Origin of the sequence: Vibrio sp. L3-7 (genome assembly GCF_963898195.1) — a bacterium.
GTDB classification, from domain to species: domain Bacteria; phylum Pseudomonadota; class Gammaproteobacteria; order Enterobacterales; family Vibrionaceae; genus Vibrio; species Vibrio echinoideorum.
Genome location: NZ_CAWQUW010000003.1, coordinates 115,343 through 173,013, shown reverse-complemented (window position 1 = coordinate 173,013; position 57,671 = coordinate 115,343). Strand labels below are relative to the sequence as shown.

Annotated in this window: 55 protein-coding genes and 3 pseudogenes (2 of these 58 running past the window's edge); 47 read left to right on the top strand and 11 right to left on the bottom strand. The window is 43.4% G+C overall.

Annotation, left to right across the window (positions count from 1 at the left end; genetic code table 11):
• The 6 genes from AACW75_RS04215 to AACW75_RS04190 all read left to right on the top strand — a co-directional run.
• Window positions 1-9,079, top strand: the 3' portion of a protein-coding gene (locus tag AACW75_RS04215; RefSeq protein WP_145568329.1) for a non-ribosomal peptide synthetase. The gene continues 1,868 nt to the left of window position 1, outside the view; 9,079 of the gene's 10,947 nt are visible here — the last part of the coding sequence; its start codon lies beyond the left edge, outside the window; it ends in the stop codon at window positions 9,077-9,079.
• Between the two features lie 32 nt (window positions 9,080-9,111).
• Window positions 9,112-14,763, top strand: coding sequence for an amino acid adenylation domain-containing protein (locus AACW75_RS04210; RefSeq protein ID WP_445329512.1), 5,652 nt, complete (start codon window positions 9,112-9,114; stop codon window positions 14,761-14,763).
• A gap of 160 nt (window positions 14,764-14,923) precedes the next feature.
• Window positions 14,924-17,125: a TonB-dependent siderophore receptor gene (locus tag AACW75_RS04205; RefSeq protein WP_237297611.1), complete on the top strand. Its 2,202-nt coding sequence runs from the start codon at window positions 14,924-14,926 to the stop codon at window positions 17,123-17,125.
• Window positions 17,115-18,092: a GNAT family N-acetyltransferase gene (locus tag AACW75_RS04200; RefSeq protein ID WP_017074984.1), complete on the top strand. Its 978-nt coding sequence runs from the start codon at window positions 17,115-17,117 to the stop codon at window positions 18,090-18,092. The genes AACW75_RS04205 and AACW75_RS04200 overlap by 11 nt, the downstream gene beginning before the upstream one ends.
• A gap of 77 nt (window positions 18,093-18,169) precedes the next feature.
• The gene (locus tag AACW75_RS04195) at window positions 18,170-19,453 is read left to right on the top strand and encodes a lysine N(6)-hydroxylase/L-ornithine N(5)-oxygenase family protein (RefSeq protein ID WP_145568331.1); all 1,284 of its coding nucleotides are present in this window, start codon (window positions 18,170-18,172) and stop codon (window positions 19,451-19,453) included.
• A 445-nt stretch (window positions 19,454-19,898) separates the two neighbouring features.
• Entirely contained in the window at window positions 19,899-20,153 is a 255-nt protein-coding gene (locus AACW75_RS04190; protein ID WP_004733911.1) for a DUF3297 family protein, read from the top strand.
• A gap of 154 nt (window positions 20,154-20,307) precedes the next feature.
• Here the strand turns inward: AACW75_RS04190 and AACW75_RS04185 are convergent, their stop codons facing one another.
• Window positions 20,308-20,808, bottom strand: coding sequence for a hypothetical protein (locus AACW75_RS04185; protein ID WP_145568332.1), 501 nt, complete (start codon window positions 20,806-20,808; stop codon window positions 20,308-20,310).
• Window positions 20,809-21,004: 196 nt separating this feature from the next.
• Complete coding sequence (locus AACW75_RS04180; protein WP_145568333.1) at window positions 21,005-21,715, bottom strand: membrane lipoprotein lipid attachment site-containing protein; 711 nt, start codon at window positions 21,713-21,715, stop codon at window positions 21,005-21,007.
• 533 nt (window positions 21,716-22,248) lie between these two features.
• On the opposite strand from AACW75_RS04180, the gene glpT reads away from it, so the two are divergent.
• The 7 genes from glpT (at window position 22,249) to AACW75_RS04145 (ending at window position 27,712) form a co-directional block, all read left to right on the top strand.
• The gene (glpT, locus tag AACW75_RS04175; protein ID WP_145568334.1) at window positions 22,249-23,622 is read left to right on the top strand and encodes a glycerol-3-phosphate transporter; all 1,374 of its coding nucleotides are present in this window, start codon (window positions 22,249-22,251) and stop codon (window positions 23,620-23,622) included.
• Between the two features lie 81 nt (window positions 23,623-23,703).
• Complete coding sequence (gene glpQ / locus AACW75_RS04170) at window positions 23,704-24,759, top strand: glycerophosphodiester phosphodiesterase (protein WP_135458457.1); 1,056 nt, start codon at window positions 23,704-23,706, stop codon at window positions 24,757-24,759.
• Between the two features lie 221 nt (window positions 24,760-24,980).
• Window positions 24,981-25,445 (top strand): ASCH domain-containing protein, encoded by a 465-nt coding sequence (locus AACW75_RS04165; protein WP_017074978.1) that lies wholly within the window; start codon window positions 24,981-24,983, stop codon window positions 25,443-25,445.
• Between the two features lie 80 nt (window positions 25,446-25,525).
• Complete coding sequence (locus tag AACW75_RS04160; RefSeq protein ID WP_145568335.1) at window positions 25,526-26,026, top strand: GNAT family N-acetyltransferase; 501 nt, start codon at window positions 25,526-25,528, stop codon at window positions 26,024-26,026.
• 42 nt (window positions 26,027-26,068) lie between these two features.
• A complete protein-coding gene (locus AACW75_RS04155; protein ID WP_145568495.1) occupies window positions 26,069-26,593 on the top strand; it encodes an HAD family hydrolase in 525 nt (174 codons plus the stop codon).
• 140 nt (window positions 26,594-26,733) lie between these two features.
• A complete protein-coding gene (locus AACW75_RS04150; protein ID WP_017074975.1) occupies window positions 26,734-27,114 on the top strand; it encodes a SpoIIAA family protein in 381 nt (126 codons plus the stop codon).
• 184 nt (window positions 27,115-27,298) lie between these two features.
• Entirely contained in the window at window positions 27,299-27,712 is a 414-nt protein-coding gene (locus AACW75_RS04145) for an NUDIX hydrolase (RefSeq protein ID WP_145564949.1), read from the top strand.
• A 64-nt stretch (window positions 27,713-27,776) separates the two neighbouring features.
• Here the strand turns inward: AACW75_RS04145 and AACW75_RS04140 are convergent, their stop codons facing one another.
• The gene (locus tag AACW75_RS04140; RefSeq protein ID WP_145568497.1) at window positions 27,777-28,178 is read right to left on the bottom strand and encodes a YkgJ family cysteine cluster protein; all 402 of its coding nucleotides are present in this window, start codon (window positions 28,176-28,178) and stop codon (window positions 27,777-27,779) included.
• 197 nt (window positions 28,179-28,375) lie between these two features.
• Between AACW75_RS04140 and AACW75_RS04135 the strand changes: the two genes are divergently transcribed.
• From AACW75_RS04135 to AACW75_RS04010, 26 genes and pseudogenes are all read left to right on the top strand, one after another.
• Entirely contained in the window at window positions 28,376-28,537 is a 162-nt protein-coding gene (locus AACW75_RS04135) for a hypothetical protein (RefSeq protein WP_012604036.1), read from the top strand.
• On the top strand, window positions 28,510-29,229 hold the full coding sequence (locus AACW75_RS04130; protein ID WP_145568336.1) for a pseudouridine synthase: 720 nt from the start codon (window positions 28,510-28,512) through the stop codon (window positions 29,227-29,229). Before AACW75_RS04135 ends, AACW75_RS04130 begins: the two co-directional genes overlap by 28 nt.
• 75 nt (window positions 29,230-29,304) lie before the next feature.
• A complete protein-coding gene (locus AACW75_RS04125) occupies window positions 29,305-29,679 on the top strand; it encodes a VOC family protein (protein WP_017074972.1) in 375 nt (124 codons plus the stop codon).
• 97 nt (window positions 29,680-29,776) lie between these two features.
• Window positions 29,777-30,385: a sugar O-acetyltransferase gene (locus AACW75_RS04120; RefSeq protein ID WP_145568337.1), complete on the top strand. Its 609-nt coding sequence runs from the start codon at window positions 29,777-29,779 to the stop codon at window positions 30,383-30,385.
• 159 nt (window positions 30,386-30,544) lie between these two features.
• Entirely contained in the window at window positions 30,545-31,078 is a 534-nt protein-coding gene (locus AACW75_RS04115) for a ClbS/DfsB family four-helix bundle protein (RefSeq protein ID WP_145568338.1), read from the top strand.
• Window positions 31,079-31,197: 119 nt separating this feature from the next.
• The gene (locus AACW75_RS04110; protein ID WP_145568339.1) at window positions 31,198-31,815 is read left to right on the top strand and encodes an RraA family protein; all 618 of its coding nucleotides are present in this window, start codon (window positions 31,198-31,200) and stop codon (window positions 31,813-31,815) included.
• A gap of 121 nt (window positions 31,816-31,936) precedes the next feature.
• Window positions 31,937-32,101, top strand: a pseudogene (locus tag AACW75_RS04105) (MBL fold metallo-hydrolase); the annotation flags it as partial.
• 8 nt (window positions 32,102-32,109) lie between these two features.
• The gene (locus AACW75_RS04100) at window positions 32,110-32,667 is read left to right on the top strand and encodes a nucleotidyltransferase family protein (protein ID WP_145568340.1); all 558 of its coding nucleotides are present in this window, start codon (window positions 32,110-32,112) and stop codon (window positions 32,665-32,667) included.
• Between the two features lie 25 nt (window positions 32,668-32,692).
• On the top strand, window positions 32,693-33,109 hold the full coding sequence (locus AACW75_RS04095) for a nucleotide triphosphate diphosphatase NUDT15 (RefSeq protein ID WP_145568341.1): 417 nt from the start codon (window positions 32,693-32,695) through the stop codon (window positions 33,107-33,109).
• Window positions 33,110-33,154: 45 nt separating this feature from the next.
• Window positions 33,155-33,493 (top strand): GFA family protein, encoded by a 339-nt coding sequence (locus tag AACW75_RS04090; RefSeq protein WP_145568342.1) that lies wholly within the window; start codon window positions 33,155-33,157, stop codon window positions 33,491-33,493.
• Window positions 33,494-33,893: 400 nt separating this feature from the next.
• Window positions 33,894-34,177 (top strand): annotated as a pseudogene (locus AACW75_RS04085) (hypothetical protein).
• A 122-nt stretch (window positions 34,178-34,299) separates the two neighbouring features.
• Window positions 34,300-34,734: a GNAT family N-acetyltransferase gene (locus tag AACW75_RS04080; RefSeq protein ID WP_145568344.1), complete on the top strand. Its 435-nt coding sequence runs from the start codon at window positions 34,300-34,302 to the stop codon at window positions 34,732-34,734.
• Window positions 34,735-35,069: 335 nt separating this feature from the next.
• Entirely contained in the window at window positions 35,070-35,465 is a 396-nt protein-coding gene (locus tag AACW75_RS04075) for a DUF3465 domain-containing protein (RefSeq protein WP_145568345.1), read from the top strand.
• Window positions 35,466-35,618: 153 nt separating this feature from the next.
• Window positions 35,619-35,981 (top strand): DUF6404 family protein, encoded by a 363-nt coding sequence (locus AACW75_RS04070; protein ID WP_145568346.1) that lies wholly within the window; start codon window positions 35,619-35,621, stop codon window positions 35,979-35,981.
• 32 nt (window positions 35,982-36,013) lie between these two features.
• Entirely contained in the window at window positions 36,014-36,340 is a 327-nt protein-coding gene (locus AACW75_RS04065; RefSeq protein ID WP_145568499.1) for a hypothetical protein, read from the top strand.
• Between the two features lie 269 nt (window positions 36,341-36,609).
• Complete coding sequence (locus AACW75_RS04060; protein ID WP_102552474.1) at window positions 36,610-37,137, top strand: adenylate kinase; 528 nt, start codon at window positions 36,610-36,612, stop codon at window positions 37,135-37,137.
• Entirely contained in the window at window positions 37,134-37,859 is a 726-nt protein-coding gene (locus tag AACW75_RS04055; RefSeq protein ID WP_145568347.1) for a 2'-5' RNA ligase family protein, read from the top strand. The genes AACW75_RS04060 and AACW75_RS04055 overlap by 4 nt, the downstream gene beginning before the upstream one ends.
• Before the next feature lie 12 nt (window positions 37,860-37,871).
• The gene (locus AACW75_RS04050) at window positions 37,872-38,342 is read left to right on the top strand and encodes an AAA family ATPase (protein WP_145568348.1); all 471 of its coding nucleotides are present in this window, start codon (window positions 37,872-37,874) and stop codon (window positions 38,340-38,342) included.
• 36 nt (window positions 38,343-38,378) lie between these two features.
• Window positions 38,379-38,786: a GNAT family N-acetyltransferase gene (locus AACW75_RS04045; RefSeq protein WP_145568349.1), complete on the top strand. Its 408-nt coding sequence runs from the start codon at window positions 38,379-38,381 to the stop codon at window positions 38,784-38,786.
• A gap of 67 nt (window positions 38,787-38,853) precedes the next feature.
• On the top strand, window positions 38,854-39,435 hold the full coding sequence (locus AACW75_RS04040; protein ID WP_145568350.1) for an HD domain-containing protein: 582 nt from the start codon (window positions 38,854-38,856) through the stop codon (window positions 39,433-39,435).
• 122 nt (window positions 39,436-39,557) lie between these two features.
• Entirely contained in the window at window positions 39,558-39,950 is a 393-nt protein-coding gene (locus AACW75_RS04035; RefSeq protein ID WP_017074958.1) for a hypothetical protein, read from the top strand.
• 199 nt (window positions 39,951-40,149) lie between these two features.
• Window positions 40,150-40,407 carry a hypothetical protein gene (locus AACW75_RS04030; protein WP_004733861.1) on the top strand — a complete coding sequence of 86 codons (258 nt, stop codon included), beginning with the start codon at window positions 40,150-40,152 and terminating at the stop codon, window positions 40,405-40,407.
• A gap of 99 nt (window positions 40,408-40,506) precedes the next feature.
• Window positions 40,507-41,511: a S66 family peptidase gene (locus AACW75_RS04025; protein WP_145568351.1), complete on the top strand. Its 1,005-nt coding sequence runs from the start codon at window positions 40,507-40,509 to the stop codon at window positions 41,509-41,511.
• Window positions 41,512-41,662: 151 nt separating this feature from the next.
• Complete coding sequence (locus AACW75_RS04020) at window positions 41,663-42,115, top strand: DUF302 domain-containing protein (RefSeq protein WP_145568352.1); 453 nt, start codon at window positions 41,663-41,665, stop codon at window positions 42,113-42,115.
• A 167-nt stretch (window positions 42,116-42,282) separates the two neighbouring features.
• Window positions 42,283-42,690 carry a bleomycin resistance protein gene (locus AACW75_RS04015; protein ID WP_145568353.1) on the top strand — a complete coding sequence of 136 codons (408 nt, stop codon included), beginning with the start codon at window positions 42,283-42,285 and terminating at the stop codon, window positions 42,688-42,690.
• A gap of 163 nt (window positions 42,691-42,853) precedes the next feature.
• Entirely contained in the window at window positions 42,854-43,096 is a 243-nt protein-coding gene (locus AACW75_RS04010) for a hypothetical protein (RefSeq protein WP_186437154.1), read from the top strand.
• Window positions 43,097-43,200: 104 nt separating this feature from the next.
• On the opposite strand, the gene AACW75_RS04005 is transcribed toward AACW75_RS04010, so the two are convergent.
• Window positions 43,201-43,533, bottom strand: a complete 333-nt coding sequence (locus AACW75_RS04005) for a PBPRA1643 family SWIM/SEC-C metal-binding motif protein (protein WP_145564980.1) — start codon at window positions 43,531-43,533, stop codon at window positions 43,201-43,203.
• A 265-nt stretch (window positions 43,534-43,798) separates the two neighbouring features.
• On the opposite strand from AACW75_RS04005, the gene AACW75_RS04000 reads away from it, so the two are divergent.
• From AACW75_RS04000 to catB, 4 genes are all read left to right on the top strand, one after another.
• A complete protein-coding gene (locus tag AACW75_RS04000; RefSeq protein WP_135458414.1) occupies window positions 43,799-44,515 on the top strand; it encodes an HAD family hydrolase in 717 nt (238 codons plus the stop codon).
• Between the two features lie 42 nt (window positions 44,516-44,557).
• The gene (locus AACW75_RS03995; RefSeq protein ID WP_145568354.1) at window positions 44,558-44,941 is read left to right on the top strand and encodes a nuclear transport factor 2 family protein; all 384 of its coding nucleotides are present in this window, start codon (window positions 44,558-44,560) and stop codon (window positions 44,939-44,941) included.
• A gap of 105 nt (window positions 44,942-45,046) precedes the next feature.
• Complete coding sequence (locus AACW75_RS03990; RefSeq protein WP_145568355.1) at window positions 45,047-45,778, top strand: SDR family oxidoreductase; 732 nt, start codon at window positions 45,047-45,049, stop codon at window positions 45,776-45,778.
• Window positions 45,779-45,882: 104 nt separating this feature from the next.
• The gene (gene catB, locus AACW75_RS03985) at window positions 45,883-46,515 is read left to right on the top strand and encodes a type B chloramphenicol O-acetyltransferase (RefSeq protein ID WP_145568356.1); all 633 of its coding nucleotides are present in this window, start codon (window positions 45,883-45,885) and stop codon (window positions 46,513-46,515) included.
• A 48-nt stretch (window positions 46,516-46,563) separates the two neighbouring features.
• Here the strand turns inward: catB and AACW75_RS03980 are convergent.
• Both AACW75_RS03980 and AACW75_RS03975 read right to left on the bottom strand, forming a co-directional pair.
• Window positions 46,564-47,741, bottom strand: a pseudogene (locus tag AACW75_RS03980) (glyceraldehyde-3-phosphate dehydrogenase).
• A gap of 118 nt (window positions 47,742-47,859) precedes the next feature.
• A complete protein-coding gene (locus tag AACW75_RS03975) occupies window positions 47,860-48,225 on the bottom strand; it encodes a c-type cytochrome (RefSeq protein ID WP_145568358.1) in 366 nt (121 codons plus the stop codon).
• Between the two features lie 232 nt (window positions 48,226-48,457).
• Between AACW75_RS03975 and AACW75_RS03970 the strand changes: the two genes are divergently transcribed.
• Genes AACW75_RS03970 through AACW75_RS03960 form a run of 3 tightly spaced genes read left to right on the top strand, consistent with a single transcriptional unit; the run spans window position 48,458 to window position 49,448 of the window.
• Window positions 48,458-48,709 (top strand): Rho-binding antiterminator, encoded by a 252-nt coding sequence (locus AACW75_RS03970; protein ID WP_145564986.1) that lies wholly within the window; start codon window positions 48,458-48,460, stop codon window positions 48,707-48,709.
• Window positions 48,710-48,717: 8 nt separating this feature from the next.
• A complete protein-coding gene (locus AACW75_RS03965) occupies window positions 48,718-48,951 on the top strand; it encodes a hypothetical protein (protein WP_145568359.1) in 234 nt (77 codons plus the stop codon).
• A 47-nt stretch (window positions 48,952-48,998) separates the two neighbouring features.
• Complete coding sequence (locus AACW75_RS03960) at window positions 48,999-49,448, top strand: GyrI-like domain-containing protein (protein ID WP_029225053.1); 450 nt, start codon at window positions 48,999-49,001, stop codon at window positions 49,446-49,448.
• A gap of 123 nt (window positions 49,449-49,571) precedes the next feature.
• On the opposite strand, the gene gltS is transcribed toward AACW75_RS03960, so the two are convergent.
• The 3 genes from gltS to AACW75_RS03945 form a co-directional block, all read right to left on the bottom strand.
• Window positions 49,572-50,795: a sodium/glutamate symporter gene (gene gltS, locus AACW75_RS03955; protein ID WP_135458398.1), complete on the bottom strand. Its 1,224-nt coding sequence runs from the start codon at window positions 50,793-50,795 to the stop codon at window positions 49,572-49,574.
• Window positions 50,796-50,860: 65 nt separating this feature from the next.
• Entirely contained in the window at window positions 50,861-52,252 is a 1,392-nt protein-coding gene (locus AACW75_RS03950) for a patatin-like phospholipase family protein (protein ID WP_145568360.1), read from the bottom strand.
• 145 nt (window positions 52,253-52,397) lie between these two features.
• Window positions 52,398-53,057 (bottom strand): glutathione S-transferase, encoded by a 660-nt coding sequence (locus tag AACW75_RS03945; RefSeq protein ID WP_145568361.1) that lies wholly within the window; start codon window positions 53,055-53,057, stop codon window positions 52,398-52,400.
• A 104-nt stretch (window positions 53,058-53,161) separates the two neighbouring features.
• Between AACW75_RS03945 and AACW75_RS03940 the strand changes: the two genes are divergently transcribed.
• Complete coding sequence (locus AACW75_RS03940) at window positions 53,162-55,417, top strand: peptidase U32 family protein (protein ID WP_145568362.1); 2,256 nt, start codon at window positions 53,162-53,164, stop codon at window positions 55,415-55,417.
• A 190-nt stretch (window positions 55,418-55,607) separates the two neighbouring features.
• Here AACW75_RS03940 and AACW75_RS03935 read toward each other — a convergent pair whose 3' ends face one another.
• Window positions 55,608-56,072 carry an acyl-CoA thioesterase gene (locus AACW75_RS03935; RefSeq protein WP_017074941.1) on the bottom strand — a complete coding sequence of 155 codons (465 nt, stop codon included), beginning with the start codon at window positions 56,070-56,072 and terminating at the stop codon, window positions 55,608-55,610.
• 242 nt (window positions 56,073-56,314) lie between these two features.
• On the bottom strand, window positions 56,315-57,671 hold the 3' portion of the coding sequence (locus AACW75_RS03930) for an ABC transporter ATP-binding protein/permease (protein ID WP_145568363.1). The gene runs 467 nt beyond the window's last position; the window shows 1,357 of its 1,824 coding nt (coding positions 468-1,824); the start codon falls outside the window, past its right edge; its stop codon occupies window positions 56,315-56,317.

The window sequence follows — 57,671 nt, the reverse complement described above, 5'->3', positions numbered from 1 at the left end:
TGAAGGTTTGAGCATGCACGTTCAGACCATTGGCCAACGCTATGGCATGAGCGAACAAGACGTCGAATTACATTTCGCCTCCATCAGCTTTGATGGTGCCGTTGAACGTTGGACTGTGCCATTAGCGTTTGGCTCAAAGCTAGTGATACGCGATCAAGAATTATGGACAGCCGAGCAAACTTGTAACGTACTTCAACAAGAAGGTGTGACTATTGCTTGTTTCCCTCCAAGCTATGTTGGCCCGTTACTCGATTGGATTGAAGCGGCACGTCCATCACTTGCTCTGCGTTCGATCACTTTAGGCGGCGAAGCCTTCACGCGTGAAACATTCGATCGTATTCAAGATGTATTAGCGCCACCACGAATCATCAATGGCTATGGCCCAACTGAAACGGTGATCACGCCGATGGTTTGGGAAGCGTATGCCGACGATACAATGAACAGCGCGTATGCGCCGATTGGAACGGCAGTAGGTGATCGGAAGTTGTATGTGCTCGACTCTGAGTTAAGCCAAGTGCCGTTCGGTTGCAGTGGAGAACTGTATATTGGTTCAGAAGTGGGCTTAGCTGAAGGGTACTTGAAACAACCTAATTTAACCGCGGAACGCTTTTTACCCGATCCATTTTCAAATAACGGCGAGAGAATGTATCGAACGGGCGACCTGGTTCAGTGGCGTGATGATGGCGTCATGGAATATTTAGGTCGTGTTGACCAACAAGTGAAGATCCGTGGTTTCCGTGTTGAGCTCGGAGAGATTGAATCCCAACTTCAAGCACTCTCTGGTGCGGAGTTTTGTGCTGTTGTTGATCACGAATCGCCAACGGGTAAAAAGCTTGTAGGCTATGTTCAGCTAAGCAAAGTTCAACAAAGTAAAGCCCCGTCAAACACTTCCCAATTGCAAAGCGAGAATGACAACGAAGAAGCACAATGGCTTGAGCTGCTAGGCCAAACGTTGCCTGATTATATGGTACCTGCTTGTATTATTGTTCAAGACAAGCTGCCGCTGACTCCGGCTGGTAAGGTCGATAGAAAGGAGCTGTTTGCTCCTGATTGGACAGAGGTACGCAGTGATCAAGGTGCACTTGAGAACAACCGACAAGTAATGCTTGCTGAAATATGGTGTGAATTACTTAAAGTTAAGAGTGTTGGTGCGAACAGCCAGTTCTTCGCGTTAGGTGGAGACTCGATCATGGCACTCCAGTTGGTCGGAAAACTTCGCCAGTTGGGCTTCATGCTATCGCCTAAACAAGTCTTCGATTTTCCGAAGTTACGAGATATGGCAGGGAGTCTTGAAGAAGCCAAACTTGTTGTTGCAGAACAAGGTAAGCGACAAGGATCAGTGGCGCTGTTGCCGATTCAACAAAGGTACATCGAACATTTTGAGTTGAATCGCTGTAATCAATATATCCAGTTTAAATGGGACTATCCGGTTGATGTTGAACGATTAACTCGCGCCGTCCATCACCTGGTTGAACACCACGACGCGTTGAGATTACGCTTTTCTCACGCTGTTTCGTCTAGCTCTCCCATAGAAATAACTGCAAATTACCAAGACGATGTCGAGTTTGCGATTCACTCGTTTGATGGCGAGATAAACATAAACCAAGTTCAAACGAGCATAGACTTAATCAACGGTGTGATAGGTGCGGTTGGCATACGCAGTATGGACGCCTTAGATGAAGCGACCGAGCATAGTGAAGTGCTAATCGCTATTCATCACTTAGTGGTCGATGCGCTTTCATGGCCAGTTATTATCGAAGATCTCGTTAAACTATACGTTTCAGAGCCTACATCAGAGTTTTCATATGAGCCGAGAGAGGTTTCTGGTCCGCACCTACTTACGCAAAAGACGCATCATCAAGGAAATTGGGCAAATGCTTTAAATACACTGTCGATATCTGATGAACAACAAGCCTATTGGGTAGAACAAACCAAAGAACCACTTTATTCCACGTTACGTGGTAAACCTATTTCGACACAGTGGTATACGCCGCTATCAAAAATAGAAGCTCTGGTAAAAGCAGGCTTTGGCTTTGCACGTCTTACACAAGAACAAATCGTGTACTTAATCAGTGCCTTAACCGTAAGTACGTTAAACCAAGGTAAAGCGTTAACTATTCATCGTGAATCACATGGACGTTTTACTGAAGCTACTGGGCTTGATCTTAGTCGTACGGTTGGTTGGTACACCTCATTGTATCCGCAAGCCATTCCTGTTCTTGAGTCGTTGGAAGAGTGGGTTAAATCTTTAAAAGACAGCTTTGAAACTGATCACCTTGGTGGAGTGACGTTCCATGCTGGAGTAACACAAAGCCTATGGTCTCATGTTGGTGATATGGACGTGTTGTTCAACTATCTTGGCAATGCGGCTCAACAGATGAATGACGCAGTAGAGGTGACAAACACAGGTCTTTGGAGAGATGAGTCTAACACCGCAGATGCAGCCATTGTTATCAATGCATCTGTGGCTAAAGAAGTGTTATTGTGGGATATCGAATTAGACAGTGCGTGTTTCTCTGAATCTGAAGTTGAAGTGTTACACGCGGCATTAAGTGATAGCCTTGAGCAATTGCACGAGGTCTTCAATGATGCAGATCCAGTATTAACTCGCGCTGATGCTCCATTGATTGAGTTAAACCAAATACAGCTAAATGAATTGTGTAAGGGGGCTATTTCACCATTATCTCTACCTGTCACGATTCTGCCTCTGTCTACGCTGCAGCAAGGCCTGTATTTCCACGCGAAGCTCTCTGATAGTGACAGCACTTACGTCAATCAAATCACATTGCCTTTGAACAATGTCAATGTGCCAAGGATGGTTAACGCGTGGCAAGGTGTGATGCAAAGGCATCAAATGCTTCGCTCGACACTGTTTTCGTTCGATGGTAACGCATACCTTGCTGAGTGGGCTGAACTCAGTCTGGATTATCAGTTCTTGGATGTACGCCAACGTCGTCAGTTTGATCTTGAGGAATACAAACAACAAAGGGTCGAACGTGGCTTTCAATTAGAGCAAGTTGTTGAGCGTTCAAAGGTAGCACCTTTGTGGAGTGTTGATTTCATTCAAACTCACGACCATCAAGTTCAGTGTGTTTTCACGATTCACCATATATTAATGGACGGTTGGAGCACGGGTGTTTTACTCAGTGATTTATTTGCCTTGTATCATGGCCGTTCAATTGCGCCAGTAAAAGCGGAGTTCTCGGATTACCTGGCCTGGACGCAACGCCAAGACAAAAATCAGTCTAATGAATATTGGCAGCGTTACCTCCAAGACATGGAATCGCCAACAAGATTGGCAGAATCCTTTGGCAATTCTGACACCTCTGAATCGAATTTCCAGCGATACAATGACGACTTCTCACAAGAAACCATCAGTCAATGGCTACCTAAACTAAACCAAATTGGTGTGACGCTTAATACGTTAACGCAAGCGGCGTGGTTACTAACATTAAACCGATTTACAGGACAAGAAATACCTGTGTTTGGTAATACAGTAGCAGGACGCCCAACGGAGCTTGCCGATAGTGATTCTATGGTCGGTCTGTTTATTAATACGTTGCCGATCGCACACCACATAGATCTTTCCAAACCTGTTTCTGAATGGCTGCTTGAAATCCAAACCTCATCAAGTGAACAGCGTGAATTCAGTTATTCATCGCTGTCTGATATCCAAGCACAAACAGGATGGTCGGGCGAGAACCTGTTCGACACCTTAGTTGTATTCGAAAACTACCCGCTTGATGAAGCGCTACTGAACGACAAGAATAGCAACAGCAGTGCATTCAGTATTGGTGAGCCGGAAAGCTATGAATTTACTCACTACCCGTTAACCTTGGCAATCTTGCCGAGTGACTCACTTCGCATCGTGTTCGCCTACGATGAAAGTAAGTTTACAGCTCAACAAATCGAAGCACTTCGCGCGACCAATCGACATTATTTAAATCAGTTAGTCGATCACTTGACTGAAGATCTAGGCAACTTGTCTGCCTTAGCGGATGATCAGTTGAGTGAGCTTAACGCCTTTGAACGTCAACCAGAGCCTTGGACGTTCTCACCGTTCACTGATTTAGTCGCGCAACAGATGTTATTGCGTCCTGATAGTGAAGCATTGGTATCGAATGTCGAAGTGGAGGATGGTCAACATCGGGAATCATTAACGTACCGAGAGGTGGTTGAGCAAAGTGACGCGATCGCACACCGGTTGATTATGGAAGGCGTTCAACGAGACGATATTGTGGGTGTGTTGTTTGAGCGCGACTGCAATATGTTGGTTGCAATGATGGGCGTAATGAAAGCCGGCGCTGCATTTTTGCCTCTAGATCCTGCATATCCTCAAGAACGCTTAGACTTCATGGTTCAAGACAGTGGCGCGAGTGTATTGATTCATGATGCGTTGAGTGAGTCATTGGTGAATCAGATTGGGAACCAAGCGAAAACCATTAGCTACGCCGCGTTTGATCTAACTAAAAACCTTAATGACAAGCCCGTTATCTTGCCGGACCAACTGGCTTACATGATCTACACCTCAGGTTCGACAGGTAAGCCGAAAGGGGTTTGTGTTTCTCAGCTTGGTTTGAGCATGCATGTTCAAACCATAGGTCAACGCTATGGCATGACTTCTGACGATGTGGAACTGCATTTTGCATCGATCAGCTTTGATGGTGCGATTGAACGTTGGACTGTGCCATTGGCGTTCGGCTCACGTTTAGTGATTCGAGACCAATCGTTATGGAGTGCACAACAAACTTGTGACGTTTTGGCTCGTGAACAGGTAACGATTGCGTGTTTCCCACCAAGTTATGTTCTTCCTTTACTTGAATGGATAGAGGGCAGTACCCCAACTCTTTCCGTTCGTTCATGGACGCTAGGTGGCGAAGCCTTTACTCGTGATACTTACTTTAAACTGCAACAGGTCTTGAAACCTAAGCGAATCATTAATGGTTACGGGCCAACTGAAACCGTTGTCACACCAATGATTTGGGAGGCGTATTCTGATACTGAGCTAGAAAGTGCTTATGCACCTATCGGAAAGGCTGTCGGAAACCGAACCTTATATGTGTTGGATTCTGCACTTCACCGTGTGCCGGCAGGCGTTGCGGGTGAGCTGTATATCGGTGAGGAAGTTGGATTAGCGAGAGGTTACTTCGAACGACCAGATTTAACATCAGAACGCTTCATTCCAGATCCATTCTCAAATAACGGCGAACGAATGTACCGTACCGGAGACTTGGTTAAATGGCGTTTAGACGGCGTGATTGAGTATCTCGGTCGTAGCGACGAGCAAGTTAAGATTCGTGGGTTCAGGGTTGAGTTGGGCGAAATTGAATCTCGCCTGCAAAAGAGCGCTGGCTCAGAGCAATGTGCGGTAGTCGCATATGACAGCCCGACAGGCAAACAGCTTGTGGCTTATATTCAGAGCGATAATACGCTTTCTATCGAAGATATCTTACAAGATCTTAGTAAAGATCTTCCTGATTACATGGTGCCTAGCCAAGTTGTGCAAATGGACAAAATTCCATTAACGCCAGCCAGTAAAGTGGATAAGAAACGTTTACCAGTACCTAATTGGCAGGCTGTGGCTATTCAAGACTACATTCCACCGATTGGCGAAATGGAGCAAGTTTTAGCTCAACAGTGGCGAGTGCTATTTGACAAAGAACTTATAGGACGGGATGACGATTTCTTTGCTTTGGGTGGTCAGTCGTTATTGGCAACGCAGCTTGTCGGCAGGCTCAAACAACAAGACGACATCAGATTATCGTTACAAGCGGTGTTTGATACATCAGTGCTCAAAGAGCTTGCGACTCACTGTATAAAAGATGAAGCAGAGTTAGTGACGTTAGCTCAAACGCCGCGCCTACCATACATGCCAACTTCCGCTGTACAGAAGCGTTTATGGTTCGTACAACAACTGTTGCCGACCAGTGCTGCTTACCACATGCCTTTAGGGCTTAAGTTCACGGGCAATGTGAACGTTGCCGCCCTTGAGCGTGCAATCAATGTATTGGTTGAACGCCATGAGATCTTGAGAACTAACTTTAGTCAAGTTGAAGGCGAACTGATGCAGTCTATTCATGCTGATCGTGAAATCTGCCTTGGGATGCACGAAAGCTTAGCGTCCGATGAACAAAGACTCTTAGCATATAAAGAACTGATCGCTAAACCGTTTGATTTCTCTGAAGGTCCGTTGATTCGCTTTGATTGGATAGTAGGAACCACCGAGCGGCCCGCTGGTGTTAAACAGGCTGACCTATTGATCGTAGCGCACCATATTGTCTCTGATGGGATATCGATGCAGTTGCTGCTGAAAGAGTTAGCTCACTGTTATCAATCGATGATTTCTGAATATGCGGAAAATGGAAGAGTCTCAGCTTCTGAGCCTGCTGCTATTCATGACCTTCAATATGTAGATTATGCGAACTGGCAGAAGCATTGGCTTGAGTCCAAGGAAGCGAGTGATCAAAAAGCATGGTGGTTGGACGCGTTGAAATACGACATCGACCCACTGGTATTGCACAGTGATACGCCAAGAGAACAGACCAAAACACAAGGTAACCGGCTGCACTTTGAACTTTCGACCGAACAGATATCGAGTATCACTAAGTTGGCGACATCGCACAAGACAACGCCGTTTAATGTGATGCTGACATTGTGGCATTTGTTGATGCACAAATACTCCGGTCAAGAACAAGTGCGAGTTGGTGTTCCAGTAGCAGGGCGAACGCAGCCAGAAACACAGTCGATGCAAGGGTGCTTCATCAATAGCTTGGTGATTCCGGCTCATTTTAACGGCGAGCAATCATTCTCAGATTTATTGCATCAGGTGAAGTCTTTCACTGAGCAGGCTCTGGGTCGACAAGATTTCCCATTTGAAATGTTGGTTGAATCACTCGGGATTACCGGGAATTTACAATATCATCCCGTTTTCCAAACCAGTTTTAACTTCCAGCGCTTTGACGAGGCAGAGCTCTTTGATTGGCAAGGGCTGGGTGTCGAGCCATTTGATCCGGGCGTTGTGAATGCTCAGCTCGAAATCGGTATGGACATCCAACAGATGTCTGAGAGTAAGTGGCTTGGTTTCGTAAGCTATGTGTCACCGATTTTCACACAAGATTTCGCACAAGCGTTACTTGGTCATTGGTTATTACTTTTAGATAGGGTAGCTACAAATAGTGATGGGTTAGTTAGCCAGCTTCATTTGATAGACGAGACTGCAGAGCAACAAAACCGAGCATTCAATGACACGTCCCTTGATTGGGGTGGTTTCGTGACGCCGTCACAAGCGATTCAGCAGCAAGCGAAGGAAACGCCGGACGCGATAGCGCTATCGATGCAAGGTCAAACTCTCACGTATAAAGAGTTTGATAAGCGCGTTAATCAACTAGCAAACTGGCTACGAGATAAAGGCGTGAATTCTGAAACTCGTGTTGGTTTAGGGCTTGAGCGTTCGTTTGACTTAGTGATTGGCTTACATGCTATCGCTCGTGCTGGTGGTGCCTATGTGCCATTGGATCCTGGTTATCCTACAGATAGACTTCAGTACATTTTGGAGTCGGCGAATATTGCTTGTTTGCTGACGGACTCAAATTCAATGCATTTATGGCCTGAGAGTAACGGTTGTGAATATGTCGATTTAAACAAGTTAGATGTCTCTAAACAATCCTCGCAGCCACCTAAAGTGAACTGGCAACCAGAGCAGGCTCTGTATGTGATCTTTACTTCTGGTTCTACTGGTTTACCGAAAGGTGTGGTGAATACTCAAGCCGCATTGCAGAATCGCTTGAATTGGATGCAACAAGAATACGTGCTTAATCAGTCCGATTGTGTGTTACAGAAAACACCTTTCAGCTTTGATGTCTCGGTGTGGGAGTTCTTCTGGCCATTGATGGCAGGGGCGCGTCTAGCGATTGCCCCGCCAGAGACTCATCGCCAACCAAATGTGCTATCGGAAGTCATACAACAAGAACAAGTGACGACGATTCACTTTGTTCCTTCGATGTTGAATGCTTTCTCAATCGAAACCAATATCTCTGACTGTACGTCGCTTAAGCGCATTATCTGTAGTGGAGAAGCACTTCCCGCCGACCTTGTTGAGCAAGTACTTAGTCATACGCCTGTCGAACTGCATAACCTTTATGGACCCACGGAAGCGGCGATTGATGTCACGTATTGGCCTTGTGAGTTGCCAGTTTCTAAACGTATCCCAATAGGTTATGCGATCTGCAACACGCAACTTTATGTCCTTGATGACAACTGGAACCCGGTACCCATTGGTGTGCCCGGTGAGCTGTATTTAACGGGCATTGGATTAGCGCGTGAATATTTAGCTCGACCGGATTTAACGGCTGATCGATTTATACCGAATCCATTTGGAGAAGCGGGAAGTCGAATGTATCGCACTGGTGATCAAGTAGTGCAACTGGCCGATGGTCGATTGGAGTATTTAGGTCGTTTGGATAACCAAGTGAAAATTCGTGGTTTAAGAATCGAGTTAGAAGAAATTGAGAATGTAATGAATCAACTCGAATGGGTTGAAGAATCCGCGGTTATCGCGTTTAAGCATCAAACTGGCGAACAATTGGTTGGTTATGTTGTGGATTCCAATTGGAGCGAAGATAAACAAGCTCTGGTTAAACAGCATTTATCGGAACATTTACCCGATTACATGGTGCCTCCGATATTGATTGGGCTTGATGAAATGCCGCTTTCTCCCAATGGCAAACGCGATAGGAAAGCGCTACCAGCACCTGAATGGCAGTCAATAGAGTACCGCGCGCCAGAGACGGAATTAGAAATTTGGTTCGCTACTCACTGGGCCGAGGTTTTAGCTATTCCCCAAGTTGGTTTAGACGACAATTTCTTTGCACTTGGTGGTCATTCGCTGCTAGCGACTCGCGTTGTAGCAAAGGCCCATCAAGAGCTTGGCTTGGACGTCGCACTTAAAGACTTTTTCGAAGCCAAAAGCCTACAAGCACTCACTGATAGCTTGCAATCACACTATCAAACACAAAACCAACATGAACAAGACGAATTCGATGCCATGGCAGCATTGATGGACGAACTGGAGCTGCTATGAACCATCTAAAGACTACGTTTGACTCAAAAACTGTGAATCAAGCAAACGATAAGAACCAACCAAAAACGGCTTCTGATTCAAAAGCGAAAATAGACAAACAAGCTTTGGCAAAACGCTTTTTACAGCTGGGCAAACCGGAACAAATTAAATTTATTGAGTTGTTGAGTAGTAAAGGTTTAGATTTTGAAAAACTGCCAATTGTTTCGGTAGGTCGCGAACAGCAGGTTGGCTTATCCCCGGCGCAGCAACGTTTGTGGGACATCTATTGCTTAGACAAAGGGAACAGTGCTTACCATATGTCTGGCACGTTCTATGTCAAAGGCCATTTGGATATTGAACGGCTCAGCCGCATCGTAAACCAAGTATTGCAGCGTCATGATGTGTTGAGAACCCGCTTTATTACCAATGCTAATGAATCGGTTGTGCAGTTTGTCGATACAGCGGCGGTTATGTGTCCGCTGACGGTAGATGCTCAAAGTTGGAGCCAAGATCAAATCCAAGAATCCCAACGAGAGTTCATAGCCAAAGCGTTTGAACTTGAAATCGACCTGCCGATTCGAATGCAATGTCTCCAACTCAGTGAAAGTTCATGGAAATTGCAACTGGTCATGCATCATATTGTTTCTGATGGTTGGTCAATTGGCGTGTTCTTGAATGAACTTATTACGTTATATCAGCAAGGACATCTTCCAGAGTTACCGATTCAATATCGTGATTATTCTCATTGGCAAAGTGCGTTGCTAGAGGCAGGGAAAGGACAGCAACATATTGATTTTTGGAAGAATGAACTCGGAGAGGCTGACTCACACCAGTTATTCCCGTGGTACAGCGAGATAGCACCAAATCAAAGACGTATTGCTGAGTCAATAAGTTATGAATTGAGTGAGCCGCAGTCTCACAAGCTAAAGCAGATTGCCCGTCAATTGTCGGTGACCACTTCAAGCTTATGGTTAGGGGTATGGCAGGCTGCATTAGCGAAAGTAACGCATCGCACTGACATTTCAGTTGGTGTACCAATGGCGAATCGAACTCGTCACGAAGTTTCTAATCTGATTGGTTTCTTTGTCAACACCATGGTGATTCAGCAGTCGATTTCGCCAAGCTGTTCGTTGTCTCAGGCCATAGAAGGTGCTCATAACAAAGTTCTAGAAGCACAAGAGCATCAATTGTTGCCGTTTGATCAGTTGGTTCAGACTCTGGCCAATGAGCAAAGGAACATTCAACAAAAGAGCGTAGAACCAACGAATAGCGAGCCAAAGGGTTTTGATCGAAAAGCAGGGCAAACGCCGTTGTTTCAAGTGCTATTCAATCATCAACATGCCCCCGCTGACGATATTCAATTAGACAATCAACTGACCCTATCGGCAGAGCAACAAAATGGTGAATTTGCGTTATTCGATATTGCGTTAGACGTGCGTGAAAGTGAGCGAAAAACCCGTGTCGTGTTGACGTATTCTAAGGATCGTATCGATCAAGATAATATGGTCGAGTTGAACGCTGTACTAGAGCAATTGGTTAGCGAATTGGAAAGCAACATCGACCGAAGCCTTGCTCAAATCAGTCATCTTACAACCCATGATGCTTCTGTGTTGGAGAGGTTATCGCAACCTGAAGGTGATTGGACGTTCCATTCTATCATTGAGTTAATAGCTAAACAGGTCAAAGAACAGCCGGATGCCATCGCCTTAAAGCATCAAGATATTGAGTTGAGCTTCAAACAACTGGATTTGGCGTCATCTCTGTTAGCTTCCAAGCTTATTGCCTCTAATCTGGTCGATTCAAATAACGAAGATGAAGGCGTGTATCGTGATCAGGTTATCGGGGTCCTCTTTGAAAGAGGCGTTGAAATGATTGTGGCTATGGTTGCGGTGATGAAAGCGGGTGGGGCATTTCTGCCACTGGATCCTGATTACCCAACTGAACGTTTGACGTACATGATTCAGGATTCAAAAGCTAAGTTCGTGATTACTCAGCAAGGCTTAGAATCGCGTTGGCAAAACATTCAATCTGAGTTTGATGTTTCATCGTCTCAAGCAAGTTCTTTCGTTTTTGGTTCGCAGGACTTAAAGCATTCACTAAACGACTTAGATGAAAAAGCCGCCCGAGATCAAGAAGATAAACAAGTACAGCTTGAGACAACGATACTCCCTGAACAACTGGCCTACATCATTTATACATCAGGCTCTACCGGTAAGCCAAAAGGTGTGGCGATAAACCACGTTGGCTTGTCGATGCATGTTCAAACTATTGGTAAGCAATATGGTATGACGCCAGAAGACGTAGAGCTTCACTTTGCTTCGATTAGCTTTGATGGTGCTGTAGAGCGTTGGACAGTGCCGTTAGCGTTTGGTAGCAAGCTCGTCATCCGAGATCAAGAATTGTGGAGTGCAGAGAAAACCTGCGAAGTGCTGTGCGATGACAAGATCACCATTGCCTGCTTCCCGCCTAGTTACGTTGGCCCGTTACTTGATTGGATTGAATATCAAAAGCCACTTCTCAATGTTCGTTCTTGGACATTAGGTGGCGAAGCCTTTACCGCAGAAACCTATCAACGTTTGCAAAAGGTCGTGAACCCTCCGCGTATCATTAATGGTTACGGTCCAACAGAAACCGTCGTTACTCCCATGATTTGGCGCGCGTATCCGAAAGATAACCTAAACAGTGCTTATGCGCCGATCGGCCAACCTGTTGGTGAGCGTCGTTTGTATGTACTGGATGCGCAATTAAATAAAGTGGCGTTTGGTCATGTCGGGGAATTGTACATTGGCGGAGAGGTTGGCCTTGCTCGTGGTTATTTAGAGCAGCCAGATTTAACCTCTGAGCGCTTCATACCTGATCCGTTTATCATTCATAGCCATGATAATAGCCAACGAATAGGCGAACGAATGTATCGCACTGGAGATTTGGTTCGGTGGAATCATGATGGTGTGATGGAATACATAGGGCGGGTGGATCAGCAGGTTAAGATTAGAGGGTTTCGCGTTGAGTTGGGCGAAATCGAAAGTCGTTTACAAGCTATCTCTAAGGTTGAACATTGTGTTGTCGCGGTAAAAGAAGTCGGCCAACAGAAGCAATTGTTTGGTTACCTGCAGAGCGGCGATCCCGAACGTTTCCATCTTGATGACATCATCAAAGCGCTGTCTCAACAGTTACCCGATTACATGGTGCCTAACCAGTTGATGGTGATGGACAGATTGCCATTAACACCGGCGGGAAAGATCGACAGAACGTCACTACCTGATATCAATATGGAAACTCAGTTAGTTGTGGCGCTTGTGCCACCGAAAACTGAACAAGAGGTGTTACTAGTAAAACTATGGCAACAACTTTTAGGTATCGAGGACGTGAGTTGTACCGATAACTTCTTTGCACTGGGTGGCGATTCAATCCTTTGTTTGCAGATGGTGAGCAAAGTTCGCGTTGCAGGCTACAACTTAACGCCACAGCAAGTGTTTGATGCGAAGTCCCTAAGTGATTTGGCAGGCGTACTTGAGATCCATAAGGCGAAAAAAGAACGTGATCTAACTACCGAATCATTTGGTTTGATGCCAATACAAGCACACTTTTTAGCTCAACAGTTTCCCCAACCAGACCATTGGAACCAACACATTTGTGTCGAACTCAAGCAAGACATGAATACAAGCTACTTAGAGTCGGCTATTCAAGCGTTAGTAAAACAACACCCAAGCTTAAGATTGGCGTTTAATCAGCATCAGGGACGTTGGAATCAGCAGTTCCAAGATTTCCAAGTGCGCGATTACTTATGGGTAAGCAAGGTTGATTCAGAACCGGCATTTTCTGCATTTGCTCAAGAGATTCATCAAAGTATGGATATTGGAATGGGTAGGTTGATCCAAGCTGGATACGCTGAATTTGAAAATGCCCCCAATCGATTGATGATCGCGATACACCATTTGGCGGTGGACGGAGTTTCTTGGCGAATCTTGTTGGATGACTTATGGAAAGCATATCAACAGCAAGTCGCAGGTCAAACCATTGAGCTAATGCCAAATTCAAGCGCAATGGATGAAGCGGTTCATAGTTTAGAGGAGTGGTCGTCAACCGAACAAGGGAAGTTGATGCAAGAGGCTTGGCATGAATTGAACGTGACATCGAACGATTCAGCTCAAGATAAGCCACCAGCGTTGCATCAAGATAAGCAAGTCTTCAAGGCTGAGTTATCGAATGAATTAACCCAAACATTACTGCGGATCTCAACATCTGCTTTGGCCGTTGATATTCAAAGTGTGCTAATTACGGCGTTAGTTTCAACATTGGCTAATAAAGATCAACCTGATGTTCACATTTATCTAGAAGGACATGGCCGAGAATCATCGGTGTTCTCGAATATCGATCTCTCTCGCATGGTCGGTTGGACAACGAGCTTGTATCCGATGGTAGGGCGCTTTCAGACAGATATTCTTAGCGTACTTAGCAGCACCAGTGAGTACCTAGAGAGTGTAAAAAAAGACGGTGGGATAGGTTATGGATTGAGATACCTGAGCCAAGATTGTATCGAACAATCTAAAGCGAGCGTAACGTTTAACTATTTAGGCCAGTATTCCAGTGACGACTTTGCACATTGGTGTTCGCCTATCGAAGAGGGGAGCCTGCCTCAGTCTGGATTAAACTCAATGCTGACCCCTTTGGTTGTGAATTCTCAAGTGGTAGCGGGGAAGTTGAGTTTGTCTTGGGAATTCGCGACAACGCATTATTCATTGGCTGAGATCGAACAGTTCACTTCTCGCTTCATTGATAGTTTGACTGCATTAGTGGCCGCCTCTCAAGTCAATGATAAGAGTGCAACGGGTCAGCTTGGTAGAAACCGAATGACTACACGATTACCAGATCAATGCATATCTGATACGCGATTAGTCGAGAAGCTAAATACGACCTCCGACGAGCATGAACCACTATTCTGCATTCACCCTGTGACAGGTCGTGTTACGGGGTATCAACGACTCGCTCAAGCTCTCGAAGGCGACCGCAGCGTATTCGGAATTAAGTCAAAGAGCTTTGTTTCAGATAATATTTTTGATTCATCTTTTGCTGACATGGCAGACGCTTATTATCAAACGATCAAGCAAATACAACCTTGTGGTCCGTACCGATTAGTCGGGTGGTCGTTAGGTGGAGCATTAGCACAAGAAATTGCGAGTCGTTTAGAGGCAAACGGAGACGAGATCGCGTTTATTGGTTTGCTTGATTGTTATGTACCAGGCACTGAAATTACTGAAGATCAGTGGGATTCGCCGACGTCAAAATCCAAACTCTTAGAGCATCTTTCTTTGTTGTTAGGACCAATTAGTGAACAGCAAGGCCAGCGTTGCTTACGGCTTTTAGACTCAGTCCCTCCACCAATGTGGCCTGAAGCGTTTAATACATGGCTAGCGGAAAATCAGTTCGATAGGTACATGGCAGATAACGCCAAACAAATGCTCTATAGCTGGTCTGTGGAACAACATATGCGTGCTTTATGTCATGAATACCAATTACCAAGCATAAAAACCCAGTTGCATTGTTGGTGGGCAGGGCTGCCAAGTGGGCGCTCAGAGCTGTTATCAAAAGGGTTGAATAAGCATAACAAGCTCCAATATTCCGTTGTTGTAGACACGGATCATTTAGGGGTAGTGCAGAACAATAAAGTAATCAAGGGCTTATACAGGCATTTGTATTGTGAATAATTTTATAAATATCTATTACTGAGATGTTTTATTTTGAAAATTACGTGGTACACTTCGTTAAATCATTAATCGCAATGATAACTATTATCGTTATTGTTTGTGCTTTTATTACAATTGGTTCATAGCCGTATTGAAGGAGAAATATATGAATCGGCACTTTATGCGCACCCCAACAGCACTTGCGGTCGCTTTAGTTATATCGTCAGGAATAGCTCACGCTAACGAAGATGAAACCGTTGTTGTTATTGGGCAGCAACTCGAAGATAGCTCAGTAGGTCCAGATTTTAGTTACGTAGGGTTAAGCAGCCGAACAGCAACAAAAACAGACGTTGCGATAGGTGACACGCCACGTGCAATCTCTATTGTTACTCGTGAACAGATGGACGACCGAGCGTCGATCAGTATTGCTGATGCATTACAATATACGCCTAGTATCCAAGCGAATTATTTTGGTGAAGACAACAAGCAAGATTGGTTTGTTATCCGTGGTTTTAAGCAGGCGAACAGCGGTTTGTATCAAGATGGTACACGTCTGTATTCATCAGGTTTCTACAGTTGGCAAATCGACCCGTTTGGTTTGGAACGTGTAGAAATCTTACGTGGTCCAGGCTCTGCGCTATACGGTCAATCTCCTCCAGGTGGCGTCATAAACGTTGTGAGCAAGCGTCCGCAGTTTGATGGTGGCTCGGGTCAATTTGCTATTGAATACGGTACTGATGATCGCAAGCAAATTAGCTTAGATGTTAACTCTGAAGTTAACGATAAAATGGCGTTTCGCCTGCAGGCACTTGGGCGTAAAAATGGCAGCCGTGTCGATGGTGTAGAAGCCGAACGCATTTTTATCGCTCCTTCTTTGGCTTATAAATTCACAGACGACACAAAAATCACACTGCTAACTAGCTACCAGAAAGATGATTCCGACCCGTACCTTCAGTTCCTACCAATGGAAGGAACGTTAACGTCAAACCCCAATGGTACTATCAGTGACAGTACAGCTTTAGGTAATACGGATTGGGAAACGTTCGAACGAGAGCAAATATCAGTGGGTTATGAGTTTGAACATCATTTTAATGATCGTACTTATTTCATGCAAAACGCACGCTACAGCCAAATGGACATCAACCTGCGTCAAATGTATTACTCGCAATATGTTGGCGATACGGCTTTAGCGCCTTACGACCCAACGCGTTCTTCTATCATCCGTCAAGCATCTACGGAAGAAGGAACATCGGACGCGTTCAACATCGATAACCGTTTGATTCACAGTTTTACGACGGGCTCAATTGAGCATACATTGTTGACTGGTATTGATTATCAGAGCATCGATATTGATAGTAAAGATTACGCTGCAGATCCAATCATTGGTGATGGAAATAGTCTTTTACCTGTGCCAGGTGTGGGAAATATTCCAAACCCAATCTTTAACGTGTTTGATCCGTCATACAGCACAAATGTGGCTTTGTTGAATCCAGCAACGTTTGCACCACTTGATGAATCAGACCGTCAAACCACTAAAACAAAAAACAATCAGCTAGGTCTGTATTTACAAGATCAAATGATGATTGCGGACAAGTGGGCAGTGCAAATTGGAGTTCGTTACGACGATTCCCAAAACAAGACACACAACACGACTACTGGCGCAAAAACTAAGGTCGACAACGAAGAGTGGACAACCAACTTCGGTGTGGCTTATTTGATGGATAATGGCTTTACACCTTACGCGAGCTACGCTCAGTCGTTTAATCCAATTATTCAACTTGACGCCAATGGCGACCCGGCGAAACCAGAACGTGGCGAACAATACGAACTGGGCTTGAAATACCAACCGCGTAGCTTTGACGGTTACTTCAACATTGCTGCGTTTGAAGTATCGAAAGAAAACTTAGCGCGTCAGGTTGCTGGTCAACTAACGCAAATTGGTGAGGTTCGTAACCGTGGTCTTGAGTTAGAAGCTGTCGCAAACGTGACTGAAGCATTAACCTTGATTGGTAACGTGTCATTCATCGATTCTGAAATAACAGAAGATTCGACAAGCAGTAATGTAGGTAACACGCCATCACAAATTGCTGACCAACTCGCTTCAGCTTGGGCAAATTACCGCTTCTTAAATGGCCCTTTAGATGGTCTAACAATTGGTGCGGGTGCTCGTTACGTTGGTGATTCATACGCCGATAATACAGAGACAAACAAAGTGTCTTCTTACACATTGTTTGACGCAACATTGAGTTATCGTATTGAAGACTACAAGTTCCAAGTTGCAGCGAAGAACTTGGCAGACAAAGAGTACGTTGCGACGTGTGATTACTACTGCTTCTATGGTGATCGCCGTAACGTGATTGCGAGCGTAACTTATGACTGGTAACCACCAGCCTTTGAACACTCTGCCCGATGGGCAGAGTGGTTCTTTAAATGAAAGCCAAGACAGTTACTGCATTGAAGTGAGTTCGGGTGTGGTTGAGGTTGTGCGTGAAACAAATCAGTTTTGGCGTTTAACTCAAATGACAGCGTTAAACGCGGAGCAACTTACTGCTTTTGCCCTCCTGTTCTCAGCTAACCCGGAGATTCGAACGATTGAACTAGGACAGTTTAAAAGTGAAGTGTTGGATTCTTTGTGCTTTGAAACTGCTGAAGGCTTAAAGGTGTTATGGCGTGAAGCCGTAATGCAAATTCCCGAGCTTTGGCTCAAAAATAGAAATCGCAGCCTTTACCTGCACAAGCAAGTCCTAGACGCTGCAGGGTATCACCCAGCTAGACCAAAGCCCTTATTGGGTGAGTTGTATCGTCGTTATATTCCTGGTCTTAACGCCGTTCTCACTCTAGAAGGCTTAGATGTCGACAAACACTTAACCTTCTTTAATAAGTGGCAAAACAGCCAACGTGTAGCGAATTTCTGGGAGCAAACTGGCTCACTGGAAGAACACAGAAAGTACTTAGAAGAGTCAGTTAAAAACAATAAGAATCAGCTCCTTATTGTGTGTTTAGACAATCAGCCTTTCGCCTACATCGAAGTGTACTGGACGAAAGAAGACCGAATCGCACCTTATTACGCAGCAGGGGATTATGACAGAGGCATACACATGCTTGTCGGCGAAGAGTCACATCGTGGTGCTCACAAAGTTGCGGCTTGGTTGCCTTCTGTTTGTCACTTCATCTATCTATCGGATCCCCGCACAGAGAAGATTGTCAGCGAGCCAAGAGCCGATAATGACAAGATGATTGGGTATCTACAAAAGTACGGCTTTGCCAAGGTTAAAGAATTTGAATTTCCGCATAAGCGTGCGGCTTTAATGTGTCAGTTGAAAGACGGCTTTTTCAGTAGCGAGTTCTAATGCTTAAATTTTAAGTGCTGGGAAAGGGAGTCGGAATAGGGTGCTTTGTACCCAAAGAAATTATTATGAGGTTATACATGACGAAACAAATTAAGGAATATGATGTTCTCGGAGTGGGCTTTGGTCCTGCTAATTTATCGATAGCCATTGCTTTGGAAGAGCAGGCTAAAGATAAAGGCTTAAGTTATTGCTTCTTGGAGCAAAAGTCTCATTTTGAATGGCACGGCGGCATGTTGCTTGATGGAACTAGAATGCAAATCTCTTGTTTGAAAGATCTAGTGACGTTACGAAATCCAACCAGTCCATATTCATTCGTAAACTATTTGCACACCAAAGACAGGCTAAACGCTTTCATCAACCTAGGTAGCATGAACCCTTCTCGTGTTGAGTTTAACGACTACCTGACTTGGGTTGCTAATCAGTTTTCAGAACGCGTAAATTACGGCCAGCGAGTCATTGATATCGAAGCCATTGATGACAATGGTCATAGCTCCAAAGTAAAAGTTACCTCTACCGATATACATGGTAATCAGACGGTTCGAATCGCTAAGAACCTTATTGTTGGTATGGGAGGGATGCCGAAGCTTCCAAAACTGTTTGAAGGCCATGATAACGAACAAATCATCCACTCCTCGAAGTACAAAGCGTGGCGTGAAACCTTTAAGCCAAACTCAGAGCCAAAAATCGCGATCGTGGGTGCTGGGCAGAGTGCCGCTGAAATATTCGTTGACCTCACAAACCGTTATGCGGATGGTGAAGTTCACATGGTTAACCGCCGGTTTGCATTGCACCCAGCTGATGACAGCCCGTTTGTAAACGAGGTGTTTGACCCTGAGTTTACCGACCATATGTACGAAAGCACACAAGAGCAACGTGATCACATTCTTTCTCGCTTTAGCGCGACCAACTATTCAGTTGTGGATACAGAGGAGCTCAACGCGATTTATGAGCTGCTTTACTTGCAGAAAGTAACGGGTGAAGGTAACCATCAACATCTACGTTGTCATGACATCCAAGAAGTGGCAATGAAAGACGATAAAGTAGCGTTGCGACTGAATGACACAATCAACAAGACGCAAGCATGGAATGAATACGATGCGATCATTCTTGCTACCGGTTATCGATACGATGAGTTTAATCAGATGCTTAGTTCCATCGAGCCGTTGATTGATAGCAAGTCGGTAGGGCGTTCATATCAGTTAGACATGAAGTCAAACTGCGAGGTTAAGATTTTCCTACAGGGTTGCTGTGAATCTTCACATGGTCTCAGTGATACTCTGCTTTCGGTGCTAGCGGTGCGCTCACAAGAGATAGTAGAAGCATTGCTTGAAAGCTCTGAACAAACCTTAGAAAAAGCGTAGCTTTTATTAAACTACAACCAAACTTCGTTAATGGTTAATGGTTAATGGTTAATGGTTAATGGCCAGCGAATAGTCCAATCTACGAAACGCCAATCTGATATTGGCGTTTTTTTATTCGGCTTCCTTTAGATTTAAATCTGTTTTTGTAGAGAGGCTTTTTCTATGGTATCTGTCTTTTGTCTCTCTGATGAAGGTTGTTTATTATCGTATAGATTTATTGAAGCGACTGTTTGCTAAAAAAAAGACGTATACCCACCCCCTGTTAAACCTTCTGTTCAACAGTGTTAGATTTTAGTTCTAATTGATGTTTATATCGCTGCCAAATCAAACAACTAGATGCTGATTAAAACGATCAATACGATTTATTGCAGCAGTTGTTGAGCACAAAGCCTATATTGACTAGAATGACGCACTTTTTCTATTTATGTACATACAGGTAATGAACATGAGCGATACTAATTCAAAACCAGCTTTACCAGATCATCTTGCAGGCAACCCACGCAGCCCACACCACGTGGCTGAGTGTTTCGAATACCCAATCGGCATTCGTCTAAATGGTAAAGAGCGTACTGATGTTGAAGAATACTGCATCAGCGAAGGTTGGGTTAAGATCCCTTCACCTAAAGCGCTAGATCGTCGTGGTCAGCCAATGCTTATTACTCTAAAAGGCTCTGTAGAAGCTTTTTACATCGAAGAATAATTACTTTGTGTGACTAACTGCTATTTCGGGTAATTAGCTAATGTTGTGTTTAATTAGCCAACATAAAGTCACCAAACGTTATTACTTTAAAGGGTCTAGAGAAATCTAGGTCCTTTTTGTTTTCCTATGTTTGTCACTACACCAACACCATCGTTTACCACGCGATACCCGCACCAATTGAAAACTCTAGGTCTTCGCCTTCAGCTTTATCGAAACCTGCTGTCACAACAAAACCACTGTCCATAATGTAGGTTGCATCTATGCCACCGACTTGCTTGGTTGAGCTATCAGAGAACTCTCGGCTATCTAAAGTTACGTCTGTATGTGTTCGCTTAATCCCGTAACCGGGGGTGATGTACAAGTTCTCGGTGATTCCAATAGGAGCGTGAAACTGATATTCGTTGTCACGTTGTTTGTATTCATAAGACGAGGTGTCCTCGTTGTAAGCAGAGCGTGTAAATTCAAAGCCATACCCCAGAGAACCAACACCACGGTATTTGATGTAAGAAGCTGACCAATCGCGCCAACCTCGTTCAGCCGATAGCCCAAACGTAATCGCTGTTTCATCTTGGTTTTGCTCGTAAGCGTGAGCACTAGTAAAAGATAACAACAAGATAGCGGCTAGAGTCAGTAGAGGAAGGCTTTTGATGGTCATTTGATCACTCGCTTATGTTTACAGAATATTGGCGATCTCGGTGTAAACCTAGACAACCATTAAATTGGTCACGTAATTCGAATCATCCTTGAGAAATTGAAGCATTTTACCGAAAGAGTTGTGTTAGATAGTGGTAGGTAAAGAAGAGCATCCAAACATACTGTTTGAATGCCTGCCAGTTCTGTTTTTTGAATGGCTACTTCAATGCGCGAAGCTTATTCGCTTGTATTTTTGTACGTAGTTTTACAATCTCAGCTTTAGACGGCATGTTGTCTTTGATTTTGTTTTTCACATCCGACATCGGGATGAAATGCCATTGCCCATCGTGATATTTAACAACGAATGTCTCGCGGTTAATTTCCTCGCGGAATACCCAAACACCATCGTCTAGGCGCTTAAAGTCGCCAACTACATTTCCGCTTGTACCTCGTACAGTCCAAAAAGTCTGATTGGTATCTTTATAGGTTTCTCTTTCTCCGGAGATTTCCTTGTCGCCAGCAGTGATAATGACATGGCTATCACGGATTATTATTTCACCAACACGCTTGTCATCCACATAGATGCTGTAAAGCGTTTCTTCTTCACTAGAGCGTTCTTTTACTGCTCCGATGTGCGCTTCATCAGTATCTTTATTAAAAAATGGAATATCACCCAATTCTGGGATATGGACGAAACCTAAATCTGCTTGTGCAATTTTGTCTTTTAGACTTGGTGCATCAACACCATATTCAGGGTCTGTATTCTCATAACCGCCATCGTTATCGGTATCATCTTGTCCAAAACCGGGATCGATATTTTCAAAACCATAGTCGCCGTCAAATTGAGGTTGTGCTGGTTCAGATGTCCCACCTGATGAACAGCCAGCTAAAACAGCAGTAAGCACAAGAGCGATAAGTGATTTGTTCATGATATTTCCTATCGTTTATTTAATTCATAAGAAGCTGATGACTGCACACCATTCCAAGATAAGTGGGCGAACAAACAAAATTGTCCTAAGCGTTGCTGCATCGCTTGAGGTTGTACGATACGCAAGCAGCAACGTTCAATAAATAAACGGAAGTATAGGTTTAACATCACGTCTGGCTATGTATTTTAACTTCGAAAGAAAGCCATAGAATATAAATGCCTCGTTGGTTGGTAGGAAATGAAGTTTTGATAGCCTTCTTGCTACAAAATATTTTGTTCGATATTTACTCATTCGAACGAAATGTACGCATTTTAAGTTTGCTGTAAATCAGAAACACGCAAACGAAAATATGAAGCGCAGTCTAATTAAATGAAACTAAAATGCTGTATTTAAAGTTATTTATTGTTAATGGATATCTCTATCACAGAAATTAATCCTGAAGCACATACAATGCCCGTGATTTCGAATGAGCGTTTTATTTTTTTCGTTCGAGCATTTTAAAATTTCTATCGCCCAATAATTATGAGGTTCCTATGTTTGGAATATTCAAACCCATGGCGCATATCGATCGCTTATCATCAGATAAGATTGATAGCACCTACACACGTTTACGATGGCAGCTTTTTCTCGGCATCTTTGTTGGTTATGCGGGTTACTACCTAGTCCGAAAAAACTTCAGTTTGGCGATGCCATACCTGATTGAACAAGGGTACAGCCGAGGAGAGCTAGGGGTTGCTTTGGCCGCTGTATCAATCGCTTACGGTTTATCTAAGTTTCTGATGGGAAGCGTTTCTGATCGATCTAATCCTCGTTACTTCCTCAGTGGCGGCTTGTTAATGTCGGCATTGGTTATGTTCTGCTTTGGTTTTATGCCATGGGCAACAGGCAGCATTACTGCAATGTTTATCCTTCTGTTCTTGAATGGTTGGTTCCAAGGTATGGGGTGGCCGGCTTGTGGGCGAACCATGGTGCACTGGTGGTCACGGAAAGAACGTGGCGAGATAGTGTCGGTATGGAACGTGGCGCACAATGTTGGCGGCGGATTGATTGGTCCAATGTTCTTATTAGGTCTTTGGGCTTTTAACGACGACTGGCGAACCGCTTTTTATGTTCCTGCATTTTTTGCCACTCTCGTTGCTGTCTTTGTTTGGTTCACAGTAAGAGACACACCTCAGTCTTGTGGCTTACCTCCAATTGAAGAACACAAAAACGATTACCCAGATGACTATGATAAGTCTCATGAGACAGAGATGACGGCTAAAGAAATCTTCTTTAAGTATATATTCTCTAATAAGTTGTTGTGGTCAATTGCTATCGCGAATGCGTTTGTTTACCTGATTCGTTACGGCGTACTCGATTGGGCTCCGGTTTACTTAAATGAAGCGAAAGATTTCTCAGTAGATAAATCGTCTTGGGCTTATTTCTTGTACGAGTGGGCAGGTATCCCTGGCACTTTATTGTGTGGTTGGATTTCAGATAAGTTGTTTAAGGGCCGACGCGCACCTGCAGGGATCCTGTTCATGGTTCTCGTGACTGTCGCTGTGTTGGTGTACTGGCTAAACCCAGCAGGCAACCCAACGGTTGATATGCTGGCACTGATTGCGATTGGTTTCCTTATCTATGGCCCAGTAATGCTAATCGGCTTGTATGCGCTTGAGCTTGCACCTAAAAAAGCGGCAGGTACAGCGGCTGGCTTAACTGGTTTGTTTGGCTACCTAGGCGGTGCGGTTGCTGCCAACGCAGTACTTGGCTTTATGGTTGACCATTACGGTTGGGATGGTGGTTTCATTATCTTGGTCGGTGCTTGTGTTGCTTCAATAATTTGTCTGATTTACGCGTTCTTAGGTGAGCGTGCGCACCATAAACAAAAAGAACTAGTGCAACAAAAAGAACCGTTAACTCAGTAGTTTACTAATTAGACAACGTCATACTAATAGACAGCAGAGGCAGGGATATCCTGCCTCTGTGCTATCAAAGGAATAGAAATAATGAAAACAACGTCAATGTGCCTAACTCTTTTAGCACTTAGCTTATCAACCAATGCGTTCGCCGACCCTTTAGTGATTGCTCACCGTGGTGCATCAGGGTATTTACCGGAACACACATTACCGGCTAAAGCACTCGCGTACGCAATGAAACCCGATTACATTGAACAAGATGTCGTGATGACCAAAGACGATCAATTGGTGGTATTGCATGACCACTATTTGGATCGCGTCACCGATGTTGCTGACCGCTTTCCAGATCGCGCACGAGCAGATGGCCGCTATTACGCGATTGACTTTACGCTTGCCGAAATTAAATCATTAAAAGTAACTGAGGGTTTTAACCTCGATGAACAAGGCAACAGAGTGGCAGGGTACCCAACACGTTTCCCTATGTGGCAGTCTGATTTCCGGGTCGCTACTTTTGCAGAAGAAATCGAATTGATCCAAGGCTTAAACAAGACGCTCGGTTATGACGTAGGCATTTATCCTGAAATCAAAGCACCTTGGTTCCACCGTCATGAAGGGAAAGATATCTCTAAAGCCGTGCTTGCTACGTTGAATCAATATGGTTATTTATCGCAAGACGACAAGGTCTATTTGCAGTGTTTTGACGCCAACGAATTGCAACGCATTAATGATGAGTTAATGCCAGCCATGGAAATGGATCTCAAACTTGTTCAGTTGATGGCTTACACCGATTGGAACGAAACCATGACTTACAAGGGCGACAAAGCCACACCATACAGTTACGACTGGATGTTTGAGAAAGGCGGCATGGAAAAGGTCGCTACCTACGCTGACGGCATTGGCCCTTGGAAACCTATGTTGGTAGACGATGCATCGACCAAAGGAAACATCATTATCAAGCCGTTAATGAAATCAGCCAAAGACGCTGGTCTAGACGTGCACCCTTATACGTTCCGTGCTGATCCAGGAAGAATTCCAGCTTACGCTGACAACTTTGATGGCATGTTGGACGTTTTCTACAATCAAGTAAAAGTCGATGGTTTGTTTACCGACTTCCCAGACAAAGCGGTTGATTTCCTTAACCGTTAAGCTATTCAACAATCATAAATAACGAGATACAAAGAGCTAAAAGCAAAGCTTAAAGGTGCTTTTAGTTCTTTCTCTCTAACACCGTTCTCACTCAAACCCCATTTTTAGGTTCTCTAGGTTTACACCGTTCTCACGCCTTGATAGCTTACCGAACACTGCAGTCTGTTGCTTCCTCATTGAGGTGCTCGCTGACTGAACCTTATATTCAAATTGGAAAGATCATGGAAGAAAGAAGCCAGGCTTATCTAGATAACTATCTAAACTCATTGCCAACGGAACTTGCCAAACAATACACCTCATTCAGTGCTGACTATTACTGCGCCGACGAATACAACGCCAACTTGTGTGCACAGCTGATACTGAACGGCGAAAAGCGAGCGTCCTGCGGCCTTGAATATTGGTACACCCATGAAGGTGAGACTAGGCCGATTATAGGCCACCTACAAGTCGTCACTGATTGGAATGGCAAGCCTATCTGCATCGTTGAAATCACCTCAGTTTCATCGTGTCCATATAATGAAGTCACGGCTGAATTTGCTGCCGCTGAGGGCGAGGGTGACAAATCCTTAGAATGGTGGAAGAAAGCGCACTGGAACTTCTTCTCTCGTGAGTGTGAAGAACTCAAGATCACTCCATCTGAAGACATGATGTTGATGCTTGAACACTTCAAAGTGGTGTATAAGTAAAGAGAGTTTGATTGAATCACTATACGTGGCATTTTATGTTTAAGGTTAGTGCTCAACAAACAGTAACAAGGTAGATAACAATGAGCTTAACCGTTAGAGAAGTTACAATAGATGATGCACAAGGCATTATTGATGTGTTGAACCCAATCATAATCGAAGCACGTTATACCATCTTGGATCAGACCTTTTCTGTTGATGAAGAGAAGGCGTTTATCGAGTCATTCCCTGAGCGCGGCGTGTTTAGTGTCGCGGTAAACGAGCAAAATACACAAATACATGGCTTTCAAAACGTAGAGCCGTTTGCCTCTTACACGAAAGCCTTTGACCACGTAGGTATTATTGGGACTTATGTTGACGCAAACAGCCGTGGGCAAGGCGTCGCAAAGCAGTTATTTGAACATACATTCCAAGTAGCAAAAGCCAAAGGCTACGAAAAACTATTTGCTTATGTGCGAGCAGACAACGAACGTGCATTAGCGGTTTACTTAAAGCAAGGCTTTGAAACTGTTGGGACAGCTAAGAAACATGGCAAGATTGGAGACCAGTACTTTGATGAGATTCTAATCGAGAAGTTCTTTTAAGTACGACTAAAAGTTCGTAACATCATCGATGTAGGAGACATGATGACCAACGCTACAAAAGTAACAGCTCCAACCAAGCTGACCAAAACCGTCCTATTCGATTGGGGCAATACGCTGATGATCGACTTTCCAGACGCACCAGGGAAAATGTGTGACTGGGAAACAGTAGAAGAAGTGAGTGGAGCACAAGCCTTACTCTCTGAATTGTCGAAACATCACAACATCTACATCGCGACCAATGCGGCCGATTCCAGTAAGGATGACATCATCCGTGCGTTTGAACGTGTCGGTTTGTCTCAATATATTAATGGTTATTTCTGTAAGGCGAGTATTGGGTTATCTAAATACGATTCGGGTTTCTATCCCGCTATCATTGCTAAGCTCGGTGTTAAACCACAAGACGTCACTATGGTGGGAGATACCCTCGCAAAAGACATCTACCCAGCGTTAGAAGCAGGCTTACAAGCCATTTGGTTAAACTCCAGTGGCAAGAAGCTGAGCGAATCAGATCTTGCAAATGTCGTGCAGATTCAATATTTGAGTGAGCTGTTGGAGATGTCGTTATAACTAAGTTTAATTGCGGCTATGGCTTAGCTTTTCTAAGCTGAAAACCCACTTTAAAGCTTGATGATTTTGACGCAGGCATCTCATTTATTCGCTCCTTGATCCTCTAAGCTAACTCTAGTTTCCATTAAGAGGACTAAGTTATGAGTATCGAACGTCATGGAATATCGGTTGGGATTGAACGTGTTAGCGGTGAAACAATCATTGTGTTTAAAGCGAAAGGAAAGCTCACGCACGACGATTATCAAGCAATGATGCCAATCCTAAACACAGCGATAGAAGAGATCGATTCTTCGGCACTGAAGATGTTGGTCGACATATCAACGTTAACGGGTTGGGAACTGCGCGCTGCGTGGGACGATTTCAAACTTGGGCTAGAGCTTAATTCTAAGATCGACAAGATAGCGATTTATGGCGACAAAAATTGGCAGGAACTCGCTTCAAAAGTAGGAAGCTGGTTTGTGTCTGGCGAGATAAAATCGTTCGAAGAACACGACTCCGCTATTGAATGGCTCATTGATTAATTCAACCACAGTTCAGTTCTTATGACAGCCGGTGAGTATTCTATTGAAGGCTGTGGTTTATCGACGCCAAAATCAATTTCCTAAGCAATTCAATAGAATATGTTCACTGCTGCATGTAACATGCGCCTGCCGCGATGCGATCGTACTAACCAGAATAATAAACACAATAACAAGGTCTAAGAACATGAATAAGGTAATTGATAAGCTCGCTTGGATATTCATTAAAGACGGTAAGCTTTTGATGGTGAGATCAAAAGGCAAGGAACTGTTCTACCTTCCGGGCGGAAAGCGCGAAGCGGGGGAAAGTGATGAGCAAGCGCTAGTACGCGAAATCAAAGAAGAAATTTCGGTCGACTTGGTGCCTAACTCCATCAAATACGTAGAGACATTTACTGGCCAAGCCGATGGCAAAGCAGAAGGTGTTTCCGTTCAGCTTACTTGTTACCTTGCTGAATACGCGGGTGAATTATCACCAGACGCTGAAATTGAAGAGCTAAAATTTGTCGATGGTAATGACAGGGCGGTATGTTCGCTGGCTGCTTTGGTTGCTGTTGACTGGTTAGAGGCGAACCAGTTTCTTCCGCTAGTTAATAGTTAATAGTTAATAGTTAATAGTTAATAGTTAATAGTTAATTCGAAGGTTGATCCTTAAAGATCAACCTTTATGAAAAGCTTGAAGGGCGGCTATCTTTCATTAAAAAGTCGAGTCTCCTTTGAGCTTTTTTCGTATCTTGTAAATCCACCACCTCAATCATCTCGCATTCATCTATTACCATCTCATTGATTAAGCTTGGATAATGACGACAGTCTTCTGGGCGGTCTAAATAGATACTGCATGTATATTTAGCTTGAACATTCTTATCTTTGGTAGGAACAACTTCTAGGAAAGGGCAACGACTTAAGCGTTCGCCAGATTTAGGATCAAACCAGATCTCACTACCTCGAACATATTCAAAAATGTCTGGATTGAACAGTTCCCACAAATCGATTTCTTCTTGAGTTGCGGCAAGGTCACCATCTCCATATTTGATACAGCATTTTCCGCATTGATTACAATTTTTCATTAATGACTTCATTGGTTGGTGAGCTTTTTTCATTTTACCACTGATAGGCGTGGCACGTTGATTTTGTTGTTCATCACTTCGAAACTCAAAGGAACCACCTCATCTGATACTCATTTATCTAAGTCACAACACTGCAAACAAGGCTGTAAACAGTGATACAATTTACGCCTAGCAAGTTATTAAACAAAGGTATAAAAATGAGAACCGTATACACCACCGAAGGCGACATTAACGCAAAGAAACAAAAAGACGCTTACCCAAAGCTAGCGCTATGTGATAACTGCGTTCGAGACTATGTGGTGATTGCTCAAGGTGAACGTACCTACAAGCCTTGTGCGAAATGTGGTGCAGACGATTAATGCGCCTTGATAAATACCTTTGTAAAAGCACGGAACTGACCAAGCTAGAAGCGATTGAACGAATCCAGAATGGCGCGGTGATTGTAAACAGTGAAACTGTGACAGATGAATCGACTCAGGTTCATGAAAGCAACGACATTCAGCTGAACGGAACAGCGCTTGAACTGCGTGAGTTCCAATATATCTTGATGCACAAACCTGCGGGCACCATCTGTTCAAATATCGACGAAGTGTACCCATCGCTTTTCAATTACTTAGACTTAGATAAAGCATCTGAATTGCACATCGCAGGGCGGTTAGACGCCGACACTACCGGTTTAGTGTTGATCACCGATGATGGCCGTTGGTCTTTCAATATCACATTGCCGACTAAGTCGTGTAAAAAGGTCTATCGCGTGACATTGTCACGCGATATCAAAGACGATGTCGCAGATAAGTTCAAAGCGGGGGTTCAGCTGCAAGGTGAGAAATCACCAACGCGCCCCGCAGAACTAGAAGTGATTAGCCCGAAAGAAGTATTACTAACCATTACAGAAGGTAAGTTTCACCAGGTTAAACGAATGTTTGCTGCAGTAGGTAACCGCGTTGTCGGGCTTCACCGAGAGCAAATAGGCGAAGTAAGCTTGGATGTCGAAGAAGGCCAGTGGCGATACCTCACTAACGATGAAGTTGCGTCTTTTTCCAGTCACTGAAAACCAATTAAAGAATAAGCCTAGCTAGATAATTAGGCTTCAAAGCCATAAGAAAACCAGAAGGAAAGGTGTGTCATGGAAAACCTGAAAGTCGCAGAAATAAAGTCGTTTGTCCCCGCGAAAGATTTCGATTTGTCTAAGCGTTTCTATCAAACTTTAGGCTTTGAAATCATGTCTGAATTCCATGATATCGTCTATTTTCGTCACGGCGATTATGCATTCCTTTTACAAGATTTTTACGAACCTGCGCACTGTCACAATTACATGATGCACTTGCTGGTGGAAGACGTAAAAAGTTGGTATCAACACGTCCAAAACTCTAATCTAGTGGCGGAATTTGAAGTTACCGTTACCGAGGTTGTAGAACAGCCTTGGGGAATGCTTGAGTTTTGTATCACTGACCCAAGTGGCGTGCTATGGCGTGTTGCCGAGAACATAAGGCCACGTTAATTCATCCAACTTGCATTGAGGCCAGTGAAACTTCAAATTATCCATATGTCGTTTTATTTTTATACCGAGAGTCGGTAATGATCAAATGGGTTCAAACATGGATATAAAGGCTAAAATGCACAACCAAGACATTTATTACTGTGACGATGTTGATTTGGTTGCTGAGCAAACACAATGCTTAGAAGTGCTTTATGACTTCAACCACACTCGCCCGAGTGAAGGTGAAAAACGCCAACAGATCATGAAGCAGCTATTTGCTGAAGTGGGTGAAGGTTGCTACATCGAGCCACCGTTACATGCCAATTGGGGGCGACATACGCACCTAGGCAATAACGTATATGTGAACTTTAACCTAACTCTGGTCGACGATACTGACGTATTCATTGGTGATAACGTGATGATTGCGCCTAACGTAACTATCGCGACAGGCACACATCCCATTAGCCCTGAACTTAGGCTCAAAGCCGCGCAGTTCAATGTTCCCGTTCGCATCTGTAAGAACGTATGGCTTGGCGCGCACACAGTAGTGCTTCCAGGAGTCACCATTGGTGAAAATTCAGTAATAGGTGCGGGCAGCATAGTCACTAAAGACATCCCAGCCAATGTGGTCGCAGTTGGCAATCCGTGTCGTGTGGTACGTGAAATCAGCGAAAACGATCGAGAGTTTTACCATAAAGACCGCCGCATTCCTGATGAACTAAAGTAAGCGCTTTTTCACTTAGCTGAAATTAGCTGTGACATAAGCCATTGTTATGCAATGGCTTGGTTGTATATTGATTGCATATCTTAGAAACTAGACAGAATTATTCAGGATTTAAGTGCAAAATTTTTCGGTCTGATAGCTGTTGTGCGAATGGAGATAACAATGTCTTCTATATCAAAAAATAAAGACGATTTAGAGCTGGCGATAAACTCAATTTTCCCCAAGCTAATGTCGGATTATCGTCAAATACCTGAAGACCGGTCTCGTCAAATCGGTGTTGAAGGGAATGTTAAGGGTACGCTAATCAGTGTCTGTGACACGGCAGCTTACTTGATTGGTTGGGGTCAACTTGTGCTCAAGTGGTATGCCCTGAAGTCACAAGGTAAACACGTAGACTTTCCCGAAACTAACTACAAATGGAACGAGTTAGGTTTGTTGGCTGAAAGCTTTCATCGCAAGTATCAAGATTGGGTCTACGAAGACTTGCTTATTGAGCTGGAATCCACGACAGACAAAGTTCTCTTGTTAATTTCAACCTTGAGTGATGGTGAGTTGTATGGTGTCGAATGGTATGAGCAGTGGACACTCGGTAGGATGATTCAATTTAACACATCTTCACCAATGAAAAACATGCGAACAAAGGTTCGGCGTTTCAGCCGAGAATGCACAAAACAAATTGTTCAAGCTGACAGTTGACAATCGTCATTTTTGGTTTGGGTCGGCTTAAGTGTTTACGGTGTAATAGTCTAGTCTAGTCTAGGTGTTGCTCAAGACTTGGCGCAGCGTTAGGCTTTTTTCAAACATGGAGTGAAAATATGGAGTCAGATTTTTCAACACTTGCGACAACCGATTACGGAAACATATTAAGTAACGACCATTTTATCAACTTTAGCATTCGTCCTCTTTGGCAGGGTATGCCGCGAATTGTTGGAGAAGCTTTTACTGTTCAGTTAACTTCTGGTGATAATTTAATGCTTCATTCTGCAATATACGAAGCACCAGAAGGTTCTATCATTGTTGTGGATGGAGTTGATAGCGAATACGCAGTAGCCGGCGGGAATGTATGTGCAGTCGCTAAGAGTCGAGGTATCAAAGGCTTTATTATTGATGGTGTTATTCGAGATTTGAGTGAAATTTCAGATATGAAGTTTCCAGTTTTTGCGAAAGGTGTTCATCCAGTGCCGGGAAATAAGGGGGTCTATTCTGAATTGGGTGCTCCAATCACTTGCGGGGGAGCAAAGGTCTCTACGGGAGATATCATTGTTGCTGATGTTGAGGGTATTGTCGTTATTCCTAAATCAAGAAAAGATGAAGTGTTTTTAATGGCTTCAAAGAAAGCAAGTAAAGAAGCGTCATTAACGCTCGCTGAGTGGGAAACGAGTCATAGGGCTAAAATAGCCCAAGCAATAACTTCTGCGAAACAAAAAACTTAAGTAGTGCTGCAAGTTGACTTGTAACGCGTGGTATTTTTCATCGATTAACAAGCATTAGACGACAACGAATAAATTCATCGATCCATGGAGAAGACAGTAATCGTAAGGACTGCGACGAAGTATGAAAATAACGACGCTGGTTGATAATATTCGACTGGATAATCGGAAAGACTTAACCGTTGAGCGCGGGCTGTCACTGCATATTGAAACCGAGACACTAAAGATCTTGTTCGATATGGGAAGTGGCGATACGTTTTGTCAAAATCCACCATTGCTGGGTGTTGATAGGTCGCGATGAATAAACAAAAACTAAAGAACCTCATTCAACAAGTTCCAGAGTTAATCGAAACAGCCAAAACATGTCGTGAAGTGGGCTTGCCAAACTTCTATATTGCAGGCGGTGCTATCACTCAAATCATCTGGAATGATATCGAAAACAAACCACTTCTAGACCAAGTTAAAGACTTCGATGTTGTCTATTTCAATAATGCTTCAATCATCACTGAGGATGAGTTCAAAAACCGCATTCGTTCGCGGTTAAGTCATTGTGTCGACGTGGACGTAAAGAACCAAGCGACGATTCATGATCGTTATGCTAAGAAGTTTGGTTGCTTCATTCAGCCATACGTACGTGTTGAGCAAGGTATCGAGTCTTGGCTCTCTGCATTTGCTATCGCGTTTACTTTGGATGATTCAGGCGACATCAAGTTGTTTACCCCATACGGTGTAGACGACGCATTTGATATGCTGATTAAACCGAATAAGCGAGCAATGACAGAAGCAAATTACAACAAAATGACCACTGGCTATAAGGCTCGATGGCAGCAAGTGAAAGTGCTCCCTTGGGGTTGATTGATAGAATATTAAGGAGTTTTAGGTGAGTCAGGAAGTAATAGTAGGTGTAGCTGCGGTTATTCTACGTGAAGGACGAGTGTTACTTGGAGATCGAATTGGTTCCTATGGGGCTCATACGTGGGCAACGCCGGGCGGACACCTTGAATGGGGTGAAAGCATTGAAGAGTGTGCTAAACGTGAAACACTCGAAGAGACTGGCTTGGTCGTTAGTGCATTTGAGAAGCTCACTTTTACCAATGATATTTTTGAGAAAGAGAACAAGCACTATATAACGCTGTTTGTTGTTGCTTCTGATGCTAGCGGCGAACCAGAGGTAACAGAACCTGATAAATGTAAGCAATGGAAATGGTTTAAGCTAGATGAGTTACCTAAGCCATTGTTTCTTCCTCTGACGAATTTGCTTAACGATCCGGTCATTCTTGGGAAGTTAGCGCAGTAAAACAAATTGTTAGGCCGTTGCTATGTGAATACAGGAAACAATCAAATGGAATTAAAGTGTCACTGCGGAAATGTGCGTTTAGATCTGAGCTCGCTTCCAGACGAAGTCGGGGAGTGTAATTGTTCTATCTGTCGTCGTTATGCTGCCGTTTGGGCGTATTTTTCTCCGGAGCAAGTTCAAATCAACTTGAGCGAGAAAACTGAGTTTTATTGTTGGGGCGATAAAGAAGTCGAATTTCATCGCTGCAAGTTATGTGGATGTTTAACGCATTACGTAACGACAGAGAAATGCTCCGCAGATATCTTGGCTGTGAACATGAGAATGGCCGAAAATGAAGTGCTTGCAAGCATCCCAGTTCGTAAGATCAACGGCGCAGCGTACTAAGTCAACTAACAAGGTACTTTCACCGTGTCTTGCTTTATTGAAACGGTAGATTTAGTCGTATTAAGGAGAAGTTCGATGTTCAAGTGTCCAAATTGTGGGGCGTCGGTTTCTATTAAAGAGAAATCGAAGCTACATCCTTCCAAGCACATGCCATGTAAACAATGCGCTCAAGTATTTAAGCCTTTTACTATTTATTACTATTCACTCTTTTTTATTGCCCCTTTTACGGTTTCGATTTCAATGAATTATGCAGGGTTTAGCACTTTAGGTGCCATGGTGCTTAGTTTTACATTGTTTTACGTGCTGTTAGTGTGTCAGCCAATAAAGAAAGTAACGCAATAGCCCTCTAGCATTAAAAGAAGATGACTAATCAGCAATAAAATAATGAGACAGGTAAATCATGACATCACGAGTAGTTCCAGAGCTTTATTGTTTCGATATTAATGTGAGCAAATCTTTCTTTGTCGATGTGTTGGGATTGCGGGCAAAAGTCGAAAATGGCTATCGGGTGATCTGGAGTTACCTTTAGGGCGTGGCGTTAACTTTCAATGGGATGTTATCGATATCGAACCTCTATATCAGAGAGTTAACGAAAGCGCCGCTGATTCTATTTACTTAACGTTAGAGTCAAAGTCTTATCAATGTGGGGATTCGATCGCGACTCAGAAGCAGTTCATAGTCTAAACCCCAGACGGTTATCTCTTTAGGTTTTGCCAAGATATTCTTTAACACATAAATCTTATTGGCTACTCATTTATTGCGAGAAACACGGCTAACTAAACAACCTCATAAACAGAGAGAGTAAAGTGGTAAACATTCGGGAAATGGTAATTTCAGACTATGATGCGGTAATCGCATTGTGGTGTCAGACAGAAGGCATGAGCATCAGGGACGCGGATTCGAAAGAGAGTATTTCACGTTATCTAGAACGTAATCCCGGTTTAAGTTTTGTCGTGGAAAATGAAAACGAAATTGTTGGTGCCGTATTAGTAGGTACTGACGGACGCCGGGGTTACTTACAACATTTGGCTGTTTCCCCTAAGTTTCGAGGGCAAAGGCTAGGGTGTGAATTAGTTGCAAAAGCAGTCGACTCACTTTCTAAACTAGGCATCCCTAAGACGCACTTATTTGTATACAACGACAATGTGAACGCACAACAGTTTTATGAAAAGTTAGGCTGGTTTCCACGAGACGAAGTTCGAATGTATTCGTTTAATAGTTCGAGCAATGGCAACGTCTAGCGTTTGATATTACCCCTTCGACAGCGCATTTCATTCCCGTACTGGCTAACTCTTATATGTAGCTAGGTCTCATTGTTTAGCGACATGCTGATGATAGTGTTGTTTCATATCTGAATTTTATATAATATAAATTTACTTTATTTATCAATGCCATAAAATTCACTTTCGAATCACGCTATTGGATTGGTACTCGGTTTTATGTTTGTGATGCCATTAGCTTAGGTCCTTTGTTACATAAACTAGGTCATGTTTTTCCTCAATTACTTTTTTGGTCAGCAAGTTTAGTCTTGCGCTTACCCCAATGTCGATCTTACGTGAGTTTAAAGGACACAAGTATGAAGACGTTTTTAGCGATACTTTTCGCCATGTTTTGTTTGGTCTCAATTCATACGCAAGCGAATGATCGCCAACTAAAACAAGCTTATGAAAATCACCAAAGTGACGTTCAAGTTCATGGTTCAGGTACGGTTTATAGAATTCTGCCTGATGATAACAAAGGCTCTCGGCACCAAAAGTTCATTCTACGTCTCGACAGTAAGCAAACCTTGTTGGTAGCTCATAATATCGATTTGGCACCACGTATACCGAATCTAAAACGTGGGGACAGAGTCGAGTTTTACGGTGAGTATGAATGGAACGATAAAGGTGGAGTGATGCATTGGACTCACCGAGACCCACGTAACAATCATGCTCATGGTTGGTTAAAACACCAAGGCAAAGTGTACGACTAAGGTGTACCTCACTAATGATGGTAAATGATTCGTTATGCGCGACATTTATATCAATCTGATGTGGTGTTTTAAAAATCATTGCTGAGTCGCTGATTACTATTTTAGTGTAATGAGGCGCCGTTACTTATTGGTTTTTTAAGGTAGGGATTATTTGTGCAGAAAATGGAGTTTGTTCGAATCTTATTGATAGAAAACGGTGTGAAACCTCAATTAACGAATCCATACTTTTACTTGTGGTGGAAGTTACTTCGTATTGAAGCGAAGCCTCGGATATTTGAAAGCCCGTTTAAGTTGTTTTTTCTTCAAGCTATATTTGGCTCTGTTTTTTGGGGTGGGTTTATGTGGTTGGTATTTTGGCAATTTGAAGGTTTCACAATATTTCAAGTGTATTGCTCTTTGTTCTTTGGTGTATCTACCGGGCTATGTTCTGCTCTTGAGGTGGCTAGAACACGTCGGAAGTATGGATTCAGCACGCTAGAACAGTGGCTTGAAGATAATGACCTTGCAGAGAGCTAACGACACATGAGGTATAAAATTTGAAGAAGTTAATGTCGTTTATTGTTTTATCCAATCTTGTCACATTTGGAACTGTTTATGCGCTTGAGTGGCAATTTGGTTATCTTTCTATTCACTTTTTAAGTGACTATGCATTTTATACTATGCTGGTACTCCTTGGATTAGGAACGCTGTTTTCGTTTACTGGACATACCGTTGGATATAGTGATCCAAGTAATGTGGCTGGAGTGACTGCGAGTAGTCTGATCGATAATGATTCAGCAAAAACGACGGTAGTGAATAAGCTGGAAAGCACGAACTTAGGAAGCCGTTTCTTGATCGCCAGCTTAATACCTTTGGTTTTTTGTGTGTTTGCATAACTTTATTGTTCCACGACCTATTAACGGGGTGTTTCGCTAATAATGTCGCTAGGCTCATTCTATATTTTTTTAAATGAATCCAATTGACATCTTACTTTCAATATATGAGAGTGGTTGTATGAAAACTAATCTAAAGCACGTTAATCACCGAATTATCATCATTCCATAGGAATGGTGGGATTTGATGCGCTCTAGATTAATCAACCCACCCGTAAAGGTGGGTTTTTTGTATCTATCTTTCGGGGGACGAGACTCTTGGAGAAGTTTACATGAAAAAAGTAGCCGTTTTTGGTAAGCCAGGCAGTGGAAAATCGACAGTAAGTAAAGCACTCGCTTCTGCCACCAATTTGCCACTTCATCAATTAGACTCCTTGGTATACAAACCAAGTGGTGAATTAGTCGATAAAGAAGTATTCAAAGACGTTCATGATAAAATAGTGAGTTCAGAAACGTGGATCATAGATGGGCTAGGGCCTATCAGTTTGTTCTATAACCGTTTAGATGAAGCCGACACGCTCGTTTATATCGACCTGCCTTATTCAGTCAGTTATTGGTTTGTCACAAAGCGTTTGCTTAAAGGGTTATTCGTAAAACCAGAAGGCTGGCCTGAAGGAAGTTCGGTTTTTAAAGGCACATTACAAAGCTATAAAATACTAAAACTGTGCCCAAAGTTTTGGAACGATGAATTCATGATTAAGCTACTTGAAAAATATCCAATGAAAGAGGTCCATGTAATCAAAACCGTTGCGGAGTTAAATGATTTTGTATCGAAAAGCGTTATGAAGGAACAGCGATGATTCAAAGTATCTATGATGGAATGTGGGAAAGGTTCAAAGTAGCTTCTGAAAAGAACGAACACGAGCTTGATCTAAACCTGTTAGACCAAATGAATGATACGCGAAGAGGTGTGACCGCTTTGGCCTATCTGAATCAAGGATCTCAAGCCGTTCTGGACGAAATTCTGAGTTTCCAAAGAACAGTCCAACAAATAGAACCTGATCAATATTATCATCCACTCGATGAACTGCATCTTACCGTCTTATCTGTTATCTCTTGTGTTCCCGAATTCGAACTGAATCAAATCAACGTCAAGGCCTATGTCGAAATATTCTCAAAAGTTCTGCGCGATGCTGATCCAGTAGAGATCAATTATCGCGGTATTACGGCATCACCTAATTGCATTGTAATTCAAGGGTTTCCGGTTGCTGATACTCTGGAGAAAATCCGAGATGATCTTCGAGAACAACTTAGTCGTGCCGGTTTGAGAGTGAGTTTCGATAGTCGTTATAAACAGGTCACGGCGCATAGTTCGTTAATTCGTTTTCGAGTCCCGATTAGTGATGGACCGCAACTTCTCGCATTGTGTCAGCCATATCGTGACCACGAATTTGGTAGCATTGTCCTTACAGATTTCGAGTTGGTATTTAATAACTGGTATCAAAACCTAGCGGTAACAACGTTATTGGCTCGTTGTTCGTTGGAATCTGAAGTTCAAATACAATCAATGTCTTATTTTTAAGTACTAGGGATTATGACAAAAATATACTTTGTATGTGGCTTTATTGGTTCAGGCAAAACTACGTATTCCAAGAAACTTGCCGAAGAACACGGCGCTTTTCGCTTTTCCATTGACGAGTGGATGATTCCTCTTTACGGAGAGCACATGGACCGTGAAGTGTTCGACAGTCGTTTGGCTACGCTGCAACAGTTATTCAAAGACTCTGCATCACAACTGTTCTCACTCGGTGTCTCAGTGATCTTCGACTTTGGGTTTTGGACTAAAGCAGACAGAGAAGCTTTTGCCGATTGGGCATTAAGTATCGGTGTCGATAGTGAAGTTCATTATTTGGATGTACCGTTTGATACTTGCAAGCAAAGGGCATTTTCTCGTAATTCAGAACTCAATGGTAAGTCCTATGAAATGACACCAGAAATGATGGTGTTATTTTGGTCTTGGTTTGAAGTCCCAACGTCGAGTGAAAGCGTGGTTTGGGTTCAGTAAGCAAACTCACCAACAATCTAACGTTTTTGAGGGAATATGAAGATTAAACAAATTTCAGGTATGGAAGTCATTCCAGTTAGACATCAGGTCTTATGGCCAGACAAGCCAGCATCGTTTTGTATCGTAGAAGGTGACGAACAAGCAACGCATTACGGCGCGTTTATTGGTGAGCAGTTGGTCTGTGTCGCGTCTATCTATATTCAAGGCAATGAAGCGAGGCTGAGAAAGTTTGCCACGCTGCCTGATTTCCAAGGGCAGGGAATCGGTTCAAACGTGATTGATCATGCAATCTCTAACCTCAAAGATTTAAACATCCAATATTTTTGGTGCGATGCGCGTACAACGGCTTTAGGTTTTTATCAAAAGTTTGGGATGGCTGTAGAAGGCTCTGAATTTGAAAAGTCGGGTGTTGCGTATTACAAAATGTCGGTTCATTGGGAGTAACGGTTCTCTGTAGCTCTGTTAACCCTCCGTATCGCTAAATCATCAACTTAAGTTAAGGAAGCTCATCGTGGAAGAAATAAAAGGCATTCTCCAATTCATGGTCGAAATTGAAAAATTAAAGGATGTTCATCGACAAACAAAGCCAGTTGGATTGGCTCGATATGAAAACTCCGCTGAGCACAGTTGGCACGTCTGTTTGAGCGCGCTCATGTTGAAAGACTATGCCAATGAAGAAATCGATATTACGCGAGTGATGAAGATGTTGCTGATTCATGACCTTGGGGAAATCGATGCCGGAGATACCATCATTTATGCCAGTGAAACCGAAGAAAACAAGCTCAAAGAGAGAAACTGTGTTGAGCGCTTGCTGAAATCATTGCCGAGACATTTAAGAGCCGAGTACTTGGATCTATGGCTTGAGTTCGAAGCGGGTGAGTCACCGGAAGCCAGATTTGGTAAGGCGATCGATAGAGTGCCACCTTTGCTTCATAACATCCATGGAGGCGGTCACAGCTGGAAGAAGCACAACATATCCAAAGACAAAGTACTGAGCTTTAATGGCGAGCGTATTTCTAAAGGCAGTCGTGCTCTATGGAAAGAGCTAGAAGTGCAACTTGAAGCGGCTGCGGACAAAGGGCTATTAAAGTAATAAATTAACTATCTGCCAAGGAATGACAAAGAAGTTTCAACCTAACAACGTTTAAATTAAACTCGGGAATTCATAGTGTTACTTCAGCGTAGCAAGCCCATTGTTAAAGGAATAAGAACCACATGAAAACCACTGCTTTAGCTTTATTGTTACTTAGTGTTTCTGGTAGTGCATTTGCAACCAATAACAATATTGAAGCGATCGATTACCAAGTGTCGGTCACTGTCGAGGATTCCGAATCAAAACGAAGCTTCCCACCTTTCAAGTTTTACTCTTTCGATCAGGAAGTCTCATCTCAAACTGAAAAGTGCATTTATTCGGGTGTTCTTTCTAAGCATGAAGCTAACGCTATTCTACTGGAAGCCAAAATGTCATGCGATTATGAAGATGGTGAGTCTAGCGGAGATATGCCGGTTTTTATTCTTAATAAAGAGGGTGGAGAAGCCAGTATTGAGATTGGAGAAGATGAAGCAAACCTGTGGAAATACACGGTTCTAATTAAAGCGCTTAACTAAATTTCAAGCGATACACGGTTACTCTTTTTGTTCTGCTATCGAACAACGCAATGCCAATTAAAGTAGATGCATGACACATGGTATTATCTTGTGTCTCATTTCTTTCTAATAAAACTCTAATGGACAACAATAAGTTCGAGAACCGAGTGATAAGTTGTTAGTATGCATCAACTTTATAAATGTTGGTTGGCTTATATAAATGCTTGATAATAAGTATATTAAACACCCTTATCACTGTGAACAGTGCAACGCACTTACCCCGCACCTCGCTGTTAACGCTTCCGATGCTCAATCTAAAGCGGACGCTGAATCTGAAAAGAAACAATGGAAACTAGGCGTGTTGATGGAGTACCTGATGACGTTATTGTTTAAAGGTGACCATAATGTTCCCGGTTTTTATGTCGACAGTGATTACGAATACCAGTGTGAAAAGTGTGGGACTAAGTCGTGGCACTGATCGTGTGTTTAACTTTATATTGAACTCTAACCGGTCCAAGTGTTGAATTTGGCTAGCATCAAGAAGAAGCATTTCGATCTTGTTTTGGAGGACAAACGAGTGATATACCCAAAAGCTTTAAATATCGGTGACAAAATCGGATTTTTCTCACCGTCATCGCCTGCAACTGTCTTTGCTCCTAATCGGTTTGCTCGTGCTAAACGCTATTTGGAAGAGCAGGGCTTCATTCTGGTTGAAGGTTCGTTAACTGGAGAGTCAGAAGGTTACCGTTCTGGTTCCATTCAAGCGCGAGCCGAAGAACTCAATCAGCTCATTCGAGACCCTGACGTGCGCTGTATTATGTCGACCATTGGCGGTAACAACAGCAACTCACTCTTGCCATACATCGATTACGACGCCCTTAGAAACGACCCGAAGATCATTATCGGCTATTCAGATGTCACCGCATTATTACTCGGCATTTACGCTAAAACTGGATTGGTGACTTTCTATGGCCCTGCACTCGTTGCATCATTTGGTGAATTCCCACCATTGGTCGACCAAACCTTCCAATCGTTTACCGATATTTTATGTTCGGACTCGAGCCGACATCAGTACACGATGCCTGAGAGTTGGACGGACATTAAACACGATTGGGAAACTCAAGACTCTGCAAAGCCAGTTTACGATAATGAATGGCACTTCATGGGAAGTGGCCAAGTAAGCGGCCGCGTGATTGGCGGGAATTTGAGTACGATGGCGGGGATTTGGGGCAGCGAATACATGCCAGAAATTCAGTCTGGCGATATCCTACTTATCGAAGATTCATTAAAAGGCATTGAAGCTGTCGAGCGTTCATTCGCGCACCTATTGGCTTGCGGAGTATTCGATAGAGTAGGCGCTATTGTGCTTGGCAAACATGAACTGTTTGATGACAAAGGGACAGGGCTAACACCACTCGATGTACTTCTTGAAGTGCTGAATGGTAAAAATGTCCCGATCCTTTATGGCTTCGACAGTTGCCATACCCATCCTATGCTAGTCACGCCCTTAGGTGTGCAAGGTACTATTGATTTTGATGACAAGACATTCAAGCTTCAAAGCCAATGGTTAGCGTCGAATTAGCCTAAACTGATGATAATAAGACGCATTAGAAAAGTGATCCTCTCTGCAAACTGAGAATGGAAACGTGTCTATACTGGTATTGGTTGTGCTGCTTACCTTAAAGTGGCGGTAGAAATGTTGTGTTTAACTAGGCTAACTCTCAGAGGTAACAATGAAAAAATTACTATCACTAGGCGCCGTTTTAATTGCGGCATCATTTTCAGTCGCCGCTTCTGACGGTTTGATTAAGTACCAAAGTAACTACTCGGTAAAAGAAACCGCTGACCGCTTTGAAAATATCGCGAAGAGTAAAGGCTTAACGTTATTTGCAAGAATCGACCACCAGAAAAATGCGAGTGGTATCGATCTTGAATTACGACCAACTGAAGTGATCATTTTTGGGAACCCTAAGGTTGGCACACCATTGATGCAGTGTGAGCAAGATGTGGCAATTGATTTACCACAGAAAGTGCTTGTCACCGAAGATTCGAATAAGAAAGTCTGGTTGTCTTACAACGATCCTAATTACTTGATGGAACGTCATGCAATCAATGGCTGTGATGAAGTGGTTAAGAAGATATCTGGTGTGCTGAGTAAGCTATCGGAAGCGACAATAGCTAAGTAATTACGGTGTCGGATCTGAAACTTCGTTCAACACGATTCTGTTTAATACAATGTTGTACCAAGTCATTTGGCTGAACCGTACAGACAATGCATGAACGATGAAGCCCACCCAATATGGTGGGTTTCTTATAGAGTAGACTGGGTAAATCATCAAGAATTAAGGACATCATGACGTTACGAGTAGTACCTGAACTTTATTGTTTAGACATAGAAGTGAGTAAGTCATTCTTCGTTGAAATCTTGGGGTTTTCGGTTAAATACGAGCGCCCAGAAGAAGCATTTGCTTATCTGACAATGGATGGCGTCGATGTCATGTTAGAAGGGCTTAGTGGAGATAGCCGCAAGTGGGTTACTGGTAAGCTAGAAGCACCATTTAGGCGAGGCGTAAATTTTCAATGGGATGTATCGAACATCGATGCGTTGTATCAACGAGTTTGTATTCAATCTAAAGATTCTATTTACCTAACGCTAGAGTCTAAATCCTACCCATGCGGTGAACGTATTGCGACTCAAAAACAATTCATTGTCCAAACGCCGGATGGCTATCTATTCCGTTTCTGCCAGGATGTTGAATAGTAGACATTGAATGAGTAGACGTTCAAGGCTTGGTATTTTGTAATGTGTTCATTTAAAAAAAATAATGGCCTATTTGAACTAAAGTCTTTGAAATCGAGCGTCGACAAAATATACAACCACCAGCTATAAAAACGTAGCAACATGATTAAAGGAATACTCCAATATGTACGGGAGTGAGAAGACGAGAGCATTCTGCTGTAACTGTAAGGAACTTACACTGCATAGGTACACGATGTTCAGTAGCCAAGTGCAAAAGGCACCACAAGCTGAAGATAAAGAACCGGGCTTACTCCAACGAATTTTATCGGAGCTTCTATCTTTTGGTGTAACAGGCTCGGGCGCGACAGGTGATTACAAATGTACCCAATGTGGAACATATCTGAATACACCAGACAACCTAGACTGAGTTTGTGAGTTTGGCGTAGACAAATAAAAACGGGAAGACCGCAATGATCTTCCCGTTAGGTATTACTTAACTCATCGTGCTATTGGCAGTTTGAGTGAGAAGCCTTATGCACAACACTTCTTGTATTTCTTACCGCTGCCACAAGAGCATGGGTCGTTACGATTTGGCGTTTTTTCAAACGTCATCGTTTTTGGCTTGTTTAGAAGCGTATCAAATTCCAGCGTGTTTTCTTCTTTGTCTGCATCAACCGTGATGCTTACAAAGATAGCGTTGTCTGCTGCTAGAGCCTCAACTTCTGTTTTGCGAGCTTCAGTTTGAACCATTACCGCAACTGGTGACTCTTCAGTACCCACTTTAACATCGCGGTTTACATTGTAGCCTGCAAGAACGTGATTCTGTCTTGTTTCGATACGGCCTTTGAAAAATAGTTTCGACATTGGGTACTCATTAAAATTTGGGATGACGCTATTCCAATGCTGGGTAGCGTTATAGAGCGGGGGATTATACGCATATATTCCAATTGATAAAGCAATGATGTGAGCAAAGAAGGTTTAGTCATTGTGACCTAACGATTGGATGCTTGGTAACTTCTCAATTTTTTGCTTGGTTTGGAATAAACTTGAAATTAGAGACAATAGGATTTCCCTCAATAGGGTTTAGAGTGCTAAATTAAAATCGTCAATTTAAACAAAGAGATAGCGTATGAAGTTAGATGCCATCCTGTGGGATTACGATGGAACCTTGGTCAATTCAGTTCCGAAAAATATCGCAATCACCAAAGACATTATCTCTGTGGTCGCGCCACATTTGTCCGGTGATAATTTACCAAAATATTTGTTGAGCGAGGCGCTTTATCACGAAGCCAACCACGGCGCAAAAAACTGGCAAGCCTTGTATGTCGACTACTACGGCCTATCGCATGATGAAATGTTGATCGCTGGTGGAATGTGGGCGGAGCATCAAGATAAAAACCAAACACCAGTCTCGTTGTTTGATGGTTTGGAAACAGTGGTTAATCGGTTCGCTCATCTTCCTCATGGTATTTGTTCTCAAAACTCTCAATTGAATATTCGTGGTGTACTCGACAGTTATGGCATTGGTGATTTGTTTAAATCGGTTGTCGGTTATGACGATGTATCGAATGGAAACCAAAAGCCACATCCATTTGGTGGCATGAAGTGTGTTGAAAGTATCTTTGGGCAAGCTCAAACCGATGAACTTTGTTTGATGTATATCGGTGACCACGAAGCGGATACGCAGTTTGCTCGCAATATCGAAGCCGCACTTGGCGACAAAGCAAAAGTGATTGCAGTTGCCGCAGGTTATAGTCGTTCTGAACCAGAAAACTGGCAAACTAAGCCCGATTATATTGCTAACAGTGTCGATGATCTTTTAATGATCATTGGCAAATACGCTTAATCAGTATCGTTTGATTAAATCTAGTTAATTTAAGGAAGAGTAATGACATCAAAAGACGTGGTATTAGGTTTTTGGGACGCAATGAGAACCAATGACTTTGCAAAGGCGAGTGAATGGTTAGCAGAAGATTTTGAAGGCTATTGGCCTCAGTCGTCTGAATTGACGGTTGGGCGAGACAACTTTATAGCAATCAACTCTGAATACCCGGCCAACGGTGTTTGGGAATTCACGCTCAATTCAATTGTCTGTGAGGGTGATACCGTAGTAACAGACGTTTCAGTTACTGACAGTGTATTGAAAGATCGAGTGATTACCTTTCACACGGTCGTTGATGGTTTAATCCAAAAGCAAACTGAGTTTTGGCCAGACCCATTCGAAGCGCCGGCGTGGCGATCGCAGTGGATTCAGGTTGTATCGAGCAATTAGTTTTTATCGACACAATAAGGTTGTATCGAATAATCAGCTTATATCGAACAATCAGGTGCATCAAAAAATCAGGTTATAACAAACAAGTGGCATTAGGAGATTTCATTGAACAAGGTAGTGATTGTAACAGGTGGAAGCCGAGGCATTGGCGCAGCGACGTCTAAATTGTTGGCTAGTAAAGGCTATGCGGTATGCGTTAACTTCATACACAACGAATCGAGAGCTGAAGAGTTGGTTAATGAGATTCGCGAGCAGGGCGGAACCGCGATAAGCGTGCGAGCGGATGTGTCTGTAGAATCGGATGTGAAATCCTTGTTCGAGATTGCTCGTAACAAGCTAGGACCAGTGACTCACTTAGTCAATAATGCGGGGATCCTGTTTAACCAATCGGCATTGGTAGATATCGAGTTAGATCGCTTTGAAAAGGTGATGAAATCCAACGTATCAAGCTGCTTTCTGTGCAGTAAAGCCTTTATCAAACAAGCTGACGGTGCGGGCTCTATCGTGAATGTCTCGTCTGCTGCTTCTCGCACTGGCGCGCCGTTTGAATATGTCGATTATGCCGCATCGAAAGGCGCGATGGACTCACTGACTAAAGGCTTATCGCTTGAATTGGCTGCGCGTAATATCCGAGTCAATGGCGTCAGACCGGGTTGTATCTACACCGAAATGCACGCTGACGGCGGAGAACCAGGGCGAGTAGATAGACTCGCCTCACAACTGCCACTGCAACGAGGCGGCACACCAGAGGAAGTGGCTAACTCTATCGCATGGTTATTGTCAGACGAGGCTTCGTATGTCACTGGATCATTTATCGACATTGCGGGTGGTTGTTAGGGCTGGGGTCTCTCAAATTAAGAGAAACTAAGCACTAAAAAAGCTTATTAAAGAAACACGCAACAAAAGTACTTAACTAAAAGAACGAAACTAAGAGTACAAATATGAAAAACTATTTTGAAAGTCCGTTTGTTGGAAAGTCACTCAAAGAACAAGTGACCAACCCAAACATTATTGTGGGCGAGCACAGTTATTACTCGGGTTACTACCATAACCACAGTTTTGATGACTGCGCACGTTACCTATTAGCGGATAGAACCGACATCGATAAGCTGATCATCGGCAGCTATTGCTCAATTGGTTCTGGCGCGGTGTTTATGATGGCGGGTAACCAAGGCCACCAAAATCAGTGGGTGAGTACCTTCCCGTTCTTTTACCAAGAAGACGAGAAGTTTGAAGATGCGATAGACGGCTTTGAACGCTCTGGTGATACCGTGATTGGTAATGATGTTTGGATTGGCACCGAAGCCATGATAATGAGCGGTGTTAAGGTCGGTGACGGGGCAATCATCGCGAGCCGCGCTGTGGTCACTAAAGACGTTGCACCATACTCGATTGTTGGTTCAAACCCAGCGCGTCACATCCGTTATCGTTTCAATGAAACTGAAATTGCTCAGTTGTTAGAAATGAAATGGTGGGAGTGGAACGAAGAACAAATCAAAGGCGCGATGCCATTGATGTGTTCTTCAGATATCGACGGCTTGTACCAATATTGGAAAGCGTTCGCGCAATCTTAAATTCAGGCTCGCTGAAATTACAAGTGCGCCTAAATAAACGCACGTGAGCTAGATACCTGCGCCAACTTGAAAATAGAGCGCGGTATCTTCTTCACTGAACGCGAGGTCAATCCCCGAAATTAGACCATAGCGTCTTGCGATAAGGTAACGGAAACCAACGCCGTAAGCCGCGTGAGAGCTTTGATCAAACATATCTTTATCGCTGTCACCTGCATAACCAATTCCCGTAAACACAGCGGTTGACCAGCGTGGTGTCCATTGTTTGCTTACTTGAACTTCTGCCGCGACCGTGTGCTCACCTTGATAACGATTACGGGCGATGCCTCTCAGTTCAATGTCTGGGTAATATTGAGGAGAAAGCACTCGTTCATTGGTCGACAATGATTTGTACTGTCCTCGCAATGCTAAGTTCCACTCCTTGTTTAACTCCCAATAATTCAGTCCTTCCAAATTAAACGTTTGATAGGTGTAATCACTGCCAATCGCATCACCAAACCAAAGGTATTCCGCGACATAGTTGTAGCCTTGCGTGGGATTGAGAAAGCTGTTCTTGCTGTCGTATTCAGCGATTAGACCCAAACCGGAAGAGGTCGGTGACGTGTTGCCAATGTTGTTTAAGATTTCTTGCGCTTTAGGATGATTATTAAGTGAGAGTGTTGGTGCGAAGAACTGTTGAGAAAACCCCAGCAACCATTGCGAGTCGGGCACTCTAAATTGGAGTTTCTGTATCCCACCCATGCCTTTTAGCCCTAGCTCAACACCTTCGTTTGGATCGAGTGGAGACAAGGCGTTTGGAGAGCTTTGTCGATAAAAGGTCATGTTGATATCGCCATAACCTAATCCACCAAGGTAGCGTATAGAGTCCTCATTCCAGCTGCGCTTGTGACCAACAAATGCCATCCACGTTCCATTCTCTGTTGCAAAGCCGCCAACCGCAGTGATTGCAGGGGTGAGAAGCTGCGCGCCACCATCGATGATTTTTCAGCGAGCTCTTTACGCGTGTTTTTTTGCTCTTCAGATTCGTGCATGAAGATACCGGTGAAGCCGCCACCGTATCCTACCGCAGGCTCTGTAATTAGAATTGGCACAGGAAGAAAACCGTAGGCATTTTCCGCGAGGTATTCTCCCATATCGAGTTGGCCATCAATTTCATCGATAAAACTGACGGCGTGTGTTGTCGTAGAAAATAGCATCAAAGAACTGATGGCTAAGGGTTTGAGAGTCATAACATTCCATATTATTCACTATCCATTAAATTGAGTGTAATTAATCAAATAGATAGCGCAATAGAACGAGGAGTATTAACCGATATATCGGTTCAAAAGGCGAATGGAACAGCGTTTACTATTGGATAGCTTCTACGTACGTCAGAATATCCAGAGCATCTTGCTTGGTAATTGTACCTTTCCACGCTGGCATACCTTGTTCTACGTTACCCTCTAAAATGTCATCCGCCACAGAACTTGGACTGGTAAAAAAGCCGCCTAGTTTATTAGCGATATTAGCGGGCTTGTGTGGCAATGAAGCGGCAGTGGGGCCATCACCGTGACCCTTGTCACCATGACACACCTGACAAAGCTGTCGGTATTTGGTTTTACCATTGGCGAAGTGGCTCGCATCGATTTCTGAGGCGGCACTCGCATTAAACGTCATCATTGAAGCGACTAAACCTAAGAAAGCTAACACGTGTAAATGGTTCATGGTTTTCATTGTTTTGTTCTCGATTATTATTTAACAACGAAAGAATAAGCAGTCGCGAGTAGAAGAAACGTGAATAGGTAAAGCGGGATTAAGCTAAGTTTAGAAGTAGCTTTAGACGTAAATTTAGAAACAAGTTTAGTTGCGGACAAACATCAATGTGATTTGGGTAAATGATTGATTATATGCATATTGCATAGTATGGCGTGTCGCATTAGCGTGGTGGATGAATTGGAGGGGTATTATGATTAGTTGCAACGATTACGATTATATTGAGATTGTGTGTATGCACCGATACCCAATCAAATTAACGCTGAAGTCTGGCGAGCAGATTGAATGTGTCGGATTAGATACTCAACGCAATGACAGCCGTGAAGAGTGCATTAAGGTCAGTATTCAAGGTGCAGAACAGCTTGTCGTACTCACTGATCTTTCCACACTAGAAGTCTGTGTCGACAATCCTCATTTTCAGCAGATTTCATTCAAAACGTCATAGGCTTTCAAATGAATAACACCATAGAGCAATGCTATTGCACCACGTGCCGAGAAGACACACAACACGTTGTTGTGTTGGTCAGAAAGACGAGTGCGTTTGCAGACAAACCTAATCAAAAGAGACACGAGTTTTGGGCGGGAGTGATTAAAGGCTGGTTCCTTGGCCCGTTTATCGCGTCCATGGATGAATTTTCTCGTCATCTTGTGTGTGAGAAGTGCGGCCATAAAGAGATTGAAGACTAAGTATTGATTTAATATGCTGAAACTAACGTTGGCTAGGAATAAAACAGATGAAAGTTGAAACGATTGAAGCCGTGAAGGCATACGGGTTCGCAGTGAGAACGACCAATACTAATGAAATGGATCCAGCTAAAGCGAAAATAGGTCAACTGTGGCAAGGGTTTTTCGACCAAGCTTTTCCTAAACTGACACCAGATTCAAAGGTGTATGGTGTCTACACCAATTACGAATCGGATTTTACTGGTGAGTTTGATGTTATCGCGTGTACCAATGCACTAACGGATAACAATTTAGATGACCTAGTTGAAACTGAAATTGAAGCAGGTAAGTACCTAACGTTCTCTGCTGACGGTGAATTGCCGCAAGCGGTTATCGATTTATGGGGCGAAGTATGGGCGTATTTCAATGCGCAGGATTGCCCACATACTCGAACCTACACGACGGATTTTGAATTCTACAAAGGCGAAACCGAAGTCGAGATCTCGATAGCGATTAAATAAGGCTTTTGCTTGTCGCTTGTTGATCATAAAAGCTACTGGTAACAGATAAATAATGAATAAAAAAAGAGCCGCTCTATATGAGTGGCTCTTTTTGTTGGGCTATCTTGTCCAGAAAAAGGCTAACTACATCATTCTCATGAAGTAAGGAATAATAAGGGCGTTCGCTAAATCAATGAAGAACGCACATACCAACGGCACGATGATGAAGGCTTGTGCAGAGTGTCCATACTTTTGACTTACTGCCGACATGTTTGCCATCGCGGTTGGTGTTGAACCTAAAGATATCCCGCCAAAGCCTGCACACACTACGGCGGCATCATACGTTTTCCCCATGGATGGGAATACAATGAAGATATTGATGATTACCGCTAATAAAAGCTGCATTGCCAGTATTGCGAATATTGGGCCTGCTAAATCAATGAGTGTCCAAAGTTGCATGCTCATTAACGACATTGCCAAAAACGTACCTAGAGAGATTTCAGCAATCAAGTCTATAGCAGGAGAGCGCGTAGGCCATTTCGTCCCAGATATTCTTGGGTATGAATCTGGCATCAAGTTGGTGATCACGATACCCGCAAACAAACACGATACGAACAATGGAAGCTGTAATCCTGTTTGGCTGATCAATTCATTCAGCAAAGCACCGACAATGACACAAATATGGATAGCTAAGACAGCATCTAGAAATTGAAATGACGTCAATTCTTGCTTTTGCTTACTCTCATTTGAATTCACTGAAATGTCTTGGCCTTCAGCAGGTTTAAGGTTGTGGCGATTAATAAGAAACTTAGCAATCGGACCACCCATTAAACTGGCTAAGATAAGTCCAAACGTGGCGCTGGCGATACCAATCTCCATTGCGCTTTCCAACCCAAACTCTTCTGCGACCTTTGGTGCCCAGGCGATAGCCGTTCCGTGACCGCCAATAAGTGAAATACTGCCGCTTAACAAACCAAAGACAGGCTCTAAACCAAACATAGAGGCGACGGAGATACCGACGATGTTTTGCATGATCATAAAAAAGATGGTGATCGCGAGTAGAATCACTAACGGTTTACCGCCTTTAAACAGGTCTTTCAAACTTGAGTTGATACCGATGGTGGTAAAGAAGTAGACCAATAATACATCGCGAGCAAACAGATCAAATTGGACTTCAATTGAAGTGGTCGCGTAAAGGCCAGCAAACAACAAAGACGCTAAAATTCCGCCTGAAACGGGTTCAGGAATGCTGAATTCTTTCAAAAATCCGATGACTTGATTAAGCCTTCGTCCGATAAATAGCACCACGATACCCATGGTCACTGCGAAGAATGACCCAAGGTGTAAGACGTTGTTTTCAAATTCCATAATAAGCCTTGTATAAATAAAATGCTGACTGCCGATTTGCTAATTTATAAGCAACTAGATTAGCATTATTTGTTATTGCCAAAAGATAAGAAGGTTTGAAATTCGGCATCGGAGAGGAGCTGTTTATTACCTTCTTCAATCAATAGGTCTACGTTTTCTTTGTCTATCATAAAATCTGTTGGGATTTGATTAAGTAAATATCGCTTGGCGCTGTTGTCTGTCTTGTTCAAACTGACTTCAATAAAGTAAGGGACAACCTTACGGTCTTGGTAAGAAGCTAATTCGGACCAAGACTCTAACTCGTCGACGATCAGATCTTTGGTCGTATCGTTGTAGCGGTGCAACTGGATATCGGTGATCACGTCTACCGTTTGTTTCATTGTTGGCATTTCAATCGTGTTTCCGATGCCGGACTCTGGCATTGTAGCGGCATCAACAGAAATGATGACGATAGGGCGTACCTGTTGATTTTTATGTAAGTTCTTCAGTTTTTCTTTGTCGTTATAGCGTAAATATTCAGACATCTCATAAACCGACAGCAAGCCTAGGTTGTCAGTAATTCCACCATCAACGAGATGAAGATAATTAATGTCGTCTTTATGGCTGTATGACTCTAACGATTTGATCAGATTTCGGTTGCGATAGCTGGTCGCTTCAAAAGAGGGCTGTAAGTGTTCTGTTTTGTCACAGTCGTTTTTGTTCTCAAGTACGACGGGTGTGAATACAAAAGGAACGGCAGAAGAAGCCGTCACTGAACTTGAAACTGAATAACTGTTTAAGTCAGAGCAAATTAGGTCAAAATATTCTTGCGTGAACGAAAAGCGAGATCCGGTAGAAATGTCAGTAGCGTTAATCACAATGTATGGAGAACCATCTCGTCGAATGTCAGCAAACGTACTATCACCAAAAATGTTGGCTTCATAATAATCGGTCGCTTTATCTGTTCTTGTGGCGTAAGAGAACCAATAAGTCGGAGATAGGAGAATAGAAAGTAGATCTTTAGATACTTCGTGATAGAGAAAGGTTTCTTCGTAGTCTTCGAATATCTTATCGCCATATAAGCCGTAATAAGCTGCGGTAAAACTGCCGCCCGATACCGAGCTAATAATGTCGACTTCATCCAATAGGTTGATGGTTTCGCCGTCAATGTCGATATTGGTGTCGCGTAACGCTTGTAACACTCCGTAAGAAAGCGCAGCTGCACGCGTTCCGCCCCCTGAAAAAGAGAGGATCAAGGTAACTTTGTTGTCTTGTTTATAGAAGTTTTTAGCGGTGTAAGGCTGAGCCAGCTGTTCACTTGACTGACTCGTGTTCGTCGCTTTGTTCTTGGCGCTACAGGCAGAGAGGTTGATTGAGAACGCCACTAATAGTGATATTTTCGCGCATTCTGTAAGCCAATGATTTCGTATATGGCAATGATTTGGTTTATCGGATTGATTTACTTTCGTTTTCGGCATAGCCCATTTCAAACTAACGTTGTGGTTAAGTGAAAGGCTATTTTCGTTGATATTTAGACTGCCATCAATGGTGTCACCGGGAACACAGTGTCACGATATTCAGTACAATCTAAGCGTATTGGTGCCGATTTTGAGTTATTTAGTGTTATCCAAAAAGACAATCTTGTTTAGTTTCATTCCATAAAGGGTATTGCTTCATCACTTGCCCATACAGTTTACTTTCAAGGTGTGCTCTTAACCAACGGCCTACATTTTGATAATCAGATTGCACAAACCACTTCTTTTCAACGCGCACAAATTGGCTAACAAATGGCATCACGGCAAAGTCGGCCAGACTCGGTGTATTTCCGAACAAGTAATCGTGATTGGCGAGCTTGTTTTCAAGTACGGATATGAAGCCCTCGCAAAGAAGTCTACGTTGCTCAACATCGTCATTTCGGTAACGCACGGAAGCACGGTATTTTTCTAAATAACCGATGAATTCTTCATCGTTCATTTTAATAAGCTGGTGGACTGATTCGTTTAAGGCTGAATTGCTCGAACGCAAAAGATCTTGAGGATCATTCTGTTGAAGTGCCCAATTCATGACATCTAGGCTCTGCTCGACGATTTGTCCATCTGGCAATATTAATACTGGAACTGTGCCTTTTGGCGAACTGGCTAATAATTCGCTAGGCTTGTCTTTAGTGACAATTTCTCTAAGTAAAACTTGTTGTTGTGACAGGGCGATGCCCATTCGGCCGCGCATCGCATAAGGGCAACGACGTAAAGAATAAAGGATTGGTAGGTCGGATTCATTCGGCATAATTGAGATCATTTAGTTTGAAAAGTGTTGTTAGGTGGTAAAGAGATCGTGATGTAGGTAGAATACGCGGCTTAAAAATTATAAGTAAGTGAGCGACTTCAAAAATGAGCAGAAAGATTGAGTTATTAGCCCCAGGTGGCGATGTAGAGGCGATTAAAGCAGCCATCGTAGCAGGAGCTAATGCGGTTTATTGTGGTTTGGACACCTTCAACGCTCGTAACAGAGCCTCTAACCTGTCGTTAGATGAATTGAATGGTGTAATTCGCCTTGCTCATGAATATGGCTGTGAAGTGTTCCTGACTCTTAACGTTGTGCTACTGGAGCATGAGATTAAGAGCATAACCAAATTACTGAACCAACTGGTGAACACAAAACTAGACGGCATCATCGTTCAAGACCTTGGTTTGTTCGATTTGGTTAAAAAGCATTTTCCATCGCTTGATGTTCACGCATCGACTCAATTAACCACGCACAATGAAGGCCAGATTAAGTTCTTGTCTAAAATTGGCGCAACGCGCGTTAACTTGTCTCGTGAATTGAATCTGCCAGAAATCAAGATGCTAACGGAAGTTGCACATGACCACGACGTATTGACCGAAGTGTTCGTACACGGTGCTCTGTGTATCGCATTCTCAGGCCAGTGTTATTCAAGTTCAGTAAGTGTTGGTAATTCAGGCAACCGTGGCCGTTGTAGCCAAGCGTGTCGTGACGAATACGAAATCACCGACGCAGGTAACAAGTTCCCACTTAACTTAAAAGATAACTCAGCGTACTACGACCTACCTGAATTAGTTGACGCGAAAGTCGACTCATTGAAAGTTGAAGGCCGCATCAAAGGCGCACACTACGTATACACAGTAGTTGATACGTGGCGCAAACAAATTGATAGCTTTGTAGAAAGTGGTTTGTTGATCGAAGACGACTCGAACCTGCACAAAGTATTCAACCGCGATTTCACCAACTCTTTCCTTAAAGGCAACTTAACGAAAGACATGTTCATCGATAACCCGCGTGACAACAGCATGAATTATGCCGTTGATAAAGCGACGAAAGAGAACAATGAAATCTCGGTTGTGCAAATTCAAGAAGTGACCAGCGATCTTTATGAATCTAAGAATGCGCTTGGTAGTGAAATGCGTGACAAGATTGAGTTTCTTGATATCCGTAAAACTGGGGTATCACTGTCGTTCAATGCAAAATTAGGCCAAGCCTTTACTGTGACGGTAACAACAGATAAAGAGAACTTTACGGTTCAATCTCAATCGTTATTAGCAACCGCTAAAGAGACTGCAATTACTCAATCGTTACTTGAGAAGCGTTTCAAATCAGTGAAGAGCGCTGTTCATACGCTTGAAAACTGCAACTACGACAACCTAGATGAAGGTCTGATTCTTCCTTTGAAAGAAGTGTCGGTCTTAAAAGACGAAATCGATTTCATCTTAAACGGTTCTGTGAAAGTGATTAAACACGTTGAAGTGCCAGCACTGCCTCAGCAACCAAAGGTTAACGAGAAGCCAACCATGTCGATGCTTATCGCTGATGTGGAAGACTTGCACCTGTGTGACGTAACTGACGCGGATGTTTATTTCAAATTGCCTGAAAGCTTCAAGAAGCGTTGTAACAAGTACATCGACATCTTGGCAGCAAACCCACGTTTGATTCCTTGGTTCCCAGCAGTATTAATCGGCAAAGATTACGACGAAGCGGTTCGTATTCTTGAAGAGATCAAGCCAACTCGCATCGTAACCAACAACACGGGTATTGCTTACAAAGCTTACGAAATGGGTATCGAGTGGGTTGCAGGCCCGTTCATGAACACCACAAACTCTCACGCACTGGTTACGTTGAAAGAAGAGCTTAACTGTGCAGGCGCATTCATTTCGAACGAGATCAACAAAGGTCAGATTCGTCATATTCGCCGTCCAGAGAACTTCAAACTGTTCTACAGCATCTACCACCCAATCTTGATGATGACCAGCCGCCAGTGTTTCTTCCAAAGAACGGTTGGTTGTAACAAGCCAAGCATTGAAGCGGGTTGTATGTTGAAGTGTGAGAAAGCGACCACGATTACTAACGTGAAAGGCATCTCTTTTGCGGTAGATAAACAAAAGGGTGGCTACCCAAGCATTTACAACCACGAGCAGTTCTTAAACCATGACGCTGTAACGGATTTCTCTGGTCTGTTCGACGAATTCTTCATCGACCTAACTAACATCGGTGCTGGTTCGAAAGAAGTACAAGACAAGGCTGAGCTAATCAAGCATTTCCAAGGTTTGATTAACGGTGTTGATGGTTCACAACAGAACCTAGAGCAAATGGTTGAAGTTCGTACTAACGCTCAATACGTGCAAGGTCTGTAGGGTTCAAGGTCTATAAGGTTCAAGATTTGCAGTCTGCAAAGTCTGCAAGCTTCTAGGTTTATAGACCTCAAGGTTTAAAGTAATACGAACCAATAAATAGAAAAAAGAGGCCACTCAATTGAGTGGCCTCTTTATGTTTAGGTCTCTTAAGAAGCATAAACGAGATCGGAATGTAGTTGGCGTGTAACGTTTATTCCGTCACGGCTTCTTGTTTGAAGCATGGGCTTTTCAACGTATTCATCTTTTCAATCTCACTCGTTAAGCGTAGCGAGAGCAGCGCTTTTTGATTCGAAGCAAAATCAAACATCACAATGGTCGCAGTACCAATGGTCGTCAGTTTTTTCTGGGCTTTGCTGACAATCGCGTATTCCATTGTGAATCGATCGTCTTGAATGTCTGTGACTCGAGAGCCAATCATCAGCGTATCTGGATACGTGACTGGGCGGAAATACTTACAGTAAGTGTCACCAAGTACAGGGCCGACTTTGGTGATAGCCATTTCTTCCATTAACTCGACGTGTTTAAAGAAATCTAAGCGAGCGGTCTCAAAATAACGAAAATAGACGGCGTTGTTTACGTGATTAAGCGCGTCCATTTCTCCCCAAGCGACAGGGATTTCTGTTACTACAGGGTAGTCAGATAATAGTGCTTCCATGCGAACTCTCTTATTGTTATCTGTGTAGTTAATGTTATCTGGGTAATTAATGTTATCGGCTTATCCTTCATCGGGATAAGTTGTTATTGGAATAAAAACCCTACCGCTAAATTAACAAAACTGCAACACGTGTGATTTAAGTTTTTGAAGCTTGAAACCACACAATGTCAGAGACTTAACTTTCCGTTACTTATTGACTAGCGTCTCACTAAACAAACGACTTACGCACATCCACTCAATGATTACGCATTAAGGTGTTTGAATTGCAGCTCAACTAAGCGTTGGTACAATTCGCAGCTATTGATGAGAGACTGGTGGTCGCCGATGTCTACTAGCTGTCCTTTATCGAGCACCGCAATCTGGTCGGCGTGTTTAATTGTTGATAAACGATGGGCGATAATGATCGTCGTTCTGCCACGCATTAACTCTTCTAACGCTTGTTGTACGTGATGCTCACTTTCGCTGTCTAGTGCGCTGGTTGCTTCATCCAACAATAGAATATTTGGATCTTTCAAGATGGCACGTGCAATCGCAATACGTTGTCTCTGCCCGCCGGAAAGCCTTACACCACGCTCACCAAGAAAGCTGTGATAGCCTTCAGGTAGGTTTTGGATGAACTCATGTGCGTGCGCTTTTTTAGCTGCCTCAATAACTTGTTCATCAGTAGCATCGGGATTTCCGTATCGAATGTTATGGAACACATCGTTACTAAACAGAGCGGGTTGTTGCGGCACCAATGCCATCTGCTTTCTTAACTCGTTCGGGTCAAACTGGTTCAGTTCAACACCGCCTAACGTCACTTTTCCCACTTGCGGGTCGTAGAAACGTTGCAACAGTTCGAATAGGGTGGTTTTACCTGCGCCAGACGGGCCAACTAATGCCAACACTTTGCCTTCTTTCGCGGTCAGTGTGAGATTCTTTGTCGCTGGTTGATCGGGTCTTGATGGGTAACAGAAGGTCACATCGTTGAAAGCGACTTCTGGCGTTAGCTTATCAAGCGATGTTGGATCCGCTACTGGCGCAACAATATGGCTTTCGACTTGCAGTATCTCGATTAATCGCTCGGTTGCACCTGCCGCGCGTTGCAGTTCGCCCATCACTTCAGAAATAGTGCCTAAAGATGAAGCAACCATAATCGCGTAAAATACAAAAGCGGCGAGATCACCGGCAGACATTGTGCCGTTAATCACATCACTGCCGCCAACCCAAAGCATGCCTGCAATCGCACTGAACACAATAACAATTACACCAGAGATAAGAATCGCACGTTGTTTTACGCGCTGGCGACCAATCTCATAAGCCTTTTCCACTTCAACAGCGAATGACGCTTTCTCTTGCGCTTCTCGGCTGTAACTTTGCACTGTCTTGATGTGCTCAATCGCTTCGCCCGCATAAGAACCAACATCAGACATCGAGTCTTGGCTTTGTCGAGAGAGGGCTCTAACTCGTCGGCCATAAAACAAAATAGGCACTAAGATGAACGGCACTGAGGCTAATACAATAAGCGTTAGCTTAATATTGGTCGCAAACAGCATGATGATCGCGCCAATACACATTAATGCGCTGCGCATTGCCATTGAGAACGACGAACCAATGATG

What these genes read in the sequence shown, in the direction of transcription:
- AACW75_RS04205 (WP_237297611.1), top strand. Translation starts at nt 14,924, where the DNA reads ATGCGCACCCCAACAGCACTTGCGGTCGCTTTAGTTATATCGTCAGGA.
- AACW75_RS04200 (WP_017074984.1), top strand. Translation starts at nt 17,115, where the DNA reads ATGACTGGTAACCACCAGCCTTTGAACACTCTGCCCGATGGGCAGAGT.
- AACW75_RS04195 (WP_145568331.1), top strand. Translation starts at nt 18,170, where the DNA reads ATGACGAAACAAATTAAGGAATATGATGTTCTCGGAGTGGGCTTTGGT.
- AACW75_RS04190 (WP_004733911.1), top strand. Translation starts at nt 19,899, where the DNA reads ATGAGCGATACTAATTCAAAACCAGCTTTACCAGATCATCTTGCAGGC.
- AACW75_RS04185 (WP_145568332.1), bottom strand. Translation starts at nt 20,808, where the DNA reads ATGACCATCAAAAGCCTTCCTCTACTGACTCTAGCCGCTATCTTGTTG.
- AACW75_RS04180 (WP_145568333.1), bottom strand. Translation starts at nt 21,715, where the DNA reads ATGAACAAATCACTTATCGCTCTTGTGCTTACTGCTGTTTTAGCTGGC.
- glpT (WP_145568334.1), top strand. Translation starts at nt 22,249, where the DNA reads ATGTTTGGAATATTCAAACCCATGGCGCATATCGATCGCTTATCATCA.
- glpQ (WP_135458457.1), top strand. Translation starts at nt 23,704, where the DNA reads ATGAAAACAACGTCAATGTGCCTAACTCTTTTAGCACTTAGCTTATCA.
- AACW75_RS04165 (WP_017074978.1), top strand. Translation starts at nt 24,981, where the DNA reads ATGGAAGAAAGAAGCCAGGCTTATCTAGATAACTATCTAAACTCATTG.
- AACW75_RS04160 (WP_145568335.1), top strand. Translation starts at nt 25,526, where the DNA reads ATGAGCTTAACCGTTAGAGAAGTTACAATAGATGATGCACAAGGCATT.
- AACW75_RS04155 (WP_145568495.1), top strand. Translation starts at nt 26,069, where the DNA reads ATGACCAACGCTACAAAAGTAACAGCTCCAACCAAGCTGACCAAAACC.
- AACW75_RS04150 (WP_017074975.1), top strand. Translation starts at nt 26,734, where the DNA reads ATGAGTATCGAACGTCATGGAATATCGGTTGGGATTGAACGTGTTAGC.
- AACW75_RS04145 (WP_145564949.1), top strand. Translation starts at nt 27,299, where the DNA reads ATGAATAAGGTAATTGATAAGCTCGCTTGGATATTCATTAAAGACGGT.
- AACW75_RS04140 (WP_145568497.1), bottom strand. Translation starts at nt 28,178, where the DNA reads ATGAAAAATTGTAATCAATGCGGAAAATGCTGTATCAAATATGGAGAT.
- AACW75_RS04135 (WP_012604036.1), top strand. Translation starts at nt 28,376, where the DNA reads ATGAGAACCGTATACACCACCGAAGGCGACATTAACGCAAAGAAACAA.
- AACW75_RS04125 (WP_017074972.1), top strand. Translation starts at nt 29,305, where the DNA reads ATGGAAAACCTGAAAGTCGCAGAAATAAAGTCGTTTGTCCCCGCGAAA.
- AACW75_RS04120 (WP_145568337.1), top strand. Translation starts at nt 29,777, where the DNA reads ATGGATATAAAGGCTAAAATGCACAACCAAGACATTTATTACTGTGAC.
- AACW75_RS04115 (WP_145568338.1), top strand. Translation starts at nt 30,545, where the DNA reads ATGTCTTCTATATCAAAAAATAAAGACGATTTAGAGCTGGCGATAAAC.
- AACW75_RS04110 (WP_145568339.1), top strand. Translation starts at nt 31,198, where the DNA reads ATGGAGTCAGATTTTTCAACACTTGCGACAACCGATTACGGAAACATA.
- AACW75_RS04100 (WP_145568340.1), top strand. Translation starts at nt 32,110, where the DNA reads ATGAATAAACAAAAACTAAAGAACCTCATTCAACAAGTTCCAGAGTTA.
- AACW75_RS04090 (WP_145568342.1), top strand. Translation starts at nt 33,155, where the DNA reads ATGGAATTAAAGTGTCACTGCGGAAATGTGCGTTTAGATCTGAGCTCG.
- AACW75_RS04075 (WP_145568345.1), top strand. Translation starts at nt 35,070, where the DNA reads ATGAAGACGTTTTTAGCGATACTTTTCGCCATGTTTTGTTTGGTCTCA.
- AACW75_RS04065 (WP_145568499.1), top strand. Translation starts at nt 36,014, where the DNA reads ATGTCGTTTATTGTTTTATCCAATCTTGTCACATTTGGAACTGTTTAT.
- AACW75_RS04060 (WP_102552474.1), top strand. Translation starts at nt 36,610, where the DNA reads ATGAAAAAAGTAGCCGTTTTTGGTAAGCCAGGCAGTGGAAAATCGACA.
- AACW75_RS04055 (WP_145568347.1), top strand. Translation starts at nt 37,134, where the DNA reads ATGATTCAAAGTATCTATGATGGAATGTGGGAAAGGTTCAAAGTAGCT.
- AACW75_RS04050 (WP_145568348.1), top strand. Translation starts at nt 37,872, where the DNA reads ATGACAAAAATATACTTTGTATGTGGCTTTATTGGTTCAGGCAAAACT.
- AACW75_RS04045 (WP_145568349.1), top strand. Translation starts at nt 38,379, where the DNA reads ATGAAGATTAAACAAATTTCAGGTATGGAAGTCATTCCAGTTAGACAT.
- AACW75_RS04035 (WP_017074958.1), top strand. Translation starts at nt 39,558, where the DNA reads ATGAAAACCACTGCTTTAGCTTTATTGTTACTTAGTGTTTCTGGTAGT.
- AACW75_RS04030 (WP_004733861.1), top strand. Translation starts at nt 40,150, where the DNA reads ATGCTTGATAATAAGTATATTAAACACCCTTATCACTGTGAACAGTGC.
- AACW75_RS04020 (WP_145568352.1), top strand. Translation starts at nt 41,663, where the DNA reads ATGAAAAAATTACTATCACTAGGCGCCGTTTTAATTGCGGCATCATTT.
- AACW75_RS04015 (WP_145568353.1), top strand. Translation starts at nt 42,283, where the DNA reads ATGACGTTACGAGTAGTACCTGAACTTTATTGTTTAGACATAGAAGTG.
- AACW75_RS04010 (WP_186437154.1), top strand. Translation starts at nt 42,854, where the DNA reads ATGTACGGGAGTGAGAAGACGAGAGCATTCTGCTGTAACTGTAAGGAA.
- AACW75_RS04005 (WP_145564980.1), bottom strand. Translation starts at nt 43,533, where the DNA reads ATGTCGAAACTATTTTTCAAAGGCCGTATCGAAACAAGACAGAATCAC.
- AACW75_RS04000 (WP_135458414.1), top strand. Translation starts at nt 43,799, where the DNA reads ATGAAGTTAGATGCCATCCTGTGGGATTACGATGGAACCTTGGTCAAT.
- AACW75_RS03995 (WP_145568354.1), top strand. Translation starts at nt 44,558, where the DNA reads ATGACATCAAAAGACGTGGTATTAGGTTTTTGGGACGCAATGAGAACC.
- catB (WP_145568356.1), top strand. Translation starts at nt 45,883, where the DNA reads ATGAAAAACTATTTTGAAAGTCCGTTTGTTGGAAAGTCACTCAAAGAA.
- AACW75_RS03975 (WP_145568358.1), bottom strand. Translation starts at nt 48,225, where the DNA reads ATGAAAACCATGAACCATTTACACGTGTTAGCTTTCTTAGGTTTAGTC.
- AACW75_RS03970 (WP_145564986.1), top strand. Translation starts at nt 48,458, where the DNA reads ATGATTAGTTGCAACGATTACGATTATATTGAGATTGTGTGTATGCAC.
- AACW75_RS03965 (WP_145568359.1), top strand. Translation starts at nt 48,718, where the DNA reads ATGAATAACACCATAGAGCAATGCTATTGCACCACGTGCCGAGAAGAC.
- AACW75_RS03960 (WP_029225053.1), top strand. Translation starts at nt 48,999, where the DNA reads ATGAAAGTTGAAACGATTGAAGCCGTGAAGGCATACGGGTTCGCAGTG.
- gltS (WP_135458398.1), bottom strand. Translation starts at nt 50,795, where the DNA reads ATGGAATTTGAAAACAACGTCTTACACCTTGGGTCATTCTTCGCAGTG.
- AACW75_RS03950 (WP_145568360.1), bottom strand. Translation starts at nt 52,252, where the DNA reads ATGCCGAAAACGAAAGTAAATCAATCCGATAAACCAAATCATTGCCAT.
- AACW75_RS03945 (WP_145568361.1), bottom strand. Translation starts at nt 53,057, where the DNA reads ATGCCGAATGAATCCGACCTACCAATCCTTTATTCTTTACGTCGTTGC.
- AACW75_RS03940 (WP_145568362.1), top strand. Translation starts at nt 53,162, where the DNA reads ATGAGCAGAAAGATTGAGTTATTAGCCCCAGGTGGCGATGTAGAGGCG.
- AACW75_RS03935 (WP_017074941.1), bottom strand. Translation starts at nt 56,072, where the DNA reads ATGGAAGCACTATTATCTGACTACCCTGTAGTAACAGAAATCCCTGTC.